The organism is Nocardiopsis sp. SBT366 (genome assembly GCF_001083815.1).
Lineage (GTDB): Bacteria > Actinomycetota > Actinomycetes > Streptosporangiales > Streptosporangiaceae > Nocardiopsis > Nocardiopsis prasina.
This window is the reverse complement of the sequence record NZ_LAVM01000046.1, coordinates 1-47514: the sequence shown is the minus strand read 5'-3', so window position 1 is coordinate 47514 and position 47514 is coordinate 1. Positions and strand designations below refer to the sequence as shown.

Below are 47514 nucleotides of genomic sequence, written 5' to 3'. Positions count from 1 at the left end.
ACGTCACCCCCCCACTCAGGGGCCGCCCCCACGTCGCCGATCCCGGCGCCCACGGCCCCGCACCGTGACGGCCGTTCCGCGGCCGCCACGCTGGCACCAACGGCCGGACCGTCCACCCCCCTCGCGGGCGGTCCGGCCGCTCACTTCGCGATCACCAGGAGGGGGCGCGCATGCACCGCACCGGCGCCCTCGTCCGGGCGTGCCGCCCGCGCCAGTGGGTGAAGAACCTGCTGGTGATCGCCGCACCGGCCACCGCCGGAACGCTCGGCGACCCCCGCACCCTGCTGCTGTGCGCGGCCGCCTTCGGACTCTTCTGCCTGGCGGCCAGCGGCACCTACCTGCTCAACGACGTCCGCGACGCGGATCGCGACCGCGAGCACCCACGCAAACGGAGCCGACCGGTCGCCTCGGGCGACCTCCCCGTCCCCCTCGCCCTGTCCGTCGGAGTGGTGCTCGTGATCGCCGCCCCGCTGGCCTCCCTGGCCCTGGGCAACACGCGGTTCACCCTCGTGCTGGTCGGATACGTGCTGCTCACCCTGGCCTACACGCTCAGGCTCAAGGAGGTCGTCGTCTGCGACCTCGTGGCGGTCGCCTCCTGCCACATGCTGCGCGCGATGGCGGGCGGCTTCGTGGTCGGGGTTCCGCTGACCTCGTGGTTCGTCATCGTGGTCGCGCTCGCCGCGCTGCTGGTGGTGGTCGGTAAACGCGAGGCGGAACTGCGCGTCACCGCGCCGGTCCCCCCGGCAGGGAGCGCCGACGCCCAAGCGGGGGAGGAGACCACGGCGCACCCCACCCGCACGGCGCTGCTGGGCTACACCCCCGGCTACCTGTCCCACATGCGCATCATGGCCTCCGGCGCCATGATCGTCACCTACTGCCTCTGGGCGCTGGAGCAGGGCGGCGGACCGCAGTCCGCGTTCCACGCGGTCAGTATCGTTCCGTTCATCATGTTCGTACTCCGCTACAACCTTCTTGTGGACCGGGGAGCGGGCGAGGAACCCGAGGAGATCGCATTGCGGGACCGCCCGCTCCAGCTCGTCCTCGCCTCCCTCGCCCTCCTGGTCGGACTGGGGATCCACCTGTGAGCCGCCCGACGCTCCTCACCGGCTGGGGTCGCACCGCACCCACCGCCGCCCACGTGGTGCGCCCGCGCACCGCCGAACAGGCTGCCCGGATGCTCGCCGAGGCGGGTCCGCGCGGCGTCCTGGCCCGGGGGCTGGGCCGCTCCTACGGGGACGCCGCCCAGGTCGCGGGCGGGACCGTTCTGGACTGCACCGAACTCACCGGGCCGCCCCGCCTGGACATCGTGGAAGAGGAGCTCACCGCGCCCGCCGGGACCAGCCTGGGGCGGATCGTCGGGCACCTGCTGCGCCACGGGTACTTCCTGCCCGTCACCCCCGGGACCAGGCACGTCACACTCGGCGGGGCGATCGCCGCCGACGTGCACGGCAAGAACCACCACGTGGACTCGTCGCTGGGCGCGCACCTGCGCTCCCTGACCCTGCTCACGCCCACGGGCGGGGTGCTCCGGCTCGGCCCCGAAGGGTCGGACCCCGACCTGTTCTGGGCCACCGTGGGCGGGATGGGCCTGACCGGGGTGATCACCGAGGCCACCCTCGGAGTGCTCCCGGTGGAGACCGCCTACGCCCGTGTGGACACCGACCGCACCCCGGACCTCGACTCGACCCTGGAGCTCATGGCCCGCACGGACCACGCCCACCGGTACTCGGTGTGCTGGGTCGACCTCCTGGCCCGGGGCGCCTCCCTCGGACGCGGCGTACTGACCCGCGCCGATCACGCCCTCCGCGCCGACCTGCCCGCGCCCCAGCGCCGCGACCCTCTGCGGCACCGGACCGGGCCCACGCTGGCCGCGCCGCCCTGGGCCCCGCCCGGGCTGCTCAACCGGTGGACGGTGGGTGCCTTCAACAGCGCCCACCACCGCGCCGCGCCCCTGCGGGAGCGGGGCCGGGTCCAGCCGCTCTCCGGGTTCTTCCACCCCCTGGACGCCGTGGCGGGCTGGAACCGGATGTACGGTCCGCGCGGGCTCGTCCAGTACCAGTTCGTCGTCCCCTTCGGAGGGGAGGACACCCTGCGCGCCGTGGCCGAAGGGCTGTCCCGGGCGGGGGCGCCGTCGTTCCTGGCCGTCCTCAAGCGGATGGGCGCACCCACCCCCGGGCCGCTGTCGTTCCCGCGCCCCGGCTGGTCCCTGGCCGTGGACCTGCCCGCCGGACTCCCCGGGCTGGCGCGTCTGCTGGACGGGTTCGACCAGCGCGTCCTGGCGGCGGGCGGGCGCGTGTACCTGGCCAAGGACAGCAGGGCCAGACCGGAGACCGTGCACGCCATGTACCCGGCGATCCCCGAGTGGCGGGCCACGCGCGCCCGCGTGGACCCGGGCGGCGTACTCGTCTCGGACCTCGCCCGTCGCCTGCGCCTCGTCTGAACCACACTTCACCCGAATCCCGACCCGTTCCGGAAGGACCCGACCATGCGTGACTCGCTGGGAAGAGTGCGTACCGTCCTGTTGCTCGGCGGACGCAGCGAGATCGGCCTGGCCGTCGTCGAACGGCTGGTCCGCGAGGGCGCCCGCGAGGTGGTGCTCGCCGCCCGCGGCGGGGTCGCGGAGCCGCCGGACGTGCTCGGGGCTCTGGGCGCCGCCACGCACTCCCTGGAGTTCGACGCCGAGACCGCCGACACCCACGCCGCCACGGTGGCGGCCGCCGTGGAGCTGGTGGGCGATCTGGACGTGGTGGTGGACGCCTTCGGCGTGCTGGGCGACCAGTCCGCGTACGAGGCCGACCCGCTCTCCGCCGCCCGCGCGGCCGCCGTGAACTACACCGGCCACGTGTCCGTTGGCCTGTCCGTCGCCGCCCGCCTGCGCGAACAGGGCCACGGAGCCCTCGTGGTGCTCTCGTCCGTGGCCGGGGTGCGGGTCCGCCGGGCCAACTTCGTGTACGGGTCCGCCAAGGCCGGGCTCGACGGGTTCGCCCAGGGGCTGGCCGACTCCCTGCACGGTTCGGGCGCCCGGGTCCTGGTGGTGCGACCGGGGTACGTGGCCACCCGGATGTCGCGCCACGTGGACCCGGCGCCGTTCCCCGCGACCCCGGCTCAGGTGGCCGAGGCGGTGTCCCGGGGGCTGCGCGGTAACGCCACCACGGTGTGGGCCCCGCGCGTGCTCCGGCCGCTGTTCACCGGCATGCGGCTGATGCCGCGCCCCCTGTGGCGCCGCCTCGGGCGCTAGGAGTGGGCGAAGGGAGAGGCGGGGCGGTCAGGCGGCCGTGGTGCGGCGGCCCAGGTAGGCCGCGACGATCCGGCGCGGTTCCGCGCCGCCCCGGCCGGTCGAACCCCTCGTCGTCGCTGATCAGACAACCGGCGTCGGTGAGTGCCACGATCCATTTCGCCGCGCGGTGGGGGTCCACGGCCGCCTCGAAGACCCGGAGACCCGTCCCGTCGTGACGGGTTCGGCGAAGGTGGCCCCGGGTGCCCTCGTCCCTGGCCACGATCGCCCCAGCCCGGCCCCCGGTCCGGTGGTGACCGCCCCGGCCTAGGCCGGGCAGCGCTCCATGACCGGCCACCTCGCGCAGTCGCGGGTGTGGGCGGTGGTGTTCACGCCGTTCCTCCTCGACCTGTCCGGCACCCTCAGCGTGACGTCGACCGCCCTGCCGGCCACCGGGGTGTGGCTGGCCACCGTCGTCCTGGCCGACTCGATGCGCCGGGCAGGGCGACGGGCCCCTCCGAGACCCTGGTGCGGGGGGTGACCTACGGCCCGGGGGCCGAGTCGAAGGCCAGTCAGGGGGCGGAGCTCGGAGGCGTCCGACCGTCCGGGCCGGTCCGCCCCGGTGTGAGGTCGGGCCGGGTGCTGGGCAGGAACATCGCGGGCACCATCGCGGCGGCGGTCAGGCCGGTCATCCACGCGAAGGTGGCCTGGAAGGCGGTCTCGGGCCGCGCGGTGTCGGCGAGCAGGGACGCCAGCAGCAGGGCCAGCACGGCGGTGCCGATGGCCGCGCCCAACCGCTGGGTGACGTTCAGGGCGCTGCTGGCCCTGGGCACCCGGTCCGAGGGCAGGCCCCGGTAGGCGGTGGCCAGCATCGGCACCATCGCCGCTCCCAGCCCCAGACCCCGCACGAACATCGCGGCGGCCAGCAGGGCCGGGGAGGTGTCCGGCCCCGCGAGGACGAAGGGGGCTGTGGCGGCCGCGCCCACGAAGAGGCCGCCCACCACCAGGTAGCGCGGACCCACGTTGTCCGTCACCGATCCCATGAACAGGTTCACCAGGGCCACCCCGGCGGCCATCGGCGCCATGAGCAGCCCTGCGGTCATCGCGGAGGTGCCCTGGACCTGTTGGAAGAAGAGCGGGAGGAGGAACATGCCCGCCCACACGCAGATCCCGAACACGAACATGAGCAGCGCGCCCAACCGGAACAGCAGGTTCCGGAACAGGCGGAGGTCGATCACGGGAGGGGGCCCGCCCGGCCGCTCGCGCAGGGCGTGCACGACGAATCCGACGATCAGCAGCAGACCGACACCGGCGAACAGCGGTGCCGGACGGGAGCTTCCCAGCACTGACAGTCCGTAGAGCAGGGTCGCGATGCCGGGGGAGAGCAGGAGCAGGCCGACCACGTCGAGCCGTTCGGTGGCGCGGGGGGTGCCCCTGGGCACCCCGCGCACCGCCAGGGCGATCGCGAGCAGGATGAACGGCACGGAGATCACGAAGATCCACCGCCATCCCAGCGTGTCCAGGACGATCCCGCCCAGCACCGGGCCGAGCGCGGGCGCCAGCTGGATGGGCACGCTGATCAGGCCGATGGCCCGGCCGAGCCGCTGCGGACCGGCCGCCTGCACGAGGATCGTCATGACGAGAGGCAGGACCATGCCGCTGCCCAGCCCGGTGAACACACGGAAGACGATCAGGCTCTCGATGGACCACGCGGCGGAGCACAGCAGCGACCCCACCCCGAAGAGCACGAGGGCGGTGATCCACGTGGCCCGCTGGCCGTAGCGGTCGATCGCCCAGCCGGTCACCGGGATCACGGCGGCGGTGGAGAACAGGTAGGCGCTGGCCACCCACTGCGCCGTGGACACGGGGGCGTCGAGCTCGCGGGAGAGGTGGTCCACGGCGACGTTGACGATCGTGGTGTCGAGAAGGGCGGCCATCGAGCCGACCAGCAGGACGGCGGCCAGCTTGATGAGAGGGCGATCGAGCCGGTGGGGCGCGGTGGGGCCCGGGCCGGGCGGCTTCGGGGGGTCGGCGGACACAGCTGAGGAGTGGGGGTCGTGCTTCGCCATACCAGGTAAACTACACGGTGCAGTTTCGCTGGTGACGAGGTGCCTCCCGGACGGACGGATGCACGAGCACGAAGGACGAGGGATGACCGACACGTGCGGGGACGGGCGGGATCGCCGGTCGGCGGTCAAACGCGAGGCCATCACGGAGGCCGCGCTGCGCGTCTTCCTCAGGGAGGGCTACGCGCGGGCCAGCGTCGACGCCATCGCCGCGGACGCCGGGGTCTCCAAGCGCACCATCTACAACCACTTCGAGGACAAGCAACGGCTGTTCCTGACCATCGTCACCCAGAGCAGCGCCGTCCTGGCGGCCGACCACGCCGAGGCCACCGCCCGCCACCTGGGGCGGGCCGCTGACGCCAGGAGCGCGCTCGTCGGGTTCGAGGACGAGTGGCTGTCCCCGCTGGGACGCCGGGCCGACCACACGGCACTGGTCCGGCTGCTGATCGGTGAGGCCACGCACTTCCCCGAGGCGGCGCGCGCCTGGTCCGACAGCGGCTCGGAACTGGTGGTGCGGGCCCTGGCCGCGCACCTGCGCGCCCTGGCCGACCGCGAGCTGCTGGAGATCCCCCCGAACGGGGAGGAGGCCGCGGCCGGGCACTACCTGGCCCTGGTGCGCGGCCCCGCCAACAGCAGGTCGTTCTTCGGCGCGCTCCCGCTGCCGGAGGAGGAGCGGATCGCGATGGTCCGCTCCGGAGTGGACGCCTTCCTGCGCATCCACGGCCCGGCCCCGGGCCGGTAGGGGTGGAGGGCGCGGACCGCCCCCACCGGCTCGGCGGCGGCGGTCAGCGCTCGGTCGGCTCGGGGGCGGTGTTCGTGGCCTCGGATGCGGCGTTCGCGGTCTCGGGGGTGCGGGGCGCAGGGGCCACCGCCTGCCCGGGCGCGGGGACCTTCGCGCCGGTCGCCCCCACGTCACGCGTCAGCATGTCGTGCGGGACCGGGCAGCCCTTGGGGAACGTGCCGATGCGGTCCGGCTCGTAGCCTTCGGGGTAGCTGCGGATGTTGGGGCTCATCCGAGCCCAGCGCTGCTCCTTGCGGGGCCGCATCCGCCGCACGACCCTCGCCCGCAGCCGCAGGGCGAGGTCCCCGCCCCTGCGCCAGAACGCCGAGGGCTCCGGGTAGTCGAAGGCCTTGATCAGCGGCGGGTCCAGCAGGCCCTTGGTGAAGGGGCGCACCAGGGGGCGCTGCCAGGCCGGGTAGAAGTCGACCATCAGGTCGAGAGTGGCGTCCGAGACCGCGCGCCCGCCCTTGGTGAAGGCGAAGTGCTCCGCCTCGTAGGAGTCCATCAGCTCGCGGAACTCGGAGTAGGTCTCGGGGATGTCCTTGATCCCCATGTGCCGACCGAGCTTGCGGTAGTAGTTCGTGCTGGCCGCGATCTCGTGGTCGCTCAGGCGGCGCCATCCGTAGCCGTAGTCGTTCAGCCAGCGCACCGGCATGACGACGAAGGTGCTCAGCACGTACCGGTAGTCGTCGTTGCTGATGTCGTACGACCGGTGCATCTGGTTCATCCGGCGCAGGGCGTCACGGCCCCGGCCCGGGCCGAACCCGTGCTCCATGATGTCGTTCAGGATGAGCGCGGTGTCGTCGTAGCGGTGCTGGGTGCGCTCGGTGAACTCGTGGGTGTCCCCGAGCAGCTGGCCGATGGACGGGACCGCGTAGGTGCGGTACAGGGCCAGGCCCAGGGCCTGCTCCAGGTCCCAGGGGAACTCCAGCGTGCCCAGGATCCGCACGATCCGCTCACAGTCGGCCTCCGCGTCCAGGCCGCGGATCTCGTCGCGCCAATGGAAACGCTGCATGGAACTCCACCTTCGTCCTGGACCGCCCGGGGCGTGTGCCCCGGTTTCCTCCGCACGCGCGCCGCGATGGGGCGTGGCACGCGCCCCGCACTTTACCTGGAACCTACACGTGTACAAGGGAAGGGGCGCGTCTTCCACCTCCGACACCCCGTGCGACGCGCCCGCACACAGGAGGAGGGGCGGGTGGAGCGTGGTCCCCCGAACCCCGCCCCCCCCGCCCCTCGGCGGCCGGTCGCGACCCCGCGACCGGCCACGGTCACGCCGCGACCTGCTCCGACACCCGGTTCATCAGGGCCAGCAGCACCTGCTTGGCGGACTCGCGCACACGGGCGTCGCACAACGTCACCGGAATGTCCGGGTTCAGGCTCAGCGCCTCACGGACCTCCTCCGGCTCGTACTGGTGGGCCCCGTCGAAACAGTTCACCGCGACCACGAACGGCACCCCGCGCCGCTCGAAGAAGTCGACCGCCGCGAAACAGGTCTCCAGACGGCGGGTGTCGGCGATGACGACGGCGCCCAGCGCGCCCTCGGACAGCTCCTCCCACATGAACCAGAAGCGCTCCTGGCCCGGTGTGCCGAACAGGTACAGCACCAGGGCCGGGCTGATGGTGATGCGGCCGAAGTCCAGCGCCACCGTGGTGGTGGTCTTGGACTCCACACCGGAGAGGTCGTCGATGCCGTAACTGGCCTCGGTCATCATCTCCTCGGTGCTGAGCGGGGCGATCTCGCTGACCGCGCCGACCAGGGTGGTCTTCCCGGCGCCGAAACCCCCGGCGACCAGGATCTTGAGTGCGGAGGGGACGGGGGCCTCGGGGCCCGGGTCAGAGTCTCTGGATGCCATCGAGAACCGCCTGGAGTACGTCCCGGCTCACCGGGCTCTTAGCTGTGTAGGGGGCGCGGGCCAGAGCCAGCCCGCGGTTGAGCAGGTCGCTGAGCAGGACCTTGACGACGGCCACCGGGATGTCCAGGTGGGCGGACACCTCGGCCACCGACAGGGGACGACGGCACAGCTCCAGGATGCGGAGCTGCTCCGGTTCGAGCGCCATCTCGTCGACCTCGGCCCTCTTGGCCGCGATCACCACGCTGATCATGTCCAGCTGGACGGCGTCGGCGTGGTCACGGCCCTGCGCGATCACGTAGGGCCGGACCAGCGGCCCCGCCTCCTCGCCGTCGGGCGCCGCTTCCTCGCCGAAGCCCCCGCCTGCGTCGCGGTGCGGCAGACCGTTCTGGGTGTCACCAGGATCGAACTCGTCGTGCGCATGCATACGGACCCCTATCGCGTGGCTTCCCCGGACGCCTCGCCGGCGTCCCCGTGGCGGGGAGCGGTCTCGAGGTAACGGCCCACCTGGTCGACCAGGACGTTCATCTCGTAGGCGATGAGACCGACGTCGGCGCTCTCCTCGGCCAGGACGGCAAGGCAGGCGCCGCGACCGGCGCCCGTGACGAAGAGGTAGGCGCTCTCCATCTCGACGACGGTCTGGAGGACCTCGCCGCCGCCGAAGTGGCGGCCGGTGCCCCGGGCCAGGCTCTGGAACGCGGAGGCGACCGCGGACAGGTGCTCAGCGTCCTCCTTGACCAGTTCCTTCGAGCGGCCGATCAGCAGGCCGTCAGCGGACAGGACGATCGCGTGGCGCGAACCCACGGCGCGGTCGAGCAACTCGTCCAGGAGCCAGTCGATGTCCTTCTTGCCCGCGGAGCTTCCGCTACCGCGCTCAGCGCTTTCGGTACTCGTCACGGTTACGCGTCCTTGTCGGTGTCGTTGGTGTTCTGCTTGCTCTCGCGCCGTCCACGGTCCGTTCCCTGCTGGAACGCGGACATGTTCCGGCGCAGGCGCGCCAGGCGCTCGGTGCCCTCCAGGTTGGACTCGGCGGAGGCGCCACCGGCGGCGGGCCCGAAGGTCCCCGGCTCGGCGGGATCGGTCGCCAGCTGCGGTGCCAGGTTCTCCTGCGGACGCCGCTTGGGGAGCGAGGGGCGGCCGCCGCCGGCCTCGACGGTCTCGGGCTCCTCCGGCTGCTCGGGCTCCTCCAACTTCTCGGGGGCCTCGGGCTGCGCGGTCGTCTCGGAGGGCGCCCTCGCTTCGGACAGGGCGGGCCCCCTGGCCGGTGCCTCCTTGGCGGAGTCCGGCACCGCGCTGATGCGGGGGTTGCGGGTGGGCAGGACGGGGCGGGACTCGTCCTGCCTGACGGGGGCACTGAGCAGGTCGCTCTCCGTCGCCTCCGCGTTGGTGGAGCCGGACGAGGTCTCCGGCTCCTCCACGCTCGGGGAGGTGGAGACCGAGGTCAGCACGGGCTTGCCGGGCCGGGTGGACCGGCCCGCCTCCAGCGCGACCTCGGGGGTGCGGTCGACGATCTCGCGCACCTCCCAGATGTCGCCGGGCTCCTCCGAGGAGGGCAGCGGCGAGCGGTCGCCCGAGATGAGTTCCTGCGGAAGCAGCACGATCGCCTGGACACCGCCGTACGGCGACGGGCGCAGGTGCACCCTGATCCCGTGGCGGTGCGCCAGGTGCGAGACCACGAACAGGCCGAGGCGCATCTTCTCGTTGAGACGCATCACGTCGAACTCGGGCGGGTCCGCCAGCAGGGCGTTGGTCGAGGTGAACTCGGCCTCCGTCATGCCCAGACCGCGGTCCTCGATCTCGATCGTCACGCCGTTGGGCACGTCGTCGCTGCTCAGGCGTACCTGGGTGTGCGGAGGCGAGAACATGGCCGCGTTGTCCACCAGCTCCGCGACCAGGTGGATGACGTCCGCGACGGCGGGGCCGTTGAGGTTCACCCGGGCGATGCGCTCACGCTTGACCCGCGTGTAGTCGCCGGACTCCGAGATCGCGCCGCGCAGGACGTCGATCAGCGGCATCGGGCGGTGCCAGGTACGGCCCGGGGCCTCGCCGCCGAGGATCAGCAGGTTCTCGGCGTTGCGGCGGGAGCGGGTGGCCAGGTGGTCCAGCTTGAACAGCTGGGCGAGCTGGTCCGGGTCCTCCTGCTCGCGCTCCATCTTGTCCAGCAGCCGGAGCTGTCGGTGCACCAGCGTCTGGCTGCGGTGGGCGATGTTGAGGAAGACGCGGTTGACGCCGTGGCGCAGCTCGGTCTGCTGGACGGCCTCCTCGACGGCGGCCCGCTGGGCGGTGTTGAACGACTTGGCGACGTCGCCGATCTCGTCGTCCTCCGTGCGCAGCTCGGGAAGGGAGGAGGCGATGTCCACGCGCTCACCCCGGTGCAGGCGGCCCATGATCTCGGGCAGCTTGTTCTCGGCCAGGTCCTGTGACTCCTCGCGCAGGGTGAGCAGCCGCGAGGTGAGGTTGCGGGAGGAGCGTCGGGCCAGGGTGAACGCGACCAGGATGACGGCGGCGACGCCGAGGCTGCCGCCGACCGCGAGGATCACCGCGCTGTTGGCGTCGTCGCGGGTCAGCTCGGCCGCGTACTGCGACTCCTCCGCGCCCAGCTCCGTGAGCTCGGTGATCACGTGGACGTACGCGGCGTCCCACTCGGACTCGGAGACCGGCATGGAGAGGTCGTCGACCGTCTCCGGGAGCAGGGTGACGGGGTCGGTGACCGTGGTGGACTCGACCTGGCGGTCGGTGATCCGCTCCGAGAGCCGGTTGAGGGTGGCGTACTCGGGGCTCTCCCGGACGGCCTCGTACCGCTCCAGCAGGCCTTCGCCCTCGAGGTAGGGGGCGTTGGCGTCCAGGAGGGCCTCAAAGGCGCCCATCATCCTGGTGAACTCTCGCTGGTCCTCGACGGTGAGGTCGCCGGTGGCGAAGGCGCGGGCGATCTGGGCGTCGGCCTGCGCGGCCACGTCCACGGTGCGGAAGAGGTAGATCGCGGTGAAGCCGGGGCTGACCGCGTCCCCCTCGTTGCCCTCACGGCCCTGGCTGTCGAAGCTGTCGGCGCCGTGCAGGACGAGTTCGTTGTAGTAGTCCAGGACGTCGGCGCGGGAGGCGTCACCGTCGTCGACGGTCGTGCGGACGTCGCCGATCTCCTGGTACATGTCGTACAGCATCTCGATGTGCATGCCGCCCTCGCCGGGAGCGAGGTCGGCGAAGCCCATGAGGTCGTCCAGCACGGCGCCCAGGGAATCGTCGGTGGCCTGGCGGCTCTGCTCCAGCCGCTGTGCCAGCTCGGCGTCGTCGGGGTCCTCGATGTAGGCGATCGTGGCCGAGCGCTCGGACATCGCGGAGACGAGGCCGACGGCCGCGGGGGTGACGAGGTCGTCGGTGGCCTTGGAGCGGATCAGCTGGTAGACAGCGTCGCCGCCGAGGACGATGGTGAGGATCAACCACAGTGCGAACAGCGCGGTGGTGGGGATCATGACCATGGCGCGAATACGGGCGGCGATGGTCCGCCCACGTTTCTTCGGTACTGCCTGCACGGTTCTCCTGTCGATCCGCGTCAAAGTCTTCTCAGGCACTGTCGGCGCCGGGCGGTCGCCTGGCCGCGTCCTGCGGGCCGGCGCGCGCGGACCTCCCGTCGTGTGGTCCGCGCTCGTCCCTCCAGGGGGTGGGCTCGCCGGAGAGTAACCACATGCGGGGGTTTTCGGCGTTGGGGATCGTATCTCGCCCGAGAAACGGCGGATTATCCGGGTGGTGCAGGCAGTCTGCCATGAAGTAGTGAATTGTTCACACAAGGCCTCGTATGACGTCCGCGAACCACCAGACAGGTACTGAAGGCGCTCATCGTGGGACGAACGTCACATGGGGCTCCGGGGTGTGGAGCGGGGGAGCGCGTTCGGACCCGAGGGTGGCGCCCCGCAGAGTGATATCACGGTTCCCCTCCCACACGGGCGTGGCCCGTACTAGCCTGGCGCACCGGGAACGAGCAAGGGGAACGCACACGCCATGGGGCAACCGTTCGGCGCAGGTCAGGACGCCATCGAGGTGGCGGTCGCCGCCATTCCGCTGTTGATGGTCACCGCATCCGCCCTCTACCTGCGCGGACAGCACCAGAGGTACGGGCGCCTGGCGGGCTGGCCCGGACAGCTCACCCTCGCGGCGCTGCTCACCGGCCTCGGCCTGGCCGTCTACGCCGTCTGGCCCCTGCCCGCCTCCGGGGACGGGCTGTGCGCCGTCGAACCCGCCGCCGCTCCGCCCCTGACCGTGCGCGACGCGGCCCTGGCCCTCGCGGTCTTCCTGCCGGTCGGGCTGCTGGCCCGCTCCCGGTTCCGCCGGGGAGCGCTCACCACCCTCGCCCTCGGCACCGCCCTGGCCCTCGTGGTGGTCCTGGTCCGCGCCACCGGGGTCCTCGGCCTGTATCCGTGCGCCTACAACACCGTCGCGTTCGAGACGGCCGGGGTCGGCGTCGCCGCGACCCTCCTGGGCTGGCTGCTGGCCCGGTGGGTGCCGGTGGTGTGGCCCTACGGTCCGCACCGGTCCTGGCCCTCGGCCGTCCCGGACCGGATCGCCCCCGACCTCGGCCGACGGATGCTCGGCACGTTTGTGGACCTGGGCCTGTGGTGGTTCGGCGCGGCCACGTTCGTCGCCCTGGTCGGCGCCAGCGGCTGGGTTCGCCCCGGCGCACGGGACGAGGTCCTCACCGGCGCCCTCCTGGCCCTGGCCGTGGTCTTCGCGCTGGTCCTGCCGCTGTTGCGCCGCGACCGGAGCACCCCCGGGGCGGCGGCGGTCCGCCTGGCCCTCACCGAGTGGCAACGGCCCCGCCCGGCCTCCCGGCCGCGCGTCCTGGCGCGCACGGCGCTGCTGCACGCGCCGGTCATTGTGCTGACCGCCCTCGGCCTGCCGTGGTTTGCCCTCGCCGTCGTCGCGCTGCACGCGAGTACCGCGGTGGTCCGCCCGGACGGCGCGGGCCTGGCCGACCTCGTCTGCGGTGTGCGGGTCCGCACCCGGTCCAGCCTCAACGGCGAACTCCCCGAGCGCCTGGTCCGCTACGCCCCTCCTCGGGAGGAGACCCCCGCTCCGGTGTGAGCGAGGAATGGTCCACAGGACACGCGCTAGTTCTCCCCCCAGTGGAGATAACCCAGGAACAGGCCGATGAGGACCAGCACCAGTCCGAGCCCCCCGAACATGCCGCGGACCCAGTGGCTCAGCCAGGGCGCGGAGACGATCCGGGCCCGCTCGGGGACCTCCGGGTCGTAGGAGACGGTGACGATCTCTCCGGCCCGGGAGGCCATCCACCCGGTGTTCTCGTGCTCCGCGTGGATCTCCCTACCGTCCTCGGTCTGGAACTGCACGATCATCCGGGAGGCCACCGACGTCTCGTGGTAGCCGATCACCCTCCCCTTGGCGCGCACGCCGTTGCGGACCAGGAGCAGTTCGGTGCGGGTGTCCCGGGTGACCATCCACAACAGGACGGCACCGACGATCACGGGCAGCAGAGGGTACAGGTCGACCATGGCGGGGGATCCTCTCCGGGGGTTCTTCTTCGGGTGTCAGCTCAGCGCGGGGAGGCGGGGGAGCCGATGAGTCCGTCGGCCATGTGCGCCAGGGTGGTGTGGATCTCCTCGACGGGACGTTCTGGCTGGAGGGTACGCCAGTCGAGGGCCACGGTCACCACCATGCCGAACAGTGCCGATCCCGCAAGGGCCGTGTCCAGGTCCGGTCGCGTCAGGCCGCGTTCGACCATGGCGTCGAGCTGCCCGGTGATGACGCCGATGGCCTCGGTGCGGATCTGTCGGATCGTCGCGTACCAGGCCCGGTTGGTGCGCCAGGCCTCGGCCATCAGCAGCCGGGCCAGCGCCTCGTGGGTGCTGATGAACACCACGCCCGCTCGCAGCACCGTGGCCAGGGACTCCCGGGGTTCGACCTGCCGTTCGGGGTCGGGGACCGAGTCACGCAGGGTGTCGGCGAGCCGGGTGACGCCCCACTCCATCAGGGCCGCGTACAGCTCGTTCTTGCCCGCGAAATTGTAGTAGACGGTGCCCTTGGCGACTCCGGCGCGTTCGGCGATCTCGTCGACCGTGGTGGAGCCGTACCCCTGCTCGGAGATCAGCGTGACCGCCGCTTCGAACAGCTTGCGCCGGGTGGCCTCACGGCGCCCGTTGCGGGGCCTGTCGGCTGCGGGGGTGCTCACGTTCATCGGTTCCATTCTTATGTGTTTACCTGGGCCTCCGCCTCGCTTCGGCCCGTGTTCTGCGCCTTCGCAGAGGGATTCGGGTTCAAGGCAACACGGCATCCTCGTCTACGCCCGGCTCGTTCCTCGCTGGCGGCTTGACTCGTCTTGCGGATCCCTCTCCGGCACCGAACGGGTACCCCTTTGTGGTCAAGCTTCGCAGGCGGGCCCTCGGCTTGTGGCTGAGGCAGGCGGTCGGGCACTCAACCGGGGCTGGGGCTCCCGTTCGGTTCTTCGGTGGTGACCGAAGTGGGACGGACCGGCTTCCTCCTGTCGCTGAGGTGCGCGGGCAGGGTTCTCGGCCTGTCGCTGAGGTTGGCGGATGGGCCTTTTGCCAGGTGACGGTTGGTGGACGGGGACATCCTGGGTCCGAGGTGAGCGAGTGGGCCTCACACCTGGGGTTGCGGCTCCCGGTCGGTTCTTCTGCGGTGGCTGAGATGGATCGGGCGGCTGCATCGGGTGCTGAGGGGGCCTCGTGGGCCGGGGGCACCCACTGTGAGTGGGTGCCCCCGGCCGTCAGATCTTCAGTGCCGGGTAGAGCGTGGACATCGTCCACACTCGCTTGCTGTTCACTGCCCTCCAGGTGAGCAACAGGGGCACCACGAGCCACAGGGCCATCACCCCGAAGGCCTGCGCGACCAGCATCATGTCCCCGCCGCCGATCAGGTGGCGCATGGCGGTCACTCCCCAGTGCAGGGGCAGGTACGGGCCGATCGCCTGGAAGAACGTCGGACTCGTCTCGATGGGGTAGGTGCCTCCCGCCGACGTCAGCTGGAGGACCAGCAGCGCCAGCGCGACAACCCGTCCCGCCGCGTTGAACCTCACGTTCAGGTACTGGACGGTCGTGGTGAAGGCGGCCGAGGTGAGCGCCAGGAAGGCGAGCGTCAGCGGCCAGTTCTGGGCCTGCAACCCCAGGGTCAGGTGCAGGACGGTCATCATGACCGCCACCTGCGCCCAGCCGAGCAGCAGCGGCACGACGCGTCCGGACAGCGCCACCCGCCAGGACGGCGCGGAGGAGGCCAGGGCCCGGGTGGACAGCGCGGGCAGCACCATGAACACCACCATGGCTCCCACCCACAGGGACAGGGGCACGAAGAACGGCGCGAAACCCGTGCCGTAGTTGGGGGCCTCGTTGTCCACCTCGCTGTCCAGACGGACCGGCTCGCTCATCATGTCGGTGGCGCTGACCCGGCCGTCGTCGGAGTAGGTGGGGATCTCGTCCACCCCGTCGGACAGCCCCTCGGCGAGTTCGTCCGAGCCCGAGGCCAGGTCGCCCAGGCCCTCGTGGAGGTCTCCGGCGCCGCCGCTGAGCTGGCCCAGCCCGCTGTCCAGCTCCCCGGCACCCGTGGAGGCCTCGGAGAGTCCGTCGCGGAGCGTGCGCGAACCCTCGGCCAGGTCCTCCAGACCCTCGGCGAGCTCGTCCGCCCCGGCCCTCGCGGCCTTGGCGTCCTCGACCATGGTGGGCAGGTCCTCGGACAGGGTCGCGGCCTTCTCGCTGAGCGCGGCGGCCTCGGCGGCGGTCGCGTTGATGTCCTCCCGGTTGTCGTTGACGTAACCGGCCACCGAAAGCGCGGTGTCCATGGCCCCCTGGAGGTCGGTGAGCAGCGCGTGCAGGTCGGGCTGCTCCTGTTCGAGCTCGGGGTGGTCCCGGAGGTAGGCGGACAGGCGGCCGTCCACCTCGCTCAGGGCGGTGACGTCGATCTCCTGCGGGAGGTCCTCCAGGGCCTCGGACACCCCGGCGGAGACCTTCGCGGCCTCCCCGGCGCGCTGCTGGATGTCGGGGATGTCCTCCTCCAGCTGCGGCAGCCACTCGTCGGCCAGGTCGTCGAGCTTGTCGACCTGTTCGGAGACCTGGGTGGAGGCGCTCGTCGCACCGGACGCGAGGGCCTTGGAGCCCTCGTGGAGCTCGCCGATCCCGCCGCTGAGCGTGCCGGCCCCTTCGTGGGCGCCGTCGATGCCCTCGGAGAGCTCACCGGATCCGCTCTCGGCGTCTCCGGCGCCGGTGGCGATCTGCCCGGCGCCGTCCGCCGCCTCCTCCGTACTGCTGTGGATCTCGTTGAAGCCCAGGAAGATCTGGTCGAGATAGTCGCTGATGGCCGTGGAGGCCGCGGCCGCCCGAATCTCGTTGAAGGCGCTGCCCGCGAGCTGGCGCACGACGTAGCTGTTGGAGTCGTTGTAGTTGGCGACCAACAGCGCGGGGACCGGGTCCTCTCGGTCCCGCGAGGGCGAGGTGAGGGCCTCGCTGAAGTACGTGGGGATGGTGAGGGTGACGTAGTAGGTGCCGTCCTCCAGTCCCTGGGCCGCGTCGGCGGCGTCCACCAGGTGCCAGTCGAGGTCGCCCCGCTCAAGGAGGGTGTCGCTGAGCTCGTCGCCCGCGTTGACCTCCTCGTCGTCGACCTCGGCGCCCTCGTCCGCGTTGACCAGGGCGACCGGCAGGTGCTCCATCCGATCGAAGGGGTCCCAGAACGACCACAGGTACATGCCGGAGTACAGCAGGGGGATGAGCATGAGCGCGGCCAGTGCCGCCGTGGGCAGCGGTGACCGCAGGAAGGACCGCATGGTGAGCAGCCCGAGCCTGGGGACGGACATGAACCGGTAGACCGGTGCGTCGTCCTTCTCCCCGGCGCCCTCCTTCTTCCTGTCACGAACGCCCACGGTGTCTGCCCCCCTTCGGAGCGGGCCCGTCCCCGGACGGTGAGTCCCCGCCGGGCGGTGCGTCCGTCACGGGCTCCTCGTGGTCGAGCAGTTGGTCGATCCCGATCACTTCCTCGGTCGGTGCCTTCTCGGAGTCCTCTCCGGCGGCCGGGTCCTCGTCCTCCGTGCCGTCGTCCTGCCTGATCAGGAGGGGGCCCAGGGTGTCGGGTCCGGCCACGGCGTCGAGTTCCTGGGCGTCGGCGCAGGTGGCGATGACGGTCAGCCCCTCGTCGGTGAGGTTCCTCAGGGACCGCCACATGTCGGCCTGGTGTTCGCGGCTGAGGCCGCCGTCCACGTTGTCGACCACGAGCAGGCGCGGTTCGTAGACCAGTGCGAGGGCGACGCCGAGGCGCCGCCGCTCCAGCATGGAGAGCTCCTTGACCATCGTCCGGCGGTCCAGGCCAGCCAGGTCGGCGGCCTCCATCGCCTGGTCGGTCACGGACCGTGCGGCGGGGCGCATGCGCAGCAGGCGGGCCTCGGAGAGGTGTTCGCTGACCCGCAGGCGGTCGTCGAGGGCGTTGACGTCGTCCATCAGCCCGAGTGAGCTGATCCGCCTCACCTGTCGTGCCTGTTGGGGGAGCGAGTACCCGTCGACGTGCAGGCTGCCCGCGCTCGGCTTCATCCGGCCGGACAGGGTGAGCAGCAGCGCGCTGCGTCCGCCCCCGGAGTCGGCCTGGAAGACGGTGAGCGTTCCCGGCCGGGCGGTGAAGTCGACCCCCGTGTAGACGGGTCCCTCTCGGGTGGTGAGTGTGACGCCCTCGGCGTGCACACGAGCTCCGGTGGCCCGACGCATTCTTGCGACCTCCCCATTTTTGAACTGACCGGTCAGTACAAATTTACGGCTCCACGGTACTGCTCCGGGGCGGTGCTCCCGAGCGTTCGGGTCTGTGTCCTCGGGCACAATGCGACGCTCCATGGGCGGGAGGATCGGCGCGCGAAATTGAGGGGTGCTTTCCGGGGGTCGATGTGATGTACGTTGATACGTAATTACGTACTAAGGGATCGATTCCAGGGAGACCAGCATGCGCGGCATCCTCACGAACCTCGGCGGACCCCTGCTGGTGGTGTACTTCGCCTACGCCGCCGCGGCCATCGCCTTCGACCTCGCCCTGGAGCCGCTGCTGCCCCTGCTCCTCCTCGCCGGGGTGTTCCTCGTCGGGCCGCGACTGTGGGCCCGGAAGCCCTCGGAACAGGCCATGGAGGACGCCACCGTCGAGGTGGCCCCGCCGGTCGCCGGTGCATGGGTGGGACTCAACAGCCCTGCGGACCGGGTGCCCAGCCACGGCACCCACCAGTACGGGCAGACCTACGCGATCGACGTCTACGTGGACGAGGGCCGACCCCCGGGCCGCAGCTACTGGTGGCCCCTCTCGCGCCGACCCGACGACGGGTACCCGGCCTTCGACCAGCCGCTCCTCGCGGTCGCCGACGCCACCGTCGTGCGCGTACGCGACGGCCAGCGCGACCACCGCAGCCGTGACACCTGGCCCGCGCTGGCCTACATGTTCCTCGAAGCCGTCGTCCGGAGTCTCGGCGGTGCGCGCCGGGTGGTCGGCAACCACGTCGTCCTCGACCTCGGCGACGGCGTGTACGCCGCCTACGCACACCTGAGGAGGGGGTCGGCCGAGGTCCGGGAGGGCGACCGGGTCACCGTCGGACAGCGGATCGGGCGGTGCGGCAACTCGGGCAACTCCAGCGAGCCCCACCTGCACTTCCAGCTCATGGACCACCCCGACCTCAACCGGGCCACCGGCGTCCCCTTCCGTTGGACCGGGGCCGGAGTCCCCGCCTCCGGGCAGACCTTCACCGGCCTAGACTGCGCCTGAGAGCCCGGACGGGGAGCGGACGAGGAACCGAGGAACACACGTGAGCGACGTCGCGCAGCGGGCGGTCCAGGCACTGGACGACCCCGAGAACTGGCCGAGCGACCCCAAGGAGGCGGTGGCCCGGCAGCGCCTGTTGGCCGACCGGGTCCGCACGGAGGCCCTCGACCCGGACGCGGTGCGCTACGTGGCGGGCCTCGACGTCAGCTACGGCGTGGGTGACAAGGAGCTCGCGGCCGCCGCCGTGGTCCTGGACGCCCGCACCCTGGAGGTGGTGGACACCTCCCTGGTCGCCGACACCCCGTCCTTCCCCTACATCTCCGGACTGTTCGCCTTCCGGGAGCTGCCCCCCGTGCTCCGCGCCATCGAGGGCCTGTCCGTCACCCCGGACGTGTTCGTCTGCGACGGCTTCGGCCTCGCCCATCCCCGCCGCTTCGGGATCGCCAGCCACCTGGGGGTCCTCATCGACGCCCCCGTGGTCGGCTCCGCCAAGTCCGTGCTCTACGGCCGCAACTCCCTACCGGGGGAGGAGCGGGGCTCGTGGACGCCCATGGTCGCCGGGCGCTCCGAACTGGTCGAGGACACCGAGACCCTCGCCTCGGAGGGTGCCGAGGTCATCGGCCGTGTCCTGCGCACCCGCGCCCGGACCAAGCCCGTCTACGTCTCCGTGGGCCACCGCGTGGACCTTGAGGGCTCCGCCGACCTCATCCTGCGCGTGTCCCCCAAGTACCGCGTCCCCGAACCCATCCGGCACGCGGACCGCCTCTGCGGCCAGTACCGCAAGGAACACGTGGCCGCCCAGGGCGGGACCGCCGGACCCGCCTAGCGCGAACCGGCCCCGGACACACGGAAGGGGAGGGGCCCGAAGACCCCTCCCCGTCACCGAGGTCCCGCGAGGGACCCCGTCGTCTACCAGCCGTTCTCCACGGGACGGCCCTCGTTGTACCCGGCGGCGCTCTGCACGCCGACCACGGCGCGCTCGTGGAACTCCGCCAGCGAGGTGGCGCCCGCGTACGTCATGGAGCTGCGCACACCCGCGATGATCTGGTCGATCAGGTCCTCGACCCCGGGGCGCTCGGCGTCCAGGTACATGCGGCCGGTCGAGATGCCCTCCTCGAACAGCGCCTTGCGGGCCCGCTCGAAGGGGGAGTCCTCGGACGTGCGCAGACGCACCGCGCGCGCCGAGGCCATCCCGAAGCTCTCCTTGTACTGGCGCCCTTGGGCGTCACGCATGACGTCGCCGGGCGACTCGTAGGTACCGGCGAACCAGGAACCCACCATGACGTTGGAGGCACCGGCGGCCAGGGCCAGGGCGACGTCGCGCGGGTGGCGCACACCGCCGTCCGCCCACACGTGCCCGCCCAGCTCACGGGCGGCGGCCGCGCACTCCAGCACGGCGGAGAACTGGGGACGGCCCACGGCGGTCATCATCCGGGTGGTGCACATCGCGCCCGGGCCCACGCCGACCTTGACGATGTCGGCACCGGCCTCGATGAGGTCCCGGGTGCCCTGCGCGGTCACGATGTTGCCCGCGACGATCGGCACGTTCGGCGACAGCGCGCGGACCGTGCGGATCGCGGTGATCATCTTCTCCTGGTGACCGTGCGCGGTGTCGATCACCAGGGTGTCCACCCCGGCCTCGAGCAGCTCGGCGGCCTTGCCGGACACGTCGCCGTTGATGCCCACCGCGGCCGCGACGCGCAGCCGGTTCCGGTCGTCCACGGCGGGCCGGTACAGGGTGGAGCGCAGCGCGCCGGTGCGGCTGAGCACGCCCACCAGGGCGCCCTTCCCGTCGACGACCGGGGCTAGACGGTGCCGGTTCTCGTGGAGTATCCCGAACGCGGCCTGCGGCTCGGTGCCCTCGGGGATGGTCAGCAGCTCGGCCGACATCACGTCGCGCAGCTGGGCGAACCGGTCGGCTCCCGCACAGTCCGCCTCGGTGACCACACCGACCGGGCGGCGCGCGTCGTCGACCACGATGACGGCGTTGTGCGCCCGCTTGGGCAGCAGGTTGAGCGCCTCACCGACGGTGCTGGTGGGGTTCAGGGTGATGGCGGTGTCGTAGACCAGGTCACGTTGCTTGGTCCAGGAGATGACGTCGGAGACCACCTCGAAGGGGATGTCCTGCGGGATGACGGCGATGCCGCCCCGGCGGGCGACCGTCTCGGCCATCCTGCGGCCCGCCACCGCGGTCATGTTCGCGACGACCAGCGGCATGGTGGTGCCGGTGCCGTCCGGGGAGGACAGGTCGACGCTCAGCCGGGAACCCACGGCGCTGCGGCCCGGGACCATGAAGACGTCGCTGTAGGTCAGGTCCTGGCTGGGAACCTGGTCGTTGAGAAAACGCAATGCCTCTACCTCGGTCAAGACCGAAGGGGGTGGACCACTCCGCCCGGCTGCGCGCGGGCGGCACCCTGTTGATCCCCCTCTTACCTGTCAAGTATGCCGTCACCGATTAGGTTGGGGGTACCCCCGTCTGGCATGATGACTCGATTCCCGCCCCAACCCGGTCCTCGCCCCTGCCCTCGAACGGTGCCGATTCCGCCGCGCCGTAGGCGTTCACGGGTTTAACAGGGCCCTCCAGGAGAACCCCGCATGTCGCGTTTCACTCTCGCGCAAGTCAAGGAAGAGACCTACAAGGCGAAGGACGCCTGGTGGACGGTCTTCCTGGTCGATCCGCTCGCGGGTCGCATGGTGGTGTGGACGGCGAACCGGACCAACATCACACCGAACCAGCTCACTCTGGGCGCGGGCGTGCTGGGCCTGCTGTCCGCGATCTGTTTCGCCGCGCCGATCTGGGCCGGTCCCCTGGGCTGGGCCTGGCTGCTCGTCGGCGCCCTGCTGTTCCACCTGAGCTTCGTCCTGGACTGCATGGACGGCAAGATCGCCCGCCTGAAGGGCACCGGGTCGGTCTTCGGGAGCTGGGTCGACTTCGTCTTCGACCGCATCCGCTTCTTCGGCTGCGTGATGGCCCTGCTGATCGGCCAGTGGCTGGTCACGGGGCAGGCCGCCTACCTGATCGTCGCGCCGGTGGTGGTCTTCTTCGACCTGCTGCGCTACCTCAACGGTTCGCAGGTCGCCAAGACCCGCAAGACCATGAAGCAGGCGCTCGCCGTGGCGGCGGGGGACACCGACCGGCTGCGTGACGAGGCCACCAGCCCCGACGTGTCCGACCCCGAGGACGACGAGGTGGCGGAGACCCCGGCCAACGCGGACGCCCCCGCTCCGCGCGGCCTCTACCCCCGGGTGCGCAACGCGCTGCTGAGGCACCGGGTGCGTCCGCACCTGTTCAGCGGCATCGAGTTCGAGATGTTCGTGTGCGTGGTGGCGCCCGTGACCGTTCTGGTCGCGTTCTTCACCCCGCTGAACAGCCTGATCATCCCGGTGGCGGTCTTCTCCTGCCTGGCGCTGGGCTTTTTCGAGGTGGTCCTGGTGGCCCGCCTGTGGAAGGAGTCCCGCCGCTTCGAGGTGCGCCGCCGTGAGCTGGCCGCCGTGACCCCGGCGAGCGCGGGCGGCAGCTGAGCCCGACCCGGGGCCGGTGCCCGAACGAGGGAGGGGGCGCTTCCGCGAGATGCGGAAGGCGCCCCCTCTTCCCGTCTGTGGACGTGCGGTCCGCCTAGACGGAGGCACGCTCCCTCTCGGCCGTCCGCTTCCTCGCGTCGGCCTCCTTCCTGGCCAGGCCCTTGTCGTCCTGGCGCAGGAACCAGGTGGGCTGTGGTTCGACCGCCCACCGCATGCACGCGCGCACCCACGGGGTGCACAGCAGGAGGGTGAGCCCCAGGCCCAGCGACAGGGTGGTGGCCAGGGCCACGGGGCCGGACATCAGGTCGTACCAGGGGGTGTTCTTCAGCAGGATCAGGAACACGGAGTGGCCCAGGTACACGTAGAGCGTGTAGGCGCCCAGCGACGTGTACCAGGTCTCCCTCTTGGGGGTGAGCGCCAGGACCGCGATGGTCATGACCAGGGCGATGGCCATGAAGGCCAGCCGGAGACCGATGCTCGGCATCAGCGGGTCGATGTCGCGGTCGGTGAGGCTCTCCTTCCAGAAGAGCCAGTCCCTGCTCAGGCGGTCCGAGACCGGCACGGCCAGGACGGCCGTGACGCCCAGTACCAGCACGGAGCCGATCCGCACCCAGAGCCGGTCCAGGTGGGCGAAGTGCTCGCGGCGCAGGCTCAGCCCCAGCACGAAGAACGGCAGGAAGCTGAGCACCCGGCCGATCGAGAGGGTGCTTCCCAGGTCCGCCGTGGTGGCGAACAGGGAGATGACCACGGCGATCGCCACGGGCCAGCGCAGCCGCTGCCAGACCGGAACGGTGAGGCGCCACAGGAACAGGGCGACCAGGAACCACAGGGTCCAGGTCGGCTTGAGCACGGACAGGGTGTCCGGGAGCCCACCGCGCTCGACCGTGTAGATCGCCTGGTGAATGGTCCAGAAGACGAGGTAGGGGACGGCCAGCGTCAGGACCAGCTTCTCCACCCGCATCGACGAGGAGTCGAAGGAACGGGAGAGATAGCCGCTGATCATGATGAACGCGGGCATGTGGAAGAAGTAGATCCAGTAGTAGAGGGCACTGGCGGGCCCGTAGTCGGAGAGCGGCTCGATCGCGTGGCCGACGACGACCAGGGCGATGAGGACGAACTTGGCGTTGTCGAGTCGGGCGTCACGGCCCGGCGGTCGCGCTGCCGCAGGGGCCTTGGCCCCCGGGGCCGGGGCGGCGGCGCCGTCTCCGTTCTCCGCGGACTGGGGTGCCGGACTGGTCGTGGATGAGGCCACTAGGGACTCCGAGATCACTGATTTCTGGGGCTTGGTATGTCGGTCCCGCGACCCTCCGTGCGGGATTGGGGTCGACCTTCGGTCAGGGGCAGTGGTCCGATGGCGTGGTGCCGCGTGGCGCGCGAGGGGGGCACCGGTGAACACGTTGCGCGAACACAGTTCCGTTACCTTACTGAGACATACTGCGGTATGCCAGTAGTTCGCACAAATCAGGTAAAAGTTCCCAGAGGCGCGCCGGGGCCCGAGGAACCGGGACCCACGTGGGCGCGCGCACCCGCGGAAACGGGTGTGGGATGGCTTACCGTGTGCAGACCCTAACCCATGGGCACCACAGAGGGGCACCAAGGCACACCGCGGCACGAACGTGTCGGTGTGAACCGGCGACGGACACGCCGATAGGCTGCCCCCAGGCGGCAGAACCCCCAGTCAAACTGTCACTGCCCGCCAGTCGAGAACGAAGAAGGCGGTGGAAACCGTGCCGCACGCGGTGGACCCCAACCGTGCAGCCCAGCACGGAAGCGTGGTCATGCGACTCCTCGACGAGCTCTTCCCTCTCGTCGAGGGGGTCTACGTCGACCTGCACAAGAACCCGGAGCTCTCCCACTCCGAACAGCGCACCGCCAGCGTCGTCGCGGAATGGCTGAACCGAACCGGCTACGAGGTCCACCGGGGCGTCGGCGGCACCGGCGTGGTCGGCATCCTCCGCAACGGCCCCGGCCCCACGGTGATGCTGCGCGCGGACATGGACGCCCTCCCCCTGGAGGAGAAGACCGGTCTGCCCTACGCCAGCACGGCCAGGGCCGAGGGTCCCGACGGCGCCGAGGTGCCCGTCATGCACGCCTGTGGCCACGACGCACACACCGCCTGCCTGATCGGCGTCGCCGACCTGCTCTCGGAGACCCGCGAGGAGTGGGCCGGGACCATCATGATCGTGGCGCAGCCCGGTGAGGAGAGCCTCGACGGCGCCCAGGGGATGATCGACGACGGCCTCTACGACCGCTTCGGCCGCCCCGACGTCATCCTCGGCCAGCACCTGGGCTCGCAGCCCGCCGGGCTCATCTCCCACCGGGCCGGGATCATCCTCGGCGCGGCCAGCGCCTACCGGGTGCGGATCTTCGGTGAGGGCGGACACGCCTCCCAGCCGCACACCACCGTGGACCCGGTCCTCATCGCCGCCAACATCGTCACCCGCCTCCAGGGCGTGGTCTCCCGAGAGATCAGCCCCAGCGAGATGGCGGTGCTCACCGTCGGCAGGATCCAGGCGGGCACCAAGGCCAACATCATCCCTGACGAGGCCTACCTGGAGATCAGCACCCGGGCGCTCAACGAGAACGTCTCGGACCAGCTGGAGCAGGCCATCGAGCGCATCGTGCGCGCCGAGGCGGCCGCCTCGGGCGCCAGCCGCGAGCCCGAGGTCGAGCGCTTCCAGAGCAGCGGGGTCACCCACAACGACCCGGCCAGCACCGCCGACGTCGCAGCGGCCCACCACGCCTACTTCGGCGGAGACTACGTCATCCACCTGCCGGACCCCTCCCCGGCCACCGAGGACTTCTGCCGCTTCGGACTGCCCGAGGACCCGCAGCCCATCCCGTACGTGTTCTGGTTCGTCGGCGCCACGCCGCACGACGTGTGGGACAGGGCCCCCGGTGACACGCCCTACGAGAAGATGGGCAACGTCCCGAGCAACCACTCGCCGTTCTTCTCGCCCGACCGCGAACCGACTCTGCGGGCCGGGCTCGCCGCGCTCACCATCGCCGCGCTGTCCTACGTGGGCAGCGACAACCCCAACCCCGCCGCCCTGGCGCCGGCGCCCTCCGCGGCCCCCGTGGGTTCGGCCTTCCCGGGCCCGGCGCCCACCGACACGGCGGACCCGCGCGGCAACACCGACACCGGCGGCTACTCGGCGCGGACCGCGACCCCCTCGGAGGGGCCCGGGAACTCCTTCTCCGACCCCCTCACCGGCCCGCGCCCGGCCGAGCCGAGCTTCTCGGACGAGGCCAACGACGCCTACGACAGCGCCTTCCTGGCCGCCTCCTCCGCCTGGGCGGAGGAACCCGGCAAGTCCACCCACGACACCGACATGCAGTCGGTGATGGGCCGTCAGGACCAGGAGATCCGCGACGAGTGGCACAGCGAGAAGGCCGAGGAGTCGACCCTGTCCACCGACATGGCCGCGATCATGGACGAGGACGAGGCCCCCGCGCCGCCGCCCGGCCCGCCCGCCGGACCGGCCTTCGGGGGACCGCCGCCGAGGGGCAGCGCCCACTCCGCGCCACCGCCCCCCGGCCCGGACGACGACCTGCCCGACGCCCAGTACCGGCTCTGACCGCACGTGGGGGCCAGCCTCTGGCGATGGGGTGACCCCCGCGTCCGCCGCTCCCTGCGCCACCACCGGGAGACACCCCTCCTGGTGGGATGCGTCGCCGTCACGGTCCTCGCCGTCGTGGGGGCGGTCAGCCGGGCGCTGTCCGGCGACCCCAACGAACCCCTGCTGCTCCTGAGCATCCCCCTGCTGGTGTTCTTCGTGCGCGGTCAGCTCTACGCCCGACAGAGAGTCAACGGCGTACGCATCACCGAGGCGCAGTTCCCGGAGGCGTACCGGATGGTCGCCGACGCCGCCCGCTCCTTCGGGATGAGCCAGGTGCCGGAGGCCTACATCGTGCTGGGCAACGGCGTCATCAACGCGTTCGCCTCCGGGCACGGTTTCCGCCGCTACGTGGCCGTCCACAGCGACCTGTTCGAGGTCGGGCACCGCCTCGGAGACCCCGACGCGCTGCGGTTCGTGATCGGCCACGAGGTGGGCCACATCGCTGCCGGGCACACCTCGTTCTGGCGCCAGTTCGCGGTCTCCATCGCCCAGGTGATCCCGGGGGTGGGCAGCACCCTGGGCCGAGCGCAGGAGTACACCGCCGACAACCACGCCTACGAGTTCTGCCCGGAGGGCGTACCGGGCATCCGCGTCCTGGCCGCGGGCAAGTACCTGTACCCGGCCGTGGACTTCGACGACATCGCCGCGCGCGCCCACACGGACACCGGCTTCTTCGTGATGCTGGTCAACCTCCTGTCCAGCCACCCGGTGAACACGTTCCGCTTCGCCGCGTTGGCCGACCGGTCCACGCCGGGGCGGGTGTTGTAGCTGTGTTCTTCCTGGGTTTTCCGCTTCGTGTTCGGCGCCTTTGCAGAGGACCTTCGGCGTCTTCGGTGCGATGGCTCGTTCCTCGCGATCTCCGGCGCCGAACCAAGCACCCCCTTGCGGCCGGGGCGTACGGGCTGGGCTCACGCCTGTGGCTGAGGTGCCGAGTTGGCCCTCTGCGTGTGGCTGGGACGTCCTGTTACGGAATCCCCGGTGGCTGGGGTGGGCTGGCTCGCCTTTCCGGTTGAGGTGCCCGGTTCGCGTCGCGCCTACTGGTGTCCCAGACGGTGGCTCAGTTGGGCGGGCAGCGGCTCGTGGCGCAGGTAGTCGCGGGTGAACAGCCCGGTGCCGTGCGAGACCGAACGCAGCTCCACCGCGTAACGAACGATCTCCTGCTCGGGCACCTCCGCCCGGACCACCACCCGGCCGCCGGGTGCGGCCTCGGTCCCCACCACGCGACCGCGCCTGGCGGACAGGTCGCTCAGGACGGCGCCCAGATGGGTGTCGTCGACCTCCACCGTCACCGCGTCCACCGGTTCCAGGACCGCCAGCTTCGATGACGCGGCGGCGTCCCTCAGCGCGAGCCTCCCGGCCTTCTGGAAGGCCGCGTCGGAGGAGTCCACCGAGTGCGCCTTGCCGTCGTAGAGCGTCACGCGCAGGTCCACCAACGGGTGCCCGTCGCCCACGCCCTCGGCCATCTGCGCGCGGACGCCCTTCTCCACCGAGGGCACGTACTGACGGGGGACCACGCCGCCCACGATCCGGTCCACGAACTCCAGCCCCGCGCCGGGCTCCAGCGGTTCCACCCTGATCCGACAAACCCCGAACTCGCCGTGCCCGCCGCTCTGCTTGACGTTGCGGCCCGTTCCCTGGACGGGGACGGTGAAGGTCTCCCGTAGTGGGATCAGGACGTCCTCGGTCTCCACGCGGACGCCGTAGCGGTGTTCGAGCCGGTCCAGGGAGGCGTCCAGATGGGCCTCGCCCAGGCACCACAGGACCAGCTGGTGGGTCTCCGGGTTCACCCGCACCCGGAGCGAGGGATCCTCGGCCAGGAGGCGGGCCAGCGACTGGGACAGCTTGTCCTCGTCGGAGGCGGAGGCCGAGTGGATCGCCACCGGCATGGTGGGTTCGGGGAAGTGCCAGGGCGACACCCGGAGCGGCATCTCGGGCGAGGAGACCGTGTCTCCGGTCCGGGCCTCGGGCAGCTTCGACACCAGGCACAGGTCACCGGCGATCACCTCGCCCACCGTCCGCGCCCTCGCGCCGAGCGGGACCGAGAGCGACCCCAGCCGCTCGTCGTCCCCGGAGCGGTCCAGCTCCACCGGGTCGTGCGGTCCGGTGTGTACGCCGTGGCCGTGCAGGTGCGCCTCGGTGTCGGGCCGCAGTGTCCCGGAGAACACCCGGACGAGGCTGACCCGGCCCACGTAGGGGTCGCTGGTGGTGCTCAGTACCTCGGCCACCAGCGGACCGTCGGGGTCACACGACAACCCCTCCACCGGTCGGCCGTCCGGCCGGGCGACCGACGGGAACGGGCGCCGGGTCGGTTCGGGGCAGGAGAGCGGGAGTTCGCGCAGGAGCTCCCGTACGCCCACGCCGTGGGTCGGGCTGAGAGCCAGCACGGGGTGGAAACCGCCCGCCGCCACCGCCTCCTTGAGGTCCGCGATGAGCAGGTCCGGGTCGAGTTCCCCGCCCTCCATGTAGCGCTCCATGAGCGCCTCGTCCTCGCTCTCGGTGATGACCTCCTCGATGAGGGTCTCCCGAAGCGGGCCCGCCTGTGCACGCAGCCAGTCGGGGGTCGCGCCCGGGACGGGCGCGGAGCCCGGACCGCCTCTCTCCGAGTAGTCGTGGTAGCGCTTCGAGACCAGCCCCCAGAGCCCCACCAGGGTGCGCTGATCCCCGGAACCCCGCATGGCGGGCACGTACGCCGGGTGCACGCCGGGGCCGAACGCCTCCTGGCAGCGCGCCACCACCGCGTCGAAGTCGGCGCGCGGATGGTCGATCTTGGTGACCGCCACCGCGCGCGGCATGCCCACGGCGGCGCACTCCTCCCACAGCATGCGGGTGCGCCCGTCGACGCCGTCCATGGCCGAGATCACGAACAGGGCGGCGTCGGCGCCGCGCAGCCCGGCGCGCATCGCGCCGACGAAGTCGGCGTAACCGGGGGTGTCCAGCAGGTTGACCTTGACGTCGCCCACCATGACCGGGTTGACGGTCAGGTGCACCGACCTCCTCTGGCGGACCTCGACCTCGTCGTGGTCGCTGACGGTAGTGCCCTCCTCCACGTTGCCGGGGCGCCTGATCTCCCCGGCGGCGAGGAGCAGCGCCTCGACCAGACTCGTCTTGCCCGCGCCGGCGGGTCCCACCAGCGCGACGTTGCGGATGTCCTGGGGCCTGTCGGCCCCGGGTACGGCTTCGGCTCGATCAACCATCCTCGTCTACCCAGCCCTTCCGGGTCCGGGCGGTGGTCGAACAGGACCACCGCTTGAGTGACCTGCGACACCCTCCACCGTCGCTCTTCACGGCTCCGACCACAAGGGGTACGCCGGTCGACTTCCGTCATGGGCGCTTGTGTGGCTCTATGACCCGGGTCGTTCTTCTAGGCTGTGCCCGTGCCATGGTCGGAGAGTCTCCCTCAATTCAGTCTCGCCGGGACCCTTCTGACGGTCCTGCTGCTGTTCTTCGCGGCGTTCGGCGAACCCCTGCTCGGACGGCGCGCGTTCGCGTGGCTGTCACGCCGTGAGAACGGCGACGAGCGCGCCCTCGGGCTGCTGTACGCGGTGACGATGGCGATCCACGTGCTGTGGGGCCTGCTGGTCCTCGTGGTGCTGCTGCTGTCGCCCAACCTGAACCTGGTGGACCTGGGTCTGCGTACCCCGGACGCCTTCGGGCCCATCGTGGGCGCCGCGATCGGCGGCACCATCGCGCTGGCCGCCTTCTGGGTGCTGGTCAACGGCCTGCCCACCCGGGACCGCCTGCCGATCCCGTCCCGGCGCTCCCGGCGCGGAGCCGAGGCCGAGGGCGGGCGCCGGGGCCGCAAGGCGCACCGGGGACGCCGGAGCGCCCCCAAGCCCATGACCCTGCCGCAACCGGGCCACAGGCAGTACCTGCTGCTGCCGCGCACCGGTCGCGAGAGGGCGCTGGCCGCCGGGATGGCGGTCACCGGCGGCGTGTTCGGTGAACTCCTCTACCGGGGCCTGTTCATCACCCTGGTCGCCAGCATGGACGTCCCGCTGTGGATCGCGGCGGTGCTGTCCGTCGTGCTCTTCTCGCTGGCCCACGCCTACCAGGGCTGGTGGGGACTGCTCAGCGCGGGCTTCTCCGGCACCCTGTTCACCGTGCTGTACCTGGGCACCGGCAGCCTGGTCGTCCCGGTGGTGGTGCACGTCGCGCTGAACCTGCGCTCGGTGGTCTTCCCCCCGGCCTCGGAGCGGGAGGCCGCCGAGGAGGCCCTGCGCCTCGACGACTACTACGACGACGAGTACGAGGACGCCGACGACTACGCGGACGACGAGTACGGCCGCACGGGCGAGTTCGAGGCGGTCGACCAGGAGGCGGAGCCGGTGGGCCGGGAGCCCGCCGACGCCCAGGCGCCGCCGCGCGGCCTCCCGCCCCAGGGACCTCCGGACCAGGGGCCGCCGGTGACCGGTGGGCAGCACGCGGGTACACCCCCCTACGGTTCGGTGCCGCCGCACGCGAACCCCCACCCGTACCCGCCGCAGCCGCCGCGCCCGCAGGGACCGCCTCCCGGGTACGGTCAGGGGCACCCGCAGGGGCCGCAGCCCCAGGGGCCGCCCCCCATGGGGCACCCGCAGGGGCCACCGCCGGGCTACCCTCCCGGCCCGGGTCAGCCCCAGCAGAGGCCGTTCCCGCCGGGACCGTCACACCAGGCACCGCCACATCAGCCACCGCCGCCCCAGGGGTTCACGGGCCACCCCCCGGGCCACGGGGCCGGGGGCGACACACCGGGGCCGCACTCCCCGTACCGGGACTGATCGTGCACGATGGAGTGGTGTCCGACGCCATTGACCACTCCATCGCCCAGCCCCAGGAGAACCGTTTCTGGTTGACCACCTCGGACGGGGTGGGCATCGACGCCGTGCTGCTGCGCGCCGCCGCGCCCCGAACGACCGTGGTGGTCCTGGCCAACGGCTTCACCGGGACCTACCGGAGCCCCCACACACGCGCCGTCGCCGAGGGCCTGCTGTCCGTCGGCGACGTGATGACCTTCGACTTCCGTGGCCACCACGGGTCCGGCGGACGCAGCACCGTGGGCAACGCGGAGATCCACGACCTCGAAGCGGTCGTGGGCCGTCTGCGCGCCCTCGGCTACACCCGCATCGCCACCCTGGGTTTCTCCATGGGCGCAGCCGTCGCCATCCGGCACGCCGCCATCTTCGGTGGGGTCAGCGCCGTGGTGTCCGTGAGCGCCCCCAGCCGCTGGTACTACCGGGGGTCCCGCTCCATGCGCCTGCTCACCTTCGGGGTGGGCCGCAGCTTCGGCCGCGCCTTCCTGCGGCGCTTCCGCAAGGTCCGCGTCACCGACCAGCGCTGGAACCCCACTCCTGCCGAACCGCGGGAGGTCGCCGGGGAGGTCGCGCCGGTCCCGCTCCTGGTCGTGCACGGCGACACCGACAGCTACTTCCCCGTCTCGCACGCCACCGCCATCCACGACGCGGCGCACGAGCCCAAGGACCTCTGGATCATCCCGGGGATGGGCCACGCGGAACGGGCGGTCACCCCCCAGCTCGTGGACCGCCTGCGCGTCTGGCTGGGGGAGCGGCTGCCCCAGCCGCAACAGCCGGGCTAGGGGACCGGAGGGGTGGGACGAGCCGTGTCGACAGTGCGCCACGGCTCGGTTAGAAAGGACGGATGATCCGATCTGGTTCCCCCTCGGCCGCGAGCGGTGCCCCCGCCCCCAACGGCGACGACCTTCCCGGGCTCCGGGGGCGGGGCTTCGGCCTCCTGATCATGGCCACCGCCGTCAGCCTGTGCGGGTTCGCCGCCGTCCTCCCCCTCGTGCCGCTCTGGGCCAGCCGGGGCGGCGCGGGCGAGTTCGGCGCGGGCGGCACCACCGCTGCCTTCATGCTCACGACCGTCCTCACCCAGCTGGCCATGCCGTGGCTCCTGGACCACGCGGGCGGGTACCGGTGGGCCTTCCCGGTGGGCTCCCTCATCATGGGCCTGCCCATGCCGCTGTTCGCCCTCACCACGGACCTCGGCCCGCTGGTGGCGATCTCGGCGGTGCGGGGCGTCGGCTTCGGGATGGTGACCGTGGCCGGAACGGCTCTGGCCGCCCGGCTGGTGGTCAGGGAACAGGTCGGCAGGGCCACCGGTTTCTACGGCCTGGCTGTCGGCCTGCCGCAGATCGTGATCCTGCCCGGAGGGGTGGCGCTGGCGCTCAGCCTCGGGTTCGACACCGCCTTCTGGCTCACCGGGATCTGCGGCGTGGTTGCGGCGGTGCTCGCCTCCGGCATCTGGTTCGCCGACGGTGGCCGCAACCGGGCGGCGCTGCGCGGAGCGGGACACGACGAAGTCGGCACGGACGAGGCCCCGGCCTCCCCGCGCGGACTGACGCTGATCGTGGCCCTCGCGGCGCCGCTGGTGATCATGCTGGCGGTGTCCTCGGCCGCCAGCGGCGTGGTCACCTTCCTGGCGATCCCGCTCGAACGCGCGGCCTGGCTGGTCGGCTCGCTGCTGGCCGCCTACGCGCTCGGCGTCGTCGCGGGGAGGTGGACCGCCGGTGTCCTGTACGACCGCCACCGGCGCACCGTGCTGCTGATGCCGGGAACGCTGGCGGCGGCTGCGGGCGCGGGCCTGCTCACCGCCGGGCTGTGGGCCAACGGGGACGGGACGCCCGGCCTGGGCGTTTCCCTGCTGGTGCTTGGCGGCTCGGCGCTGTTCGGCCTCGGGTTCGGCGCCGTCCAGAACGAGACCGTCACGGTGATGCTGGGCCGCGCGGGGCCGACCGGCTACGGCCGCGCCAGCGCGGCCTGGAACATCGGGTTCGACGCGGGCACCGGGGTCGGGGCGGTCGGCCTCGGCCTGCTCATCCAGCTCACGGGGTACGGCCCCGCGTTCGCGGTGGTCGCCGTGGCCCTGGTCGCGGTCCTGCCGCTCGCACGGGCCCGGGCGCCGCGCCGCAGGATCAGTACGAGCTGATGTGCACGTGGTCGTAGTGGTTCTGGGTCAGGTCGCCCCGGTCGTTCATCCAGGTCCACTGGCGTGACGTCGACTGCCAGATCTGCTGTTCCCAGATGATGTACTTGATGCCCAGACGGTCGGCGTTGGCGATGCCGTAGTCCGAGATCTGCTGGCCGAGGGCCTTGTTCTCGGCTGAGGGCGGGGCGCCGTTCGCGCTCATCATGAAGTCGCAGGCGGTACCGGTGCCGTGGTCGTCGTTGCTCGGGCGCCAGCAGCCCACCGGGTAGGGCGCGCCGAACTGCATGATGACCTCGTCGCGGATGGCCGCCATGCGGGGCGTGGTCTGGTCCCAGCCGCCGCCGCGCGCGCTGTCGGGGATCGACCCGTTGCCCGGGTTCTCCGGCGCCTCGGGGACCTGCTCGGCCTCGTACTCCTCGATGCGCTTGGTGACCTCCTCGCGCTGCTCCTCCAGCTCGTCGATCAGCTCTGAGGCCTCCGACATCTCGTCCTGGAGCTGGCCGGTGAGCTCGGCCTGCTCGTCGCGGAGCGAGATGAGCTCGGCGATCTGCTCGGCCTGGCTCTGGCCCAGGTAGTCGACGGTCGCGGCGTCCGCGAACATGTCCTCGGGCTGGCTGGAGAACACGATCTGCAGGGTCGGGTCGAAACCGTCGCCCTTGTACTGGGCGGCGGCGATCGCCGACACCCCGCCGCGGGACTTCTCCAAGCGCTCGTCGAGCTCCTCCAGGTCCGCCTCGGCGGTCTCCACCCGGTCCTTGATCTCGGTGTACTGGAGCAGCTCGCCGTCGTAGGTCTCCTCCAGCTCCTCGGCCCGCTGGTTCAGCTCGTCGATGTCGACGTCGTCGTCCGGGTCGGCGTGGGCCGCACCGGGCAGGCCGACGAGGACGAGTGCGGTCATGGCGGCGACTGACGCCGTGAACCGGCCGCGACGAGAGGCGTTACGAGGAGTGGATGTCATTTCTGCTCCGTGGATGATCCGAGAGCATCCGCTGCGCCGGGGGGACGGCTACGCCGTCACGGGAGGGGAGTTGCTCAGCGGACCATACGAGGTCTCGGTGATACGTGCACAGTGAGTTGACTCGCGTTGCTGTGGGGGTTGAGCGGGGGTCTGTCCAGAAGATACCCGGAGCGGGTGACCACCCCGAACGTCCGGTACCGGGTGGGTGTCAGCCGCCGAACGCGCTGGGCAGACGGACGGAGGTCGAGGGTGCGGGCTTCTCCGAGGGCAGGAACCAGTCAGAGCGGCGGATGTCGCGCAGGGCCCGCTTGCGGGTCTCGGCGTCCAGCCGGTCGATGTAGAGCATGCCGTCCAGGTGGTCGGTCTCGTGCTGGAGGCACTGCGCCATCAGACCGGTTCCCTCGACGGTGACCTGCTCGTTGCGCAGGTCGACGCCCCGGACCACGGCCCGCTGGGCGCGGCGGCTCTGGTACCAGAGGCGGGGGATCGACAGGCAGCCCTCGTCGCAGTCCTGGAGCTCCTCGGAGAGCTCGACGATCTCGGGGTTGATCACGTATCCGGTGCGGCCCTCGACGTCGTAGCTGAACACGCGGGAGCCGACCCCGATCTGGGTGGCGGCCACCCCCGCGCGCCCGGGGGCGTCGACGGTGTCGAGGAGGTCTCGGACCAGCTTCTCCGTGCGCTGGTCGAAGGTGGTCACGGGTGTGGTCCGGGTCACGAGGACGGGGTCGCCGAAGCGGACGATGGGGCGCATGGTCATGCCCCCAGATTAGTTGCCCGGTTCGGTGGGCCGACCGGCGAGGTCAGGTGGCCAGACCCGGACGCAGGGACTCGTCCAGGACCATCTCGATGTAGTCGAGGGCGGCACGGCGGCGGGCCAGGGCGTTCTCGTACAGGGAGGGAGCCTGGGCGCCGCGCCGGACGCGCAGGCACTCGTTGACGATGCGCTGCCAGCGTTCGGGGAAGGCGTGCAGGGCGTACAGGCCCGCGCCGGACTTGGAGGTGATCTCGCCGGTCCTGAGGGTGAAGTGCAGGCGGCTGACGCTCAGCACGCTCCAGGAGGGGGCCAGCGACCCGAGGACGGCCAGGCCGCGCGGGGTGACCAGGCGTCCGGCCTTCTCCCGCCAGCGGCTCCAGTGCTCGTCGAGGGAGCCGAGGGACCAGGTGCGCAGGCTCTCGGGCTCGTCCCACACGTCGAGTTCGGAGGGGTGCGGGCCGCGTACGGTGACCCCCCGGTCGGCGAGGACGTGCCAGGTCACCGGATTGACGTCGACGGCGGCGCGGTCACGGAAGCGGCCGTTCGTGACGGAGGGGACCGGACCGCAGGCCGAGGGGTCGCGGTTGAGCTCGTCCCAGGTGACGTGGATGCCGTTGAACTGGGGGCGGGGGACCTCGCCGCGCGTGCGCGCGTGCGCGCGGCGCAGGGCGTCCAGGTCCTCCGGCTCGGCGCGGCGGCCGGTCACGATGACGAAGTCGACGTCGCTGGTGTGTGGGCGGAAGTCGCCGAGTGCGACCGAACCGGTCAGGTAGAGGCCCTGGACCAGGCCAGGGGCCTCCTGGTCGGCGTTGGCGAGGAAAGCCTGGGTCAGCGTCTGCACCCGAGGGTGGACGGCCATGCTCAACTCCAGTCTGGGACGGTTCGGTGGTCTTCGGTGGTGTTGTCCGTGTGGCGGGGTGGGCGGCCCCGTCGCGCTGTGGGGAGTCCCCTCCGACTCGTGCCGGGTGGGACAGCGGGACGTTGGTGGGACCCGAGGTCCCTGCCCATTTGGTTCCCAGTGTGCTGCCGGTGCGGGGGTATCGCAAGTGATCACGCCGGACTCGCACCCTGTCTCCCCACGTCAGGTGGTGTGTGGTTCTGCCGTAGAGGGGGAGTGCGCACCCTTGACAACAGGTGTCCCGGTGTGGCAGCGCAGGGCGTCGCGGGCGCGTCTCCGTCAGGCCGGGCCCCCATCCTCCGCGTGTTCGGGAACGTGCGCATTCCGTGGCACGTGCATACGGCCCGTGCATTCGCCACGGTCGCTTATTCGCAGGGGATTTCTCTGGAGAGGTCGGGAGAATTCTTCGGGGGGCGTGTCCCGGAGGTAGCAAAGAATCGGGACCCGGTACCCACGGGCGTGGCGCGGCCTTCACTTGTCAGGATATTCGCGTGTTCCACGAGGTCATCGGTGTCACCGCGAAAATCCCCGAGATTCACGGGAGTTCCCCCGTCTTCGGTCAGAGACGCACGCCACTCCCAGTGGAAGTGGACACGCCGACGTTCGTGGTGGATTGTTATGATTCACCAAGACTTCCCCAGGTGATAACCACCACAGCCATTGTCTGCTGTTTTCCTCCGCGTAACACTGGGGTGCTTTCCAGAAATCCCACGTGCCTACGCTCGGTGGACCATGGCAGACGCCTCAGCGATCCCAAGGAGCCGATCATGGTCCCCACGATGGTTCTCGTAGCCGACGACTCCCGAGACGCCCACCGACGCGAGGCCCTGTGCGGGTTGGCCGAGGCGGTGGCCGCACGCGGCGAGGCGCCCGTATCAGCGGCCTTCGGCAGCCCCGACGAGGTCAGGGCGGCGGTCCACGCCGTCCGTGGCCCCAAGGTGGTGGTGCCCGCCTTCGTCGCCGGGGGCGACGTCGCCAGCGCCCACCTGCTCACCCGTCTGGACCTCGGCCGCATGGAGGACTCCTGCCACACCCCGCCCCTGGGAGCGGTCCCGTCCATCGTCGCCGACCTCGCCGCACGGCTCGCGGACTCCGGTCGCAGGCCCGACGACGGCGTGGTCCTGGCGGCCGACGGCACGACCGGAACCGAGGAACGTCAGGTGGTCATGGACGTGGCCCGGATGCTGAGCCGACGCCTGTCCTCCCCGGTCCAGGTCGGGTACCTGCGCACCTGGGCTCCCTCCGTCATCGACGCCGTCGAACGGCTGCGCCGCGACGGCCGCGACCAGGTCGCGGTGGCGGCCTGGAGGCTGGTCGACGGACCCGACTTCGACCTCCTCCGCCGCCTGGACACCACCGCGATCACCGCGCCGCTGTGGCCCTCCGAACTGGTCGTGGACACGCTCCTCGCCCAGCACCGGGCGGCCAAGAGGCGCCTGGCCTGACCTGCCGGGGCCGGTGCCCCTTTCGACGGCACCGCCACGAACAGCCACGACGCCGTTACCACCGCCGCGAGGATGGGTATGTGCCTCACGGGCGGGAACTCCCCGCACCCGCGACGCGGTCCCCGCCGTCGCCTCGACGCCCTCGCGGCGCGGCGACGGCGCGGCCACGGCCCCGAGGTACCCGAACGTCAACCCGGTGCGCGGTCCCTCCACGGCGGGCATCGGCGTGAGCGAACCGAAGGTGGATGTATGAACGACGGCACAGCGCAGTTCGTCGACGCCCAGCAGCGTCGCCGTCTGGAGAGGCGCTTCGGGGGACACGTCACCGAGTGGCTGGCGGAACTGCCCGCGATCGTCGAGAAGCTGGCCTCCGAGTGGCGGCTGACCGTCGAGGGCCCCGCCCCGCACGGGCGCACCTCCGTCGTCCTCTACGTGCGCAGAGCGGACGGTGGCGAGGGGGTCCTCAAGCTCTCCCCGGACAGCTGGCTCTCCGTATCCGAGGCCGACCTCCTCCGCATGTGGGCGCCCTCCCGGCGCGTGCCCGACGTGTGGGGTGTGGACCCCGACAGAGGCGCCTTCCTGATGGAACGGGTCGAGGGCGACACCGTGGCGGCCAGCGGTGTGGTCCCGTCCATGGAGACCATCGGCGGCCTCATCGCCGAACTCCACTCGGTTGAGGTCAGCCAGGCCGAACGCATGGAACTGCGCCCGCTCAGCGCCCGGGTGCAGTTCGTGTTCGAGATGTGGGGCCGCGAGCGGGAGGAGGGCGCCGCGGCGGACACCGTCCCGGCCGCCGCGATGCACCGCGGCGCGGCCAAGGCCCGCGACCTGGCCCACGGTGACGTCGACGTCGTCCCGCTCCACGGCGACCTCCACCCCGGCAACGTCATCGACGGCGGCGCACGCGGACTGGTGGTCCTCGACCCCCGCGCCTGCCTGGGCGACGGCGCCGCCGACGCGGTCGACTGGGCGGTGTGGAGGGCCGCAGACGTCGCCGAGGTGGAACGCCGCGTGGACGTGCTCTCCCGGACGATGTCCGTGGACCCCGACCGGATGATGGAGTGGGTGCGCGCCTTCGCCCCGTGCTTCGCGGTGGCCAAGGCCAACCGAGGGCAGACCGACTCGGTGGAGTTCGACCTGATGATGGACCTGTGCGGAGCGGTCACCCAGTGATGCTCAGCCCTCCCTCTCGAAGCGGTAGCCGCGCCCGGCCTCGGTGATGAGGTGGCGCGGGTGTGAGGGGTCGGGTTCGAGCTTGCGGCGCAGCTGGGCCAGGTAGACCCGCAGGTAGTTGGTCTCGTTCTGGTAGTTGGGCCCCCACACGTCGTGCAGGAGCTGGCGCTGGCTGACCAGCTGACCGGCGTTGCGGGCCAGCAGCTCCAGGATGTGCCACTCCGTGGGGGTGAGGCGCACCTCCTCGCCGCCCCGGGTCACGCGCTTGGCGCCCAGGTCCACGTCGAAGGAGTCGGTGTGCACCACCGGGGCCTCCTCCGCCTGGACCGCGCGGCGCTCGGCGGCCCGCATCCGGGCCAGCAGTTCGTCCATCCCGAACGGCTTGGTCACGTAGTCGTCCGCGCCCAGGTCCAGACAGCGCACCTTCTCCCCGGCGGAGTGCCGGGCCGAGAGCACGATGATCGGCACCTGCGACCACCCGCGCAGCCGCTGGATCACCTCCACCCCCTCCATGTCCGGCAGCCCGAGGTCCAGGAGCACCACGTGGGGGTGGCGCTCCGAGGCCAGGCGCAGCGCGCTCTCGCCGTCCGGGGCGGTGTCCACGTCGTAGCCGCGCGCCCTCAGGTTGATCCGCATCGCCCGGATGATCTGCACGTCGTCGTCGACGACCAGGACCCGCATGCCGCTCCTCATTTGTCTGCCTCGTCCACCGCACGCAGGGTGAACACCATGGTCAGCCCGCCACCCGGGGTGTCCTCGGGGGCCAGGGTGCCGTGCATCGCCTCAACGAAACCACGCGCCACCGCCAGGCCGAGCCCCACACCGGTTCCCTGGGGTGCGTCGCCCAATCGCTGGAAGGCCTCGAACATCCGCTGTTTGGCCTCGTCGGAGACGCCCGGCCCGCGGTCCACCACCCGCAGCTGGACGCTGTCGCCGTGCGCGCTGGCCGCGATCAGCACAGGGGTGCGCGGATCGGGGTTGTAGCGCACCGCGTTGGTGACCACGTTGGCCACGGCCCGGTCCAGCAGCCCCGCGTCCACGCGCACCCGGGGCAGACCGTCCGGGACGTCCACCACCACCGCGTCGCCCGGTACCCCCAGCAGCGTCGCCGGGAGCACCTCCTCCAACGCCACCGCCCGCAGTTGCGGCCGCACGCTGTCGGTCTGCACCCGGCTCATGTCCAACAGGTTCCCGATGAGCCGGTCCAGCCGGTCCGCCGACTCCTCGACGGTCTCCAGCAGTTCCGCGCGGTCCTCCTCCGAGAGCTGGATGTCCGTGGCGCGCAGGCTGGACACGCTCGCCTTGATGGAGGTGAGCGGTGTGCGCAGGTCGTGCGAGACCGCGGCCAGCAGCGCCGTGCGGATGCGGTTGCCCGCGACCTGGCCGCGCGCCTCGGCGGCGTCCCAGGCCAGCCGCTGGTGCTCCAGGGCGATCCCCACGTGCGTGGCGAAGGCCTCCATCACCCCGCGGTCGGCGGCGGGCAGCACCCGTCCGCGCAACGCCAGGGCCACGGAGTCGGAGACCGACACCAGGGCGTCCGCCTCGTCGGGGGCCTCGCACGCCGGTGCGCCCACACTGTGCACGGGGTACCAGCGGCCGTCGTCCAGGCGTTCCAACAGGGTCGCCGAGCGCTGCCCGAAGGTCTCCCTGATCCGCCGCAGCAGCGCCTGGAGCGGTTCGTTCCCGGACAGCACGCTCGCCGCCAGCAGGGCGACCGCGTCCGCCTCGGCGCGGGCTCGCAGGGCCTGCGACGACCGCCGGGCGGCCATCTCCACCATGGTGGCCACCAACCCGCCCACCAGGATGAACGCCGTCATCGACAGGAAGTTGTCCAGGGACACCGATGGTCGGCCGTGCAGGGGTGAGAGCAGCACAGTGAGCAGGACGGCGCTCCACAGCGCGGAGGCAAGAGCCGGGCGCAGACCGCCCACGGCCGCCGTGGCCACGGTGATCAGCAACAGGAACAGCGGGTCCGCGGCCGGACCGACCTCGGAGAACACCGGCAGCGCCAGCACCAGCGTGACGAACGGCGGCGCCATCAGGGACAGCGTCCACCCCCACAGCCGCCGGTGCTCGTTCAGGCCGCGCCCCGGAGGGGGCAGCGGCCAGCGCCCCCGGCCCACCTCCTCGTGCGTGACGATGTGCACGTCGATGTCGCCGGACTCCCGGGCCACCACCGTGCCCACGCCGGGGCCGAAGACGTACTGCCAGGGCCGCCTGCGCGAGGAACCGAGGACGATCTGCGTGGCGTGGGCGCCGCGCGCGAACTCCAGCAGCGCCGAGGGCACGTCGGCGCCGACCACCTGGTGGTAGGTGCCGCCCAGCTCCGCCAGCAGGTGCCGCTGCCGCAGCAGCTCCCCGGTGGGGCGTTCACCGATCCCGCTCGGCGGCACCACGTGTACCGCCAGCAGATGGCTCGGCTGGGGGCGCCCGCCGCGCGAGCGGGCCGCCACCCGGGCGGCGCGGCGGATGAGGGTCTCGCCCTCGGGCCCGCCGGTCAGGGCCACCACGACCCGTTCACGGGCCTCCCAGGTGTCGCGGATCTCGTGCTCGCCCAGGTAGTGGCTGAGCCCCTCCTCGACCCGGTCGGCGGTCCAGAGCAGGGCGAGTTCGCGCAGGGCCGCGAGGTTCCCCTCGCGGTAGTAGTCGGCCAGCGCGGCGTCCACCCGCTCGGCGGGGTGCAGGTCGCCGTGGGCCATCCGGCGGCGCAGCTCCTGCGGGGTGGCGTCGACGAGCTCGATCTCGGCCGCGGCGCGCACCACCCGGTCCGGGACGGTGTACTCGGGCCGGACCCCGGTGATCTGGTGGACGACGTCGTACAGCGAGTCCAGGTGGTGGACGCCCACGGTGGACAGGACGTCGATCCCGGCGGACAGGAGTTCCTCCACGTCCTGCCAGCGGGTGGGGTTGGGGGACCCGGGTCCGTTGGGCCGGGCGAGGTCGTCCACCAGGACCAGCCGGGGCGCGCGGGTGATCACCGAGGCGGTGTCCACCGAACCGGTGGGCAGCGGAGGGACGGTCTCCAGGCCCTCCAGCAGAGCCGAGGTCTTGGCGCGGCGGTGGGTGTGGACCGCGCCGACCACGACGTCGGTCCCGCGTTCGGCCCGGCGTCTGGCCTCGGCCAGCGCGTGGTGTGTGCTCCCGACCCCGGGGGCCGAGCCCAGGTGGATACGGAGTGTTCCTTTCACGTGTCCCATTGTGGGTGCGCGAGGACGCGGACGCCCTCGTCGGGGTGTGATCCCGACGACGGAAGGTGACCGGAAGAGGACGCGGGGAGATTCTTCACGTCCGGTGTCCGGTAGAACTTGAAGGGCCCGATTTCTACAGATCAGACCACGAGGTAGCCCCATGGGACAGCCCCCGCCCCCGAACGGCCCGCAGGGCCCCTACCCCGGCCAGCAGCCTCCTCAGGGCCCGCCGCCCGGGTACGGCCAGCAGCCGCCGCAGGGGCCGCCGCCCGGGTACGGCCAGCCGCCGCAGGGTCCTCCTGGCCAGTTCCCCCCGCAGGGCCCGCCGCCCGGATACGGGCAGCAGCCGCCCCAGGGGCCGCCCGCAGGTTTCGGTCAGCAACCTCCGCAGGGTCCTCCCGGCCACTTTCCCCCGTACGGCGCCCCCGGGCAGTACCCGCCCGGCCACGGCCCGCAGGGTGCTCCCAAGAAGAAGACCGGTCTGATCGTCGGGGCGGCGGTCGGCGCCGTGGTGCTCGTCGCGGCCCTCGGCGGGGTCCTGATCGCGGTCAACTCCAGCTCGGTGTACACGTCCATGCCCAACAACTGCGCCGACGCCTTCGACAGCGACGTCCTGAGCCCCGTCTTCGAGGGGTCCGTCCCCTCGCTGTCCGGTGAGTTCGACCCGGAGTCCAACGGCATCGGCGAGTCGTACGGCACGCTGTCGTGCTCGGGCGAGGCGAACGGCGTCAGCGTCGAGGTCTACGCGGAGCTGTTCGACCCCGAGGACCAGGTGGCGCTCCAGGAGGTGGACGAGGTCTTCACCGAGGAGGAGGTGACCGAGGACTTCCTGGACGAGCCCGCCGAACCCGGCGAGATCTCGGACATGGACCCCGGGTACGGCACGACGGGGCAGGTTCTGTGGAACTACACGTCGGTCGGGGACCAGGGCGTCGCGGTGGCCACCACCGCCGAGGGCGGTGGCGACACCTACGGCTTCGCCATGGGCGCGTTCGTCACGGACAACATCGCGGGCGGGATCGTGGTCAGCGACACCGAGAACGCTCGTGAGGTGCAGGAACTGTTCAACTCCGTCGAGTCGGTCAGCGGTGACCTCGCCCGCCAGTTCAAGCGGTCGGCCGAGAAGTAGGCGGTCGGCTCCGACCCCGCACGGGACGGATGCGGGGTCGGAGCGCGCCGTTCCGGAATGGCCGGGAGCGGACAGACGGCGCCCGTGACCGGGTGCGCGGGGTCGGTGCCGGGTAGAAGTGAGGGGGTTACGCATCCCCCTTCCGAAGACACCTGTCTTCCAGTGACACGGATCACGAGGCACCTCCATGGGACAGCCCCCGCCCCCACACGGTCCACACGGAGCACCGGGCTCCCACGGCTCGCCCGACCCCTTCCCCGGGACGCCCTGGCAGCAGTCGTTCCCCGGGCAGCCGGGGCAGCAGCCGTTCCCGGGGCGGCCCGGTCCGCATCCCTTCCCGGGCCAGCCGGGGCGGCATCCTTTCCCGGGGCAGCCGGGGCAGGCGTGGCAGCCTCCGTTCCCGGGCCAGCCTGGTCAGCAGCCGTTCCCGGGTCAGCCCGGTCAGGGTCCCTTCCCGGGGCAGCCGGGCCCACCCGGTCCACCGCCGTCGGGGCCCCGGCCCACCGGCCCAGGCCATCCCCGACCGGGCGGGGGACCCCGTCGCAGGTGGGGGCCGATCCTGGGCGGGATCGGGACGGTCGCCCTGCTCCTGGTGTCCACGGGGGTGGTGGTGGCGTCCCTCTCCGGAGGCGACGGACCCTACGCCTCCCTGCCGGGGTGCGGGACCGTGCTGCCTCGCGAGATCACCGACGAGATCCCCGGCGTCCGGAGCCCGAGGGCGACCGGGCAGTACCGGGACTTCCAGGGCAGGCGGGAAGACACCGGGGGAGGGGACCCCGAGGTGCTCGGCCTCCTGTCCTGCCAGGTGAGCGACCGCGACGACCGCGAACCACTGTGGCTCACCGTCTGGTTGTTCGAACCCCACCCGCAGGACGCGCAAGCCGCCCGCGAACTCAACGAGTTCGTCGTCGAGCTGGTGCAGGAACGTCGCCTGAACTGGGAGGACGGCGGCACCTTCGACGAGGAACTGGGCCGGGACGTGCTCGACTGGCGCGAGACCAGGGTCGGTGACGCGGGGACCGTCGCGATCCTGGAGGACTCGGGCAGTGCCGACCGGGCCGCCCTGGCCAACTTCGACTTCGTCACTGCCAACCTTCGTGTCTGGGGCGGCCACAACCTCTACGGCCACTACGACGAGGCGGAGACCCTCGACTACGTGGAGCGGCTCTCCGAGCAGCTGTACCGGCAGGTCTCCCGGGAGGCGGAACCGGCCATCTGAGCGCCCGGACCGGCGCGGACCCCCGACGGGTCCGCGCCCCTTCTCCCTCCGCCGAGCGCTCAGGCCTCCGGGATGAGCTTGCCCGGGTTGAGCACGCCCTCCGGGTCCAGCGCCGACTTCACCGCGCGCAGCACCTCGCCGCCCAGCGGGCCGAGTTCCGCCTCCATCCACGGACGGTGGTCGGTGCCCACGGCGTGGTGGTGCGTGATGGTGCCGCCGTTGGCCACGATCGCGTCCGAGGCCGCCCGCTTGGCACGGTCCCAGCGCGCGGCGGGGTCCGTGCCGGCCCCCGTGGCCACGGTGAAGTACAGGGAGGCGCCGGTGGCGTAAGTGTGCGAGACGTGGCACTGCACCACGGCCCCGCTCTCCTCGTCGTCGAGGGCGCCGGTCAGCGCCTCCGTCACGGCCGTGTACAGGGGCAGCAGGTCACTCCAGGACGCGGCGGTCTCCAGGGTCTCGGCGAGGACCCCCGCCGACAGCAGGGTGTCGCGCAGGTACGGCGCGTGGAAGCGGGTCTCGCGCCAGTGCGCCACCGGGTCCGGGCCGAGCGGGGTGCCGCCCGCAGCCTCCATGACCCGTCGGACCACGGCCGAGCGAGCCCCGACCTCGGTCCCGGTTCCCTCGAACCCCAGCACCGCCTGGCAGCCGGGCACGGCCTCACGCCCGCCGAGGGCGGCGTTCACGAAGGTCTCGGTCTCGTCGGACAGACGGGCCATGGTCGGCCGGGTGTCCGACTGAGCCAGGGTGCGCAGTGCCTCCACCCCGGTGGTGTAGTCGGGGAAGGACCAGGCCTCGTCCAGGACCCGTTCGGGCCTCGGGCGCACGCGCACGGCCACCTCCGTGATGACGCCCAGCGTGCCCTCCGAGCCCACCAGCAGACGGCGCAGGTCGGGCCCGGCGGCGGAGGCCGGGGGACCGCCCGCGTCCAGGGTGCCGCGCGGGGTGGCCACCCGCAGGCCCACCACCATGTCCTCGAACCGGCCGTAGCCCGCGGAGGCCTGGCCGCTGGAGCGGGTGGCCGCGTATCCGCCGATGGTCGCGTACTCGTAGCTCTGCGGCACGTGCCCGAGGGTGAGCCCGTGCCCGGCCAGCATGGCCTCGGCGTGCGGGGTGCGCACCCCCGCGCCGAGGACGGCGGTCAGGGACGTCGAGTCCAGGGAGACGAGGCGGTTCAGACGGCGCAGGTCCAGGGTGACCACCGCGCGGAAGCCGCCGTCGACGGGGGAGACACCGCCCACCACGCTGGTGCCGCCGCCGAAGGGCACCACCGCGACGCGCTCGGACGAGCAGAGCGCCAGGACCCGCTCCACCTCGTCGTGGTCGGCGGGATAGAGAACGGCGTCGGGGGCGGGGGCCCGCCCGGCGCGGCGGGCGAGCAGGTCCGGGGTGCTCTTGCCGCCCGAGTGGACCAGGCGGGCGGCGTCGTCCACGATGACGTGCTCGGCCCCGAGGACCTCGGTGAACCTCGCGGTCAGCGGACCGTCCAGACGGGAGGCGGGCAGTTCCACGTCCTCCGGGGCCACCGGGGGCATGTCCCTGGTCCTGGCGCGCAACACCTGGGAGACCAGTTCACGCAGCCCGGGTTCGAGCTCCTTCGCCTTGGCGGGGTCGCCCCAGGCGTACCAGCTCATGTCCGGAGCGGTGCCGACGGTGTCGGCGAGGCTGACGGGGGCGTGTTCAGTGCGCGTATCGTGGGTCATGCTCTACAGTTTTACACATGGCGTCAAAACGTAACGTAGAGGACGACATCCTCGACGCGGCCCGCGCCTGCGTCGAGGCCTTCGGCGTCCGCCGCACCACCCTGACCGACGTGGCCCGGCGCGCGGGCGTCAGCCGCCCCACCGTCTACCGGCGCTGGCCCGACGTGACCGCCCTGGTCGCGGACCTGCTCACCCGCGAGCTCCGGCGCATCCTCGTCGCCGAGGAGGTGGGCACCGGCGGGACCAACAGATCGGACGGCACGGAGAGCATCCGCACGCAACTGGTCCGGCACGCCGCCAGGGTCGCCCGCGCGATGCTCGCCCACCCGCTGGTCACCCGCATCGTGGACACCGAACCCGAACTCCTGGCCACCTACACCTTCCACCGGCTGGGCAGCAGCCACCTGGCCGCGCTCGAACTCCTCGAACCGGCCGTCGCCGAGGGGCAGGCCGACGGCTCTGTGCGCGGGGGAGACCCCGCCGTCCTCGCTCACCTGTTCATGGTCACCGTGCAGAACACCGTGACCTCCCACCGCCTCCTCGCCGAGGTCCTCGACCACGACGGCCTGGTCGACGAACTGTCCACGATGCTGGACGGCTACCTGAGGCCCTGACCCACTGTTCCCGGCCCCTGCTCCGGCCCACCTCATCGGAAAGGACGCCCCGATGCGTCAGCAGCAGACCCGGTCCGCATCCCTGAACGCCGCCCGGCGCGCCGCCGACCTCGCCGAACTGGAGGCACGTCCCGAGGTGGACGTCCTGGTGGTCGGCGGGGGAGTCACCGGCGCGGGGGTGGCCCTGGACGCCGCCTCGCGCGGCCTGTCCACGGTGCTCGTCGAACGCGAGGACCTGGCGTTCGGCACCAGCCGCTGGAGCTCCAAACTGGTCCACGGCGGGCTGCGCTACCTCGCCAAGGGGCAGTTCGGCATCGCCTATGAGAGCGCCCGCGAACGCGACGTCCTCATGCGCGTCACCGCGCCCCACCTGGTCCGACCCATGCCCATGGTGGTGCCCGTCTTCCGAGACTCCGGCCTGGCCCGCTCCCTGTTCGTCCGCGCGGGTATGGGTCTGGGCGACCTCCTGCGCGTGCTCTCCGGGACCCCGTCCTCGGTGCTGCGCGCCCCCCGCCTCCTCAACGCCCGCCAGACCACCCGCCTCCTGCCCGGGGTGCGGACCGAGGGGCTGCTCGGCGGCATCCTGTCCTTCGACGGCCAGCTGGTCGACGACGCCCGCCTGGTCGTGGGCATCGCCCGAACCGCCGCCCGCGAGGGTGCCCGGATCATCACCCGCTGCTCCGCCGAGAGCGTGAGCGCGGACGGGGTGGTCCTGCGTGACGAGCTCACCGACCGGATCATCCCGGTCCGGGCGCGCGGGGTGGTGAACGCGACCGGTGTGCACGCCGACGCCCTCGACCCCGGTATCCGGCTCAGCCCCAGCAGGGGAACCCACCTGGTCCTGGACGGGTTGAGCCTCGGCCACCCGACGGCCGCGCTCACCGTCCCGCTGGAGGGGAGTGTGAGCCGGTTCGTGTTCGCGCTGCCCCAGCCCGACGGCCGGGTCTTCGCCGGGCTCACCGACGAGCCCGTGGACGGCCCCGCCGCCCGGGTCCCCGAGGTCCCCGAGGAGGACGTGGACTTCCTGCTCACCCAGTTCAACCGGGCCCTGAGGGCCAAGTTGACCAGGGCGGACGTCATCGGTTCCTTCGCGGGGCTGCGGCCGCTGCTCCAGGGCGACGACACCAGCGCCAACCTCTCCCGTGAGCACTCGGTCTCGGTCGCGCCCAACGGGACGGTGACGGTGGTCGGCGGCAAGCTCACCACCTACCGCGCGATGGCGGAGGAGACCGTGGACGCGCTCGTCGCGGCGCACCGTCTCCCCGCGAGCGCCTGCCGCACCCGCGCGATCCCGCTCGTGGGCGCCGCGTCCCACGAGGAGCTCGACGCGTTGGACGCCCCGCGCCACCTGGTGGCCCGGTACGGGACCGAGGCGCTCGACGTGGTCGCCGAGGCCGGAGGGGATCCGGCGGCGCTGACGCCCGTCGCCCGTGGCATCACCTCCGCCGAGCTGCGCTTCGGCGTGCGGCACGAGGGAGCTCTGAACGTCGGGGACCTGCTGGAACGCCGCAGCAGGCTGGCCCTGGTCGACACCGACCGGGAGCGCGCGGAGGGCGCGGCCAAGGCGGCGCTGGCCCTGGCGGAGTGAGAAAAGGGAACGGATGCGGTGAATTCGGGAACTCACCACACCGGGATCCCCTGTTCCGCGACGATGTGATCGCGTAAGGTCATACCGGTTCGAGCCCTCCCCCTCCCCCCTCGGACGCTCCCGGTCGGTGT

38 protein-coding genes and 1 pseudogene are annotated in these 47514 nt (G+C 71.9%); 20 read left to right on the top strand and 19 right to left on the bottom strand.

From position 1 onward, the window contains the following. Positions 1–170: 170 nt before the first annotated feature. The 4 genes from ADX84_RS15570 to ADX84_RS26360 all read left to right on the top strand — a co-directional run bounded on the left by ADX84_RS15570 (position 171) and on the right by ADX84_RS26360 (position 3755). Positions 171–1085, top strand: a complete 915-nt coding sequence (locus ADX84_RS15570) for a decaprenyl-phosphate phosphoribosyltransferase (RefSeq protein WP_049574481.1) — start codon at positions 171–173, stop codon at positions 1083–1085. Further along, complete coding sequence (locus ADX84_RS15565; RefSeq protein WP_049574479.1) at positions 1082–2440, top strand: FAD-binding oxidoreductase; 1359 nt, start codon at positions 1082–1084, stop codon at positions 2438–2440. The genes ADX84_RS15570 and ADX84_RS15565 overlap by 4 nt, the downstream gene beginning before the upstream one ends. Before the next feature lie 45 nt (positions 2441–2485). Then, positions 2486–3238 carry an SDR family NAD(P)-dependent oxidoreductase gene (locus ADX84_RS15560; protein WP_049574475.1) on the top strand — a complete coding sequence of 251 codons (753 nt, stop codon included), beginning with the start codon at positions 2486–2488 and terminating at the stop codon, positions 3236–3238. Positions 3239–3560: 322 nt separating this feature from the next. After that, on the top strand, positions 3561–3755 hold the full coding sequence (locus tag ADX84_RS26360; protein WP_049574473.1) for a DUF418 domain-containing protein: 195 nt from the start codon (positions 3561–3563) through the stop codon (positions 3753–3755). A 31-nt stretch (positions 3756–3786) separates the two neighbouring features. Here the strand turns inward: ADX84_RS26360 and ADX84_RS15550 are convergent, their stop codons facing one another. Then, positions 3787–5283 carry a DHA2 family efflux MFS transporter permease subunit gene (locus ADX84_RS15550; RefSeq protein ID WP_234003991.1) on the bottom strand — a complete coding sequence of 499 codons (1497 nt, stop codon included), beginning with the start codon at positions 5281–5283 and terminating at the stop codon, positions 3787–3789. A gap of 82 nt (positions 5284–5365) precedes the next feature. Here ADX84_RS15550 and ADX84_RS15545 point away from each other — a divergent pair, with 82 nt between their 5' ends. Continuing rightward, positions 5366–6022: a TetR/AcrR family transcriptional regulator gene (locus tag ADX84_RS15545; protein ID WP_049574470.1), complete on the top strand. Its 657-nt coding sequence runs from the start codon at positions 5366–5368 to the stop codon at positions 6020–6022. A 43-nt stretch (positions 6023–6065) separates the two neighbouring features. Here the strand turns inward: ADX84_RS15545 and ADX84_RS15540 are convergent, their stop codons facing one another. The 5 genes from ADX84_RS15540 to ADX84_RS15520 form a co-directional block, all read right to left on the bottom strand. Continuing rightward, the gene (locus ADX84_RS15540) at positions 6066–7076 is read right to left on the bottom strand and encodes an oxygenase MpaB family protein (RefSeq protein ID WP_049574466.1); all 1011 of its coding nucleotides are present in this window, start codon (positions 7074–7076) and stop codon (positions 6066–6068) included. A 256-nt stretch (positions 7077–7332) separates the two neighbouring features. Further along, positions 7333–7917, bottom strand: a complete 585-nt coding sequence (locus ADX84_RS15535; protein ID WP_049574463.1) for an ATP/GTP-binding protein — start codon at positions 7915–7917, stop codon at positions 7333–7335. Continuing rightward, complete coding sequence (locus tag ADX84_RS15530; protein ID WP_049574460.1) at positions 7898–8341, bottom strand: DUF742 domain-containing protein; 444 nt, start codon at positions 8339–8341, stop codon at positions 7898–7900. The genes ADX84_RS15535 and ADX84_RS15530 overlap by 20 nt, the downstream gene beginning before the upstream one ends. 8 nt (positions 8342–8349) lie before the next feature. Further along, complete coding sequence (locus tag ADX84_RS15525; RefSeq protein ID WP_049574457.1) at positions 8350–8811, bottom strand: roadblock/LC7 domain-containing protein; 462 nt, start codon at positions 8809–8811, stop codon at positions 8350–8352. Positions 8812–8813: 2 nt separating this feature from the next. Then, positions 8814–11441: a nitrate- and nitrite sensing domain-containing protein gene (locus ADX84_RS15520; RefSeq protein ID WP_255352577.1), complete on the bottom strand. Its 2628-nt coding sequence runs from the start codon at positions 11439–11441 to the stop codon at positions 8814–8816. Between the two features lie 466 nt (positions 11442–11907). Here ADX84_RS15520 and ADX84_RS15515 point away from each other — a divergent pair, with 466 nt between their 5' ends. After that, positions 11908–12987 (top strand): RDD family protein, encoded by a 1080-nt coding sequence (locus ADX84_RS15515; protein ID WP_049574452.1) that lies wholly within the window; start codon positions 11908–11910, stop codon positions 12985–12987. A 26-nt stretch (positions 12988–13013) separates the two neighbouring features. On the opposite strand, the gene ADX84_RS15510 is transcribed toward ADX84_RS15515, so the two are convergent. The 4 genes from ADX84_RS15510 to ADX84_RS15495 form a co-directional block, all read right to left on the bottom strand. Then, the gene (locus ADX84_RS15510) at positions 13014–13415 is read right to left on the bottom strand and encodes a DUF3592 domain-containing protein (protein WP_049574448.1); all 402 of its coding nucleotides are present in this window, start codon (positions 13413–13415) and stop codon (positions 13014–13016) included. Between the two features lie 41 nt (positions 13416–13456). Further along, positions 13457–14107, bottom strand: a complete 651-nt coding sequence (locus ADX84_RS15505; RefSeq protein WP_049574445.1) for a TetR/AcrR family transcriptional regulator — start codon at positions 14105–14107, stop codon at positions 13457–13459. A gap of 540 nt (positions 14108–14647) precedes the next feature. After that, positions 14648–16720: a YhgE/Pip domain-containing protein gene (locus ADX84_RS15500; protein ID WP_049574494.1), complete on the bottom strand. Its 2073-nt coding sequence runs from the start codon at positions 16718–16720 to the stop codon at positions 14648–14650. Between the two features lie 52 nt (positions 16721–16772). Then, positions 16773–17618, bottom strand: a complete 846-nt coding sequence (locus ADX84_RS15495; RefSeq protein ID WP_049574442.1) for an ATP-binding cassette domain-containing protein — start codon at positions 17616–17618, stop codon at positions 16773–16775. A gap of 229 nt (positions 17619–17847) precedes the next feature. Between ADX84_RS15495 and ADX84_RS15490 the strand changes: the two genes are divergently transcribed. Together ADX84_RS15490 and ADX84_RS15485 are read left to right on the top strand one after the other, a co-directional pair. Further along, the gene (locus tag ADX84_RS15490) at positions 17848–18651 is read left to right on the top strand and encodes a M23 family metallopeptidase (RefSeq protein WP_049574438.1); all 804 of its coding nucleotides are present in this window, start codon (positions 17848–17850) and stop codon (positions 18649–18651) included. A gap of 40 nt (positions 18652–18691) precedes the next feature. After that, positions 18692–19474: an endonuclease V gene (locus tag ADX84_RS15485; RefSeq protein ID WP_049574435.1), complete on the top strand. Its 783-nt coding sequence runs from the start codon at positions 18692–18694 to the stop codon at positions 19472–19474. A gap of 83 nt (positions 19475–19557) precedes the next feature. Here ADX84_RS15485 and ADX84_RS15480 read toward each other — a convergent pair whose 3' ends face one another. Continuing rightward, on the bottom strand, positions 19558–20997 hold the full coding sequence (locus ADX84_RS15480) for a GuaB1 family IMP dehydrogenase-related protein (protein WP_049574430.1): 1440 nt from the start codon (positions 20995–20997) through the stop codon (positions 19558–19560). 246 nt (positions 20998–21243) lie between these two features. Here ADX84_RS15480 and ADX84_RS15475 point away from each other — a divergent pair, with 246 nt between their 5' ends. Beyond that, on the top strand, positions 21244–22170 hold the full coding sequence (locus tag ADX84_RS15475; RefSeq protein WP_049574425.1) for a CDP-alcohol phosphatidyltransferase family protein: 927 nt from the start codon (positions 21244–21246) through the stop codon (positions 22168–22170). A gap of 94 nt (positions 22171–22264) precedes the next feature. Here the strand turns inward: ADX84_RS15475 and ADX84_RS15470 are convergent, their stop codons facing one another. Continuing rightward, entirely contained in the window at positions 22265–23422 is a 1158-nt protein-coding gene (locus tag ADX84_RS15470) for an acyltransferase family protein (RefSeq protein WP_049574422.1), read from the bottom strand. A gap of 466 nt (positions 23423–23888) precedes the next feature. On the opposite strand from ADX84_RS15470, the gene ADX84_RS15465 reads away from it, so the two are divergent. Next, positions 23889–25748 carry an amidohydrolase gene (locus ADX84_RS15465; protein ID WP_049574419.1) on the top strand — a complete coding sequence of 620 codons (1860 nt, stop codon included), beginning with the start codon at positions 23889–23891 and terminating at the stop codon, positions 25746–25748. Positions 25749–25832: 84 nt separating this feature from the next. After that, the gene (locus ADX84_RS15460) at positions 25833–26558 is read left to right on the top strand and encodes a M48 family metallopeptidase (protein WP_234003993.1); all 726 of its coding nucleotides are present in this window, start codon (positions 25833–25835) and stop codon (positions 26556–26558) included. Positions 26559–26824: 266 nt separating this feature from the next. On the opposite strand, the gene ADX84_RS15455 is transcribed toward ADX84_RS15460, so the two are convergent. Further along, positions 26825–28984 (bottom strand): elongation factor G-like protein EF-G2, encoded by a 2160-nt coding sequence (locus tag ADX84_RS15455; protein WP_049574412.1) that lies wholly within the window; start codon positions 28982–28984, stop codon positions 26825–26827. 180 nt (positions 28985–29164) lie between these two features. Here ADX84_RS15455 and ADX84_RS25550 point away from each other — a divergent pair, with 180 nt between their 5' ends. From ADX84_RS25550 to ADX84_RS15440, 3 genes are all read left to right on the top strand, one after another. Continuing rightward, positions 29165–30547 carry a CPBP family intramembrane glutamic endopeptidase gene (locus ADX84_RS25550; protein ID WP_156208101.1) on the top strand — a complete coding sequence of 461 codons (1383 nt, stop codon included), beginning with the start codon at positions 29165–29167 and terminating at the stop codon, positions 30545–30547. Positions 30548–30564: 17 nt separating this feature from the next. After that, the gene (locus ADX84_RS15445) at positions 30565–31362 is read left to right on the top strand and encodes an alpha/beta hydrolase (protein WP_049574407.1); all 798 of its coding nucleotides are present in this window, start codon (positions 30565–30567) and stop codon (positions 31360–31362) included. 62 nt (positions 31363–31424) lie between these two features. Continuing rightward, positions 31425–32714, top strand: a complete 1290-nt coding sequence (locus ADX84_RS15440; RefSeq protein WP_199776604.1) for an MFS transporter — start codon at positions 31425–31427, stop codon at positions 32712–32714. Here the strand turns inward: ADX84_RS15440 and ADX84_RS15435 are convergent. From ADX84_RS15435 to ADX84_RS15425, 3 genes are all read right to left on the bottom strand, one after another. Further along, positions 32701–33672, bottom strand: a complete 972-nt coding sequence (locus ADX84_RS15435) for a hypothetical protein (RefSeq protein ID WP_049574405.1) — start codon at positions 33670–33672, stop codon at positions 32701–32703. The two genes, ADX84_RS15440 and ADX84_RS15435, sit on opposite strands and share 14 nt — an antisense overlap. Positions 33673–33880: 208 nt before the next feature. Further along, complete coding sequence (gene def, locus ADX84_RS15430) at positions 33881–34432, bottom strand: peptide deformylase (RefSeq protein ID WP_049574401.1); 552 nt, start codon at positions 34430–34432, stop codon at positions 33881–33883. 43 nt (positions 34433–34475) lie between these two features. Continuing rightward, complete coding sequence (locus ADX84_RS15425; RefSeq protein WP_049574397.1) at positions 34476–35288, bottom strand: nucleotidyltransferase domain-containing protein; 813 nt, start codon at positions 35286–35288, stop codon at positions 34476–34478. 806 nt (positions 35289–36094) lie between these two features. On the opposite strand from ADX84_RS15425, the gene ADX84_RS15420 reads away from it, so the two are divergent. Together ADX84_RS15420 and ADX84_RS15415 are read left to right on the top strand one after the other, a co-directional pair. Continuing rightward, positions 36095–36772 (top strand): sirohydrochlorin chelatase, encoded by a 678-nt coding sequence (locus ADX84_RS15420; RefSeq protein ID WP_049574394.1) that lies wholly within the window; start codon positions 36095–36097, stop codon positions 36770–36772. A 249-nt stretch (positions 36773–37021) separates the two neighbouring features. Continuing rightward, complete coding sequence (locus ADX84_RS15415) at positions 37022–37945, top strand: aminoglycoside phosphotransferase family protein (RefSeq protein WP_049574390.1); 924 nt, start codon at positions 37022–37024, stop codon at positions 37943–37945. A 3-nt stretch (positions 37946–37948) separates the two neighbouring features. Here ADX84_RS15415 and ADX84_RS15410 read toward each other — a convergent pair whose 3' ends face one another. Beyond that, a complete protein-coding gene (locus ADX84_RS15410; protein WP_049574387.1) occupies positions 37949–38626 on the bottom strand; it encodes a response regulator in 678 nt (225 codons plus the stop codon). Next, positions 38610–41142, bottom strand: a pseudogene (locus tag ADX84_RS15405) (ATP-binding protein); the annotation flags it as partial. The pseudogene ADX84_RS15405 and the gene ADX84_RS15410, both read right to left, overlap by 17 nt. A gap of 151 nt (positions 41143–41293) precedes the next feature. Between ADX84_RS15405 and ADX84_RS15400 the strand changes: the two are divergent. Both ADX84_RS15400 and ADX84_RS26055 read left to right on the top strand, forming a co-directional pair. Then, on the top strand, positions 41294–42262 hold the full coding sequence (locus tag ADX84_RS15400; protein WP_234003989.1) for a hypothetical protein: 969 nt from the start codon (positions 41294–41296) through the stop codon (positions 42260–42262). Between the two features lie 592 nt (positions 42263–42854). After that, on the top strand, positions 42855–43481 hold the full coding sequence (locus ADX84_RS26055; protein ID WP_156208100.1) for a hypothetical protein: 627 nt from the start codon (positions 42855–42857) through the stop codon (positions 43479–43481). Positions 43482–43540: 59 nt separating this feature from the next. On the opposite strand, the gene ADX84_RS15390 is transcribed toward ADX84_RS26055, so the two are convergent. Continuing rightward, complete coding sequence (locus ADX84_RS15390; RefSeq protein WP_049574377.1) at positions 43541–45181, bottom strand: FAD-binding oxidoreductase; 1641 nt, start codon at positions 45179–45181, stop codon at positions 43541–43543. Between the two features lie 17 nt (positions 45182–45198). On the opposite strand from ADX84_RS15390, the gene ADX84_RS15385 reads away from it, so the two are divergent. Together ADX84_RS15385 and ADX84_RS15380 are read left to right on the top strand one after the other, a co-directional pair. Then, positions 45199–45795: a TetR/AcrR family transcriptional regulator gene (locus ADX84_RS15385; RefSeq protein ID WP_049574374.1), complete on the top strand. Its 597-nt coding sequence runs from the start codon at positions 45199–45201 to the stop codon at positions 45793–45795. 52 nt (positions 45796–45847) lie between these two features. Continuing rightward, complete coding sequence (locus ADX84_RS15380) at positions 45848–47383, top strand: glycerol-3-phosphate dehydrogenase/oxidase (RefSeq protein WP_049574370.1); 1536 nt, start codon at positions 45848–45850, stop codon at positions 47381–47383. Positions 47384–47514: the final 131 nt, after the last annotated feature.

What these genes read in the sequence shown, in the direction of transcription:
- ADX84_RS15570 (WP_049574481.1), top strand. Translation starts at nt 171, where the DNA reads ATGCACCGCACCGGCGCCCTCGTCCGGGCGTGCCGCCCGCGCCAGTGG.
- ADX84_RS15560 (WP_049574475.1), top strand. Translation starts at nt 2,486, where the DNA reads ATGCGTGACTCGCTGGGAAGAGTGCGTACCGTCCTGTTGCTCGGCGGA.
- ADX84_RS26360 (WP_049574473.1), top strand. Translation starts at nt 3,561, where the DNA reads ATGACCGGCCACCTCGCGCAGTCGCGGGTGTGGGCGGTGGTGTTCACG.
- ADX84_RS15550 (WP_234003991.1), bottom strand. Translation starts at nt 5,283, where the DNA reads ATGGCGAAGCACGACCCCCACTCCTCAGCTGTGTCCGCCGACCCCCCG.
- ADX84_RS15545 (WP_049574470.1), top strand. Translation starts at nt 5,366, where the DNA reads ATGACCGACACGTGCGGGGACGGGCGGGATCGCCGGTCGGCGGTCAAA.
- ADX84_RS15540 (WP_049574466.1), bottom strand. Translation starts at nt 7,076, where the DNA reads ATGCAGCGTTTCCATTGGCGCGACGAGATCCGCGGCCTGGACGCGGAG.
- ADX84_RS15535 (WP_049574463.1), bottom strand. Translation starts at nt 7,917, where the DNA reads ATGGCATCCAGAGACTCTGACCCGGGCCCCGAGGCCCCCGTCCCCTCC.
- ADX84_RS15530 (WP_049574460.1), bottom strand. Translation starts at nt 8,341, where the DNA reads ATGCATGCGCACGACGAGTTCGATCCTGGTGACACCCAGAACGGTCTG.
- ADX84_RS15515 (WP_049574452.1), top strand. Translation starts at nt 11,908, where the DNA reads ATGGGGCAACCGTTCGGCGCAGGTCAGGACGCCATCGAGGTGGCGGTC.
- ADX84_RS15510 (WP_049574448.1), bottom strand. Translation starts at nt 13,415, where the DNA reads ATGGTCGACCTGTACCCTCTGCTGCCCGTGATCGTCGGTGCCGTCCTG.
- ADX84_RS15505 (WP_049574445.1), bottom strand. Translation starts at nt 14,107, where the DNA reads ATGGAACCGATGAACGTGAGCACCCCCGCAGCCGACAGGCCCCGCAAC.
- ADX84_RS15500 (WP_049574494.1), bottom strand. Translation starts at nt 16,720, where the DNA reads ATGTCCGTCCCCAGGCTCGGGCTGCTCACCATGCGGTCCTTCCTGCGG.
- ADX84_RS15495 (WP_049574442.1), bottom strand. Translation starts at nt 17,618, where the DNA reads ATGCGTCGGGCCACCGGAGCTCGTGTGCACGCCGAGGGCGTCACACTC.
- ADX84_RS15490 (WP_049574438.1), top strand. Translation starts at nt 17,848, where the DNA reads ATGCGCGGCATCCTCACGAACCTCGGCGGACCCCTGCTGGTGGTGTAC.
- ADX84_RS15475 (WP_049574425.1), top strand. Translation starts at nt 21,244, where the DNA reads ATGTCGCGTTTCACTCTCGCGCAAGTCAAGGAAGAGACCTACAAGGCG.
- ADX84_RS15455 (WP_049574412.1), bottom strand. Translation starts at nt 28,984, where the DNA reads ATGGTTGATCGAGCCGAAGCCGTACCCGGGGCCGACAGGCCCCAGGAC.
- ADX84_RS15440 (WP_199776604.1), top strand. Translation starts at nt 31,425, where the DNA reads ATGATCCGATCTGGTTCCCCCTCGGCCGCGAGCGGTGCCCCCGCCCCC.
- ADX84_RS15435 (WP_049574405.1), bottom strand. Translation starts at nt 33,672, where the DNA reads ATGACATCCACTCCTCGTAACGCCTCTCGTCGCGGCCGGTTCACGGCG.
- def (WP_049574401.1), bottom strand. Translation starts at nt 34,432, where the DNA reads ATGACCATGCGCCCCATCGTCCGCTTCGGCGACCCCGTCCTCGTGACC.
- ADX84_RS15425 (WP_049574397.1), bottom strand. Translation starts at nt 35,288, where the DNA reads ATGGCCGTCCACCCTCGGGTGCAGACGCTGACCCAGGCTTTCCTCGCC.
- ADX84_RS15420 (WP_049574394.1), top strand. Translation starts at nt 36,095, where the DNA reads ATGGTCCCCACGATGGTTCTCGTAGCCGACGACTCCCGAGACGCCCAC.
- ADX84_RS15415 (WP_049574390.1), top strand. Translation starts at nt 37,022, where the DNA reads ATGAACGACGGCACAGCGCAGTTCGTCGACGCCCAGCAGCGTCGCCGT.
- ADX84_RS15410 (WP_049574387.1), bottom strand. Translation starts at nt 38,626, where the DNA reads ATGCGGGTCCTGGTCGTCGACGACGACGTGCAGATCATCCGGGCGATG.
- ADX84_RS15400 (WP_234003989.1), top strand. Translation starts at nt 41,294, where the DNA reads ATGGGACAGCCCCCGCCCCCGAACGGCCCGCAGGGCCCCTACCCCGGC.
- ADX84_RS15390 (WP_049574377.1), bottom strand. Translation starts at nt 45,181, where the DNA reads ATGACCCACGATACGCGCACTGAACACGCCCCCGTCAGCCTCGCCGAC.
- ADX84_RS15385 (WP_049574374.1), top strand. Translation starts at nt 45,199, where the DNA reads ATGGCGTCAAAACGTAACGTAGAGGACGACATCCTCGACGCGGCCCGC.
- ADX84_RS15380 (WP_049574370.1), top strand. Translation starts at nt 45,848, where the DNA reads ATGCGTCAGCAGCAGACCCGGTCCGCATCCCTGAACGCCGCCCGGCGC.